General features: G+C 72.6%; 55 protein-coding genes (1 of these 55 cut by a window edge). 38 read left to right on the top strand and 17 right to left on the bottom strand.

Annotated elements, in window-relative coordinates; translation table 11 throughout:
- The 6 genes from EBO15_RS22310 to EBO15_RS22285 form a co-directional block, all read left to right on the top strand.
- Positions 1–506, top strand: the 3' end of a protein-coding gene (locus EBO15_RS22310) for an ABC transporter substrate-binding protein (protein WP_122196369.1). It extends 820 nt beyond the left edge of the window; 506 of the gene's 1,326 nt are visible here — the last part of the coding sequence; the start codon falls outside the window, past its left edge; the stop codon is at positions 504–506.
- A complete protein-coding gene (locus EBO15_RS22305; RefSeq protein WP_378238236.1) occupies positions 503–1,465 on the top strand; it encodes a carbohydrate ABC transporter permease in 963 nt (320 codons plus the stop codon). The genes EBO15_RS22310 and EBO15_RS22305 overlap by 4 nt, the downstream gene beginning before the upstream one ends.
- A complete protein-coding gene (locus tag EBO15_RS22300; RefSeq protein WP_122196368.1) occupies positions 1,462–2,334 on the top strand; it encodes a carbohydrate ABC transporter permease in 873 nt (290 codons plus the stop codon). The genes EBO15_RS22305 and EBO15_RS22300 overlap by 4 nt, the downstream gene beginning before the upstream one ends.
- A gap of 151 nt (positions 2,335–2,485) precedes the next feature.
- Positions 2,486–3,415 (top strand): hypothetical protein, encoded by a 930-nt coding sequence (locus EBO15_RS46205; protein WP_122196367.1) that lies wholly within the window; start codon positions 2,486–2,488, stop codon positions 3,413–3,415.
- A 47-nt stretch (positions 3,416–3,462) separates the two neighbouring features.
- Positions 3,463–4,044 (top strand): class F sortase, encoded by a 582-nt coding sequence (locus tag EBO15_RS46200; protein ID WP_233616358.1) that lies wholly within the window; start codon positions 3,463–3,465, stop codon positions 4,042–4,044.
- A 177-nt stretch (positions 4,045–4,221) separates the two neighbouring features.
- Entirely contained in the window at positions 4,222–4,656 is a 435-nt protein-coding gene (locus EBO15_RS22285) for an ASCH domain-containing protein (protein WP_122196366.1), read from the top strand.
- A 45-nt stretch (positions 4,657–4,701) separates the two neighbouring features.
- Here EBO15_RS22285 and mug read toward each other — a convergent pair whose 3' ends face one another.
- From mug to EBO15_RS22270, 3 genes are all read right to left on the bottom strand, one after another.
- On the bottom strand, positions 4,702–5,265 hold the full coding sequence (gene mug / locus EBO15_RS22280) for a G/U mismatch-specific DNA glycosylase (RefSeq protein ID WP_122196365.1): 564 nt from the start codon (positions 5,263–5,265) through the stop codon (positions 4,702–4,704).
- 62 nt (positions 5,266–5,327) lie between these two features.
- A complete protein-coding gene (locus EBO15_RS22275; RefSeq protein WP_233616357.1) occupies positions 5,328–6,050 on the bottom strand; it encodes a sulfite exporter TauE/SafE family protein in 723 nt (240 codons plus the stop codon).
- Positions 6,051–6,082: 32 nt separating this feature from the next.
- A complete protein-coding gene (locus EBO15_RS22270) occupies positions 6,083–7,033 on the bottom strand; it encodes an aldo/keto reductase (RefSeq protein WP_122196363.1) in 951 nt (316 codons plus the stop codon).
- A gap of 48 nt (positions 7,034–7,081) precedes the next feature.
- Here EBO15_RS22270 and EBO15_RS22265 point away from each other — a divergent pair, with 48 nt between their 5' ends.
- On the top strand, positions 7,082–7,759 hold the full coding sequence (locus EBO15_RS22265) for a TMEM175 family protein (RefSeq protein WP_158628328.1): 678 nt from the start codon (positions 7,082–7,084) through the stop codon (positions 7,757–7,759).
- A 79-nt stretch (positions 7,760–7,838) separates the two neighbouring features.
- Here EBO15_RS22265 and EBO15_RS22260 read toward each other — a convergent pair whose 3' ends face one another.
- A complete protein-coding gene (locus EBO15_RS22260) occupies positions 7,839–9,215 on the bottom strand; it encodes a pyridoxal phosphate-dependent decarboxylase family protein (RefSeq protein ID WP_158628327.1) in 1,377 nt (458 codons plus the stop codon).
- Positions 9,216–9,467: 252 nt separating this feature from the next.
- Entirely contained in the window at positions 9,468–12,185 is a 2,718-nt protein-coding gene (acnA, locus tag EBO15_RS22255) for an aconitate hydratase AcnA (protein ID WP_122196387.1), read from the bottom strand.
- A 555-nt stretch (positions 12,186–12,740) separates the two neighbouring features.
- Between acnA and EBO15_RS22250 the strand changes: the two genes are divergently transcribed.
- Together EBO15_RS22250 and EBO15_RS22245 are read left to right on the top strand one after the other, a co-directional pair.
- Positions 12,741–13,208, top strand: coding sequence for a PadR family transcriptional regulator (locus EBO15_RS22250; RefSeq protein WP_233616356.1), 468 nt, complete (start codon positions 12,741–12,743; stop codon positions 13,206–13,208).
- On the top strand, positions 13,205–13,870 hold the full coding sequence (locus tag EBO15_RS22245) for a DUF1707 SHOCT-like domain-containing protein (RefSeq protein ID WP_122196360.1): 666 nt from the start codon (positions 13,205–13,207) through the stop codon (positions 13,868–13,870). The genes EBO15_RS22250 and EBO15_RS22245 overlap by 4 nt, the downstream gene beginning before the upstream one ends.
- 96 nt (positions 13,871–13,966) lie before the next feature.
- Here the strand turns inward: EBO15_RS22245 and eda are convergent, their stop codons facing one another.
- The 3 genes from eda to edd are packed head-to-tail and all read right to left on the bottom strand — an operon-like array spanning position 13,967 to position 17,448.
- Positions 13,967–14,590, bottom strand: a complete 624-nt coding sequence (eda, locus tag EBO15_RS22240; protein ID WP_122196359.1) for a bifunctional 4-hydroxy-2-oxoglutarate aldolase/2-dehydro-3-deoxy-phosphogluconate aldolase — start codon at positions 14,588–14,590, stop codon at positions 13,967–13,969.
- A 16-nt stretch (positions 14,591–14,606) separates the two neighbouring features.
- Positions 14,607–15,575, bottom strand: coding sequence for a glucokinase (gene glk, locus EBO15_RS22235; protein WP_122196358.1), 969 nt, complete (start codon positions 15,573–15,575; stop codon positions 14,607–14,609).
- 28 nt (positions 15,576–15,603) lie between these two features.
- On the bottom strand, positions 15,604–17,448 hold the full coding sequence (gene edd, locus EBO15_RS22230) for a phosphogluconate dehydratase (protein ID WP_122196357.1): 1,845 nt from the start codon (positions 17,446–17,448) through the stop codon (positions 15,604–15,606).
- Positions 17,449–17,695: 247 nt separating this feature from the next.
- Between edd and EBO15_RS22225 the strand changes: the two genes are divergently transcribed.
- From EBO15_RS22225 to EBO15_RS22200, 6 genes are all read left to right on the top strand, one after another.
- Entirely contained in the window at positions 17,696–18,829 is a 1,134-nt protein-coding gene (locus EBO15_RS22225; RefSeq protein WP_122196356.1) for an ROK family transcriptional regulator, read from the top strand.
- A 234-nt stretch (positions 18,830–19,063) separates the two neighbouring features.
- Positions 19,064–19,426, top strand: a complete 363-nt coding sequence (locus tag EBO15_RS44365) for a YbaB/EbfC family nucleoid-associated protein (RefSeq protein WP_158628326.1) — start codon at positions 19,064–19,066, stop codon at positions 19,424–19,426.
- Positions 19,423–19,767 (top strand): hypothetical protein, encoded by a 345-nt coding sequence (locus tag EBO15_RS22215; RefSeq protein ID WP_122196354.1) that lies wholly within the window; start codon positions 19,423–19,425, stop codon positions 19,765–19,767. The genes EBO15_RS44365 and EBO15_RS22215 overlap by 4 nt, the downstream gene beginning before the upstream one ends.
- Before the next feature lie 7 nt (positions 19,768–19,774).
- Positions 19,775–20,779 (top strand): WXG100 family type VII secretion target, encoded by a 1,005-nt coding sequence (locus EBO15_RS22210; RefSeq protein ID WP_122196353.1) that lies wholly within the window; start codon positions 19,775–19,777, stop codon positions 20,777–20,779.
- Positions 20,772–21,242, top strand: a complete 471-nt coding sequence (locus tag EBO15_RS22205) for a hypothetical protein (RefSeq protein ID WP_147481611.1) — start codon at positions 20,772–20,774, stop codon at positions 21,240–21,242. Before EBO15_RS22210 ends, EBO15_RS22205 begins: the two co-directional genes overlap by 8 nt.
- Before the next feature lie 79 nt (positions 21,243–21,321).
- Positions 21,322–21,999, top strand: a complete 678-nt coding sequence (locus EBO15_RS22200; protein ID WP_122196351.1) for a class I SAM-dependent methyltransferase — start codon at positions 21,322–21,324, stop codon at positions 21,997–21,999.
- Between the two features lie 8 nt (positions 22,000–22,007).
- Here the strand turns inward: EBO15_RS22200 and EBO15_RS46855 are convergent, their stop codons facing one another.
- Both EBO15_RS46855 and EBO15_RS22190 read right to left on the bottom strand, forming a co-directional pair.
- The gene (locus EBO15_RS46855) at positions 22,008–22,967 is read right to left on the bottom strand and encodes a DivIVA domain-containing protein (RefSeq protein ID WP_158628325.1); all 960 of its coding nucleotides are present in this window, start codon (positions 22,965–22,967) and stop codon (positions 22,008–22,010) included.
- A 59-nt stretch (positions 22,968–23,026) separates the two neighbouring features.
- Positions 23,027–23,836, bottom strand: coding sequence for an SDR family NAD(P)-dependent oxidoreductase (locus EBO15_RS22190; protein ID WP_122196349.1), 810 nt, complete (start codon positions 23,834–23,836; stop codon positions 23,027–23,029).
- Between the two features lie 92 nt (positions 23,837–23,928).
- On the opposite strand from EBO15_RS22190, the gene EBO15_RS22185 reads away from it, so the two are divergent.
- Positions 23,929–24,525 carry a TetR/AcrR family transcriptional regulator gene (locus EBO15_RS22185; RefSeq protein ID WP_122196348.1) on the top strand — a complete coding sequence of 199 codons (597 nt, stop codon included), beginning with the start codon at positions 23,929–23,931 and terminating at the stop codon, positions 24,523–24,525.
- 315 nt (positions 24,526–24,840) lie between these two features.
- Here EBO15_RS22185 and EBO15_RS22180 read toward each other — a convergent pair whose 3' ends face one another.
- Genes EBO15_RS22180 through EBO15_RS22165 form a run of 4 tightly spaced genes read right to left on the bottom strand, consistent with a single transcriptional unit; the run spans position 24,841 to position 28,849 of the window.
- Positions 24,841–25,797: a TAXI family TRAP transporter solute-binding subunit gene (locus EBO15_RS22180; protein ID WP_158628324.1), complete on the bottom strand. Its 957-nt coding sequence runs from the start codon at positions 25,795–25,797 to the stop codon at positions 24,841–24,843.
- The gene (locus EBO15_RS22175) at positions 25,794–27,176 is read right to left on the bottom strand and encodes a sensor histidine kinase (protein ID WP_122196346.1); all 1,383 of its coding nucleotides are present in this window, start codon (positions 27,174–27,176) and stop codon (positions 25,794–25,796) included. The genes EBO15_RS22180 and EBO15_RS22175 overlap by 4 nt, the downstream gene beginning before the upstream one ends.
- Before the next feature lie 6 nt (positions 27,177–27,182).
- Complete coding sequence (locus EBO15_RS22170; RefSeq protein ID WP_122196345.1) at positions 27,183–27,842, bottom strand: response regulator transcription factor; 660 nt, start codon at positions 27,840–27,842, stop codon at positions 27,183–27,185.
- A gap of 5 nt (positions 27,843–27,847) precedes the next feature.
- The gene (locus tag EBO15_RS22165; protein WP_122196344.1) at positions 27,848–28,849 is read right to left on the bottom strand and encodes a glycoside hydrolase family 6 protein; all 1,002 of its coding nucleotides are present in this window, start codon (positions 28,847–28,849) and stop codon (positions 27,848–27,850) included.
- A 299-nt stretch (positions 28,850–29,148) separates the two neighbouring features.
- On the opposite strand from EBO15_RS22165, the gene EBO15_RS22160 reads away from it, so the two are divergent.
- Positions 29,149–29,757 (top strand): Uma2 family endonuclease, encoded by a 609-nt coding sequence (locus EBO15_RS22160; RefSeq protein ID WP_122196343.1) that lies wholly within the window; start codon positions 29,149–29,151, stop codon positions 29,755–29,757.
- Positions 29,758–29,985: 228 nt separating this feature from the next.
- Here the strand turns inward: EBO15_RS22160 and EBO15_RS22155 are convergent, their stop codons facing one another.
- Positions 29,986–30,657, bottom strand: coding sequence for a nucleotidyltransferase domain-containing protein (locus tag EBO15_RS22155; protein ID WP_122196342.1), 672 nt, complete (start codon positions 30,655–30,657; stop codon positions 29,986–29,988).
- Between the two features lie 217 nt (positions 30,658–30,874).
- Between EBO15_RS22155 and EBO15_RS22150 the strand changes: the two genes are divergently transcribed.
- Genes EBO15_RS22150 through EBO15_RS22135 form a run of 4 tightly spaced genes read left to right on the top strand, consistent with a single transcriptional unit; the run spans position 30,875 to position 35,635 of the window.
- A complete protein-coding gene (locus tag EBO15_RS22150) occupies positions 30,875–32,176 on the top strand; it encodes an ABC transporter substrate-binding protein (protein ID WP_122196341.1) in 1,302 nt (433 codons plus the stop codon).
- A gap of 8 nt (positions 32,177–32,184) precedes the next feature.
- The gene (locus EBO15_RS46185; protein ID WP_233616355.1) at positions 32,185–33,222 is read left to right on the top strand and encodes a carbohydrate ABC transporter permease; all 1,038 of its coding nucleotides are present in this window, start codon (positions 32,185–32,187) and stop codon (positions 33,220–33,222) included.
- The gene (locus EBO15_RS22140) at positions 33,219–34,034 is read left to right on the top strand and encodes a carbohydrate ABC transporter permease (protein WP_233616354.1); all 816 of its coding nucleotides are present in this window, start codon (positions 33,219–33,221) and stop codon (positions 34,032–34,034) included. Before EBO15_RS46185 ends, EBO15_RS22140 begins: the two co-directional genes overlap by 4 nt.
- 14 nt (positions 34,035–34,048) lie before the next feature.
- A complete protein-coding gene (locus EBO15_RS22135) occupies positions 34,049–35,635 on the top strand; it encodes a glycoside hydrolase family 13 protein (protein ID WP_122196340.1) in 1,587 nt (528 codons plus the stop codon).
- Between the two features lie 42 nt (positions 35,636–35,677).
- Here EBO15_RS22135 and EBO15_RS22130 read toward each other — a convergent pair whose 3' ends face one another.
- Entirely contained in the window at positions 35,678–36,862 is a 1,185-nt protein-coding gene (locus EBO15_RS22130; RefSeq protein WP_122196339.1) for an RNA-guided endonuclease InsQ/TnpB family protein, read from the bottom strand.
- Positions 36,863–37,038: 176 nt separating this feature from the next.
- On the opposite strand from EBO15_RS22130, the gene EBO15_RS22125 reads away from it, so the two are divergent.
- From EBO15_RS22125 to EBO15_RS44360, 14 genes are all read left to right on the top strand, one after another.
- Positions 37,039–38,094, top strand: a complete 1,056-nt coding sequence (locus tag EBO15_RS22125) for a LacI family DNA-binding transcriptional regulator (RefSeq protein WP_122196338.1) — start codon at positions 37,039–37,041, stop codon at positions 38,092–38,094.
- Positions 38,095–38,251: 157 nt separating this feature from the next.
- Complete coding sequence (locus EBO15_RS22120; RefSeq protein ID WP_122196337.1) at positions 38,252–39,547, top strand: ABC transporter substrate-binding protein; 1,296 nt, start codon at positions 38,252–38,254, stop codon at positions 39,545–39,547.
- Positions 39,544–40,509, top strand: a complete 966-nt coding sequence (locus EBO15_RS22115) for a carbohydrate ABC transporter permease (protein WP_122196336.1) — start codon at positions 39,544–39,546, stop codon at positions 40,507–40,509. Before EBO15_RS22120 ends, EBO15_RS22115 begins: the two co-directional genes overlap by 4 nt.
- Entirely contained in the window at positions 40,506–41,387 is an 882-nt protein-coding gene (locus EBO15_RS22110; RefSeq protein WP_199744728.1) for a carbohydrate ABC transporter permease, read from the top strand. The genes EBO15_RS22115 and EBO15_RS22110 overlap by 4 nt, the downstream gene beginning before the upstream one ends.
- Entirely contained in the window at positions 41,384–42,763 is a 1,380-nt protein-coding gene (locus tag EBO15_RS22105; protein ID WP_122196335.1) for a GH1 family beta-glucosidase, read from the top strand. The genes EBO15_RS22110 and EBO15_RS22105 overlap by 4 nt, the downstream gene beginning before the upstream one ends.
- A gap of 22 nt (positions 42,764–42,785) precedes the next feature.
- Positions 42,786–43,796 (top strand): LacI family DNA-binding transcriptional regulator, encoded by a 1,011-nt coding sequence (locus tag EBO15_RS22100; protein WP_122196334.1) that lies wholly within the window; start codon positions 42,786–42,788, stop codon positions 43,794–43,796.
- A gap of 312 nt (positions 43,797–44,108) precedes the next feature.
- Positions 44,109–44,501 carry a DurN family substrate-assisted peptide maturase gene (locus tag EBO15_RS22095; RefSeq protein ID WP_122196333.1) on the top strand — a complete coding sequence of 131 codons (393 nt, stop codon included), beginning with the start codon at positions 44,109–44,111 and terminating at the stop codon, positions 44,499–44,501.
- Between the two features lie 20 nt (positions 44,502–44,521).
- Positions 44,522–44,755, top strand: coding sequence for a cinnamycin family lantibiotic (locus EBO15_RS22090; RefSeq protein ID WP_122196332.1), 234 nt, complete (start codon positions 44,522–44,524; stop codon positions 44,753–44,755).
- A 242-nt stretch (positions 44,756–44,997) separates the two neighbouring features.
- Complete coding sequence (locus tag EBO15_RS22085) at positions 44,998–48,186, top strand: type 2 lanthipeptide synthetase LanM family protein (protein WP_122196331.1); 3,189 nt, start codon at positions 44,998–45,000, stop codon at positions 48,184–48,186.
- 15 nt (positions 48,187–48,201) lie between these two features.
- Positions 48,202–49,137 carry a Nif11-like leader peptide family natural product precursor gene (locus EBO15_RS22080; protein ID WP_122196330.1) on the top strand — a complete coding sequence of 312 codons (936 nt, stop codon included), beginning with the start codon at positions 48,202–48,204 and terminating at the stop codon, positions 49,135–49,137.
- Positions 49,134–50,825 carry an ATP-binding cassette domain-containing protein gene (locus EBO15_RS47095; protein WP_325051934.1) on the top strand — a complete coding sequence of 564 codons (1,692 nt, stop codon included), beginning with the start codon at positions 49,134–49,136 and terminating at the stop codon, positions 50,823–50,825. The genes EBO15_RS22080 and EBO15_RS47095 overlap by 4 nt, the downstream gene beginning before the upstream one ends.
- Positions 50,826–50,921: 96 nt before the next feature.
- Positions 50,922–51,332, top strand: a complete 411-nt coding sequence (locus EBO15_RS43715; RefSeq protein ID WP_147481609.1) for an effector-associated constant component EACC1 — start codon at positions 50,922–50,924, stop codon at positions 51,330–51,332.
- Positions 51,325–51,975 (top strand): caspase family protein, encoded by a 651-nt coding sequence (locus EBO15_RS22060; RefSeq protein ID WP_122196328.1) that lies wholly within the window; start codon positions 51,325–51,327, stop codon positions 51,973–51,975. The genes EBO15_RS43715 and EBO15_RS22060 overlap by 8 nt, the downstream gene beginning before the upstream one ends.
- A gap of 92 nt (positions 51,976–52,067) precedes the next feature.
- Positions 52,068–53,138 (top strand): WD40 repeat domain-containing protein, encoded by a 1,071-nt coding sequence (locus EBO15_RS44360; protein ID WP_158628323.1) that lies wholly within the window; start codon positions 52,068–52,070, stop codon positions 53,136–53,138.
- Between the two features lie 14 nt (positions 53,139–53,152).
- Here EBO15_RS44360 and EBO15_RS22045 read toward each other — a convergent pair whose 3' ends face one another.
- Complete coding sequence (locus tag EBO15_RS22045; RefSeq protein ID WP_378238257.1) at positions 53,153–53,821, bottom strand: GntR family transcriptional regulator; 669 nt, start codon at positions 53,819–53,821, stop codon at positions 53,153–53,155.
- Between the two features lie 148 nt (positions 53,822–53,969).
- On the opposite strand from EBO15_RS22045, the gene pdhA reads away from it, so the two are divergent.
- The 3 genes from pdhA to EBO15_RS22030 form a co-directional block, all read left to right on the top strand.
- Complete coding sequence (gene pdhA, locus EBO15_RS22040) at positions 53,970–55,109, top strand: pyruvate dehydrogenase (acetyl-transferring) E1 component subunit alpha (protein WP_122196325.1); 1,140 nt, start codon at positions 53,970–53,972, stop codon at positions 55,107–55,109.
- 13 nt (positions 55,110–55,122) lie between these two features.
- Positions 55,123–56,139, top strand: a complete 1,017-nt coding sequence (locus EBO15_RS22035) for an alpha-ketoacid dehydrogenase subunit beta (RefSeq protein ID WP_122196324.1) — start codon at positions 55,123–55,125, stop codon at positions 56,137–56,139.
- Positions 56,136–56,485: biotin/lipoyl-containing protein (locus tag EBO15_RS22030; RefSeq protein WP_325051933.1), on the top strand; the 350-nt coding region annotated here is incomplete at its 3' end. The genes EBO15_RS22035 and EBO15_RS22030, both read left to right, overlap by 4 nt.

Raw genomic sequence — 56,485 nt, 5'->3', positions numbered from 1 at the left:
CCAAGGCCGTCGTGGACGGCAAGGCCGCGTTCAACATCATGGGCGACTGGGCGTACGGCTACTTCATCGGCAACGCCCCGAACGGCCTCGGCAAGAAGCTCGGCACCGACTTCAACTACGCGCCCTCGCCCGGCACGGACGGCACGTACCTGTGGCTGTCGGACAGCTTCACCCTGCCCAAGGGCGCCCCGCACCGCGCGGGCGCGCTGGCGTGGCTGAAGGAGGCCGGCAGTAAGCAGGGCCAGGACCTGTTCAACCCGAAGAAGGGCTCGGTCCCGGCCCGCACGGACGCCGACAAGAGCCTGTACACCGGCTACCTCGCCTACGCGTTCCAGCAGTGGAACAACCCGTCGACCAAGCTCGCCGGGTCGATGTGGCACGGCGTGGTCGCCAACAACAAGTGGCACACCGACATCGACACCGCCGTCGGCCTGTTCCTCCAGAGCAAGGACGCCTCGAAGCTCCAGAAGGCGCTGGCGGACGCGGCCAAGAACGACGCGCAGTGACCCGAGTCCCGACCGCGCACGGCACGTCCGGGCGGGCACGGCCGGCAGGCGGCCCGCCCGGACGGCTGCGGCGGCTCCGGCGGGCGGGCTGGCTGCCCGGCCTGCTGCTGCTCACGCCGTCCATCGTCGCGATCGGCCTGTTCGTGTACGGGCTGATCTTCTGGAACCTGCGGGTCGCGGTGAGCGGCAAGCACGACGAGATCTCGCCGTACAAGTTCGACAAGGGCAAGAACTTCATCGACCTGTGGCACCAGCCGTCCTGGCCGGGGGCCGTGCGGCACGCGCTGATCTTCACCGTCGTGTTCGTGGGCGGCGCGCTGCTGCTGGGAGCGTTCCTGGCGTTCCTGATGGAGAAGGGCATCCGGGGCGAGGCCGGGTTCCGGATCATCTACCTGTTCCCGATGGCGATCTCGTTCATCGCGTCCGGGGTGGTGTGGCGGTGGCTGATGAACCCGGCCCCCGCCGACCGCGCGGTCGGGCTGAACCAGCTGTTCCACAAGATCGGCCTCGGCGACCTGTCGAACATGTGGTGGCAGGACCGGACGTGGGGCATGGCCGCGATGGCGATCCCCGCGATCTGGCAGATGTCCGGGTACGTGATGGCGCTGTACCTGGCCGGGTTCCGCAGCGTCCCGGACGACCTGCGCGAGGCGGCCCGGGTGGACGGCGCGTCCGAGTGGCAGGTCTACCGGTACGTGGTGTTCCCGCAGCTGCGCCCGGTGACGCTGTCGGCGCTGATCATCCTCGGGCACATCTCGCTCAAGGTGTTCGACCTGATCATGGCGATCGCGGGCAAGCAGATCATCACCTACGTCCCGGCCATCGCGACCTATGTCGAGGTCTTCGACCGGCACGACCCGGCGAACGGCGCGACGATCGCGACGTACCTGCTGCTGGCGGTCGCGGTGCTGGTCATCCCCTACCTGGTCTGGTCGGTGCGGACGGAGCGGACGCGATGAGCGCGGTATCGGGGGCCGTGGCGCGCGCGCCGCGGCAGCGGACGGCCGGGGCCCGGGCGATGCGGGTGCTGCGGTTCGCCCTGCTGCTGGCGTTCGTCGTGCTGTTCCTGATCCCCGTCTACGTGCTGGTGGTGACCAGTTTCAAGTCGTTGCAGGAGGCCGACCCGTCCACCGCCTGGGACCTCCCGAAGCACTGGGGGCTGGACGGCTGGCGGGCGGCCTGGTCCTCGCTGCGGCCGGGGCTGGAGAACAGCGTCAAGATCGCGGTGTCGGGGTCGCTGATCTCGGCGGTGCTGGGGTCGCTGAACGGCTACGTGCTGAGCAAGTGGCGCTTCCCGGGCGCGGACGCGGTGTTCACACTGTTCCTGTTCGGGATGTTCATCCCGTACCAGGCGGTCATGATCCCGCTCGCCGGGCTGCTCACCCACATGCAGCTGGTCGGGACGATCCGGGGCCTGGTGCTCGCGCACGTCGTCTACGGCATCCCGATCTGCACGCTGATCTTCCGGAACTACTACGTGACGATCCCGAACGAGCTCATCGAGGCGGCCCGGGTGGACGGCGCGGGCATGCTCCGCACGTACTGGTCGGTCGTCCGGCCGGTGTCCGGCCCGGCGTTCGCGGTGGTGCTGATCTGGCAGTTCACGTCCGCGTGGAACGACTTCCTGTTCGCGGTGTTCCTCGGGGCGCCGGACAGCTGGCCCGTGACCGTCCTGCTGAACAACACGGCCGGGTCGGGCGCGGCGGCGGTGAACTACAGCCAGCAGATGGCCGAGGCGCTGCTCGCGTCCCTGCCGACGCTGCTGGTGTACCTGCTGCTCGGACGGTTCTTCATGCGCGGGCTGATGGCGGGGGCGCTCAAGGGCTGAGTCCCCAAGGGCGAGTGCTCAAGGGCCGATTCTGACAAGGGGCCTGGCCGGATCCGGTCAATAAGTATTCACTTCTGTGACGGATGGCACAAAAGTGATTCCGGTCTCTACACTGCCGCGATATCGGTCGGCTCGAATCACAGGGAGTCCCATGGGCAGCAGTTCCGTCCGACGCATCGCGGCCGTGGGGACCGCGTCCGGCGCCGTCCTCGCCGGCTCACTGGCGGCGGGAGCCGTGCCCGCGTTCGCGCTCGCCGGGAAGCCGTCCGGCGCGTCCGGGACGGGTGCGCCGTCGGTGTCGATCGAGCCGAGGCGGTTCACGCCGGGCCAGGACGTCACGGTGCGGATCAGCGGATGCAAGGACGAGCCGTCCGCCGGCGGCCAGAACGAGGTGTTCGTCCAGGGCGACCCGTCGCACTTCAAGCGGACCGGCGCGACGACCTGGTCCGGGGTCGGCACGACCCTGCGGGGACTCAAGCCGGGCAACGCGTACATGGCGAAGTTCCAGTGCACGACGGCGTCCGGGCCGCGCACGCTCACGCTGTTCGCGACCCTCCCGGAGAAGCGCACCCCCCTGCCTCCCCCGTCCGGCGGCGGGCACGGCGGTGGTGGCGGAGGCGGAGGCGGTGGTGGCGACGGAAAGAGGTTCCACTTCGGCTTCGACGACGTGGACCTGTCGACACGGACGGTCCTCCCCGGCGGGCGCCTCGGGATGAAGGTGCACTGCCCCACCGAGGCGAGCGCGACCTCGTCGTCCTTCGTCCGGGACCCGCGCTTCGAGGAGACCGGCAAGGACACCTGGGAGGCCACCGCGACGTTCGAGCGGTCGCTGCCCTCGGTCGTCCGGGTGACGATCGCCTGCGCCGGATACGGGCACGTCGTGTTCACCACCCGTCCGGGACGGGACGAGGTGTCCCCCGGCCCGGCGATCCCGCAGGGCGCGCCCGAGACCGGCGACGGCAGCACCGTCACCGCCGACCCCGGCGCCCGCGCCCCCTACCTCGGCGCCGGAGCCGCCTTCGTGGCCCTCGCGGGCACCGGCCTGGCCCTCCGCCGCCGCACCTCCAAGGCGCGGCTCTGACCCCCCGCACCACCCCACGCCTCGGTGGTCTGGCCGGGGGCCTGGTGGTGGCGGCCCTGCTGGTCGGCGGGTGCGGGAGCGGCGGGCCTTACGCGGACGGGCCCAGCGATCCCGGCGGGACCCGGGCGACGGGCACGGCCGGGCCGGTGCGGTACGCGACGTCCGCGCTGCCCCGGTCGGAACCCTCGACGATCCGGATCCCCCGGCTCCGGGTGACGGCGCCGGTCACCGGGCTCGGCCTCCGGCCGGACGGCACCATCGAGGTGCCGCCGCTCGACCGTCCGAACCTCGCGGGCTGGTGGAAGGACGGCGCGACACCCGGCGAGAAGGGGCCGTCGGTGATCCTCGGGCACGTCGACGCGCGTGGGCAGGCGGCCGTCTTCAACCGGCTCAAGGACCTGCGGAAGGGCGACCGCGTCCTGGTCGCCCGGAAGGACGGGCGCACCGCGACGTTCGCCGTGCAGCGGGTCGAGCGCGTCGCCAAGGCGGACTTCCCGGGCGAGCGGATCTACGCCGAGGACCTCGACTACGCCGCCCTGCGCCTGGTGACCTGCGGCGGAGCCTTCGACCGGGGCACGGGCCACTACGTCGACAACGTCATCGCGTACACACGCCTGGTGCGCGACTGAACCATCCGGGCGCGTGGTTCGTTGTCCGGACATCAGAGTCGGGTGTCCCGCCGGACACCCGCGTCTGTCCCAGCGGTGCGGATACGTCCGGCTTGGACGGGTTCTCGCGGAGACCGCACGACATCCGCCGCCTCCACCGGACAGGATGGAGCGGGGCCACTACAGGAGGTGACCGGGGTGAGGGCGATCAGCGTCCAGCAGCCGTGGGCGTTCGCGATCGCGCGAGGCGGCAAGGACGTGTCCAACCAGCCGCTGCCGACCGCGTACCGGGGACCGGTGCTCGTGTACGCCTCGCTGCGCGTCGACCTCGGCGCGTGCGACTCCCCGCTCGTCCTCGCGGCGGGCTGGGATCCGGGCGACCCGCTCGCGACGATCGGCGCGGTCATCGCCGTCGCCGCGATCGAGGACGTCTGCTCCGGCGCGGTCCTGGACGGCTCGTGCGACTGCGGTCCCTGGGCCGACGCGGAGGCGCACCACTGGCGGCTGGCCGGCGTGACGCCGCTGCCCCGGCCCGTGGTGGCGCTCGGCAAGGTCGGGCTGTGGGAGCCGTCCGCGACGCTGGTCACCGAGGTCCGGACGATGCTGGCGTCCACGGCGGCCGGAACGGGCTGAGCGGCCCCGGACGGGCTGAGGGCACGGGACTTCCGGGACGTCCCGTCAGGTTCCGGCGGCCTCGCGGAGGCGGGTCAGCTCGGCGGCGATGCGGTCGAGGGACCAGCTCGCGTTGAGGCCGCTGGGGTTCGGCAGCACCCAGATCCCGGCCGGGTCGAGCCGGTCGCCCTGGAGGCCGATCCGGGCCTTCGGGCGGCCGAACGCGGTCCGGTACGCGGTGACGCCCTGGACGGCGAGGAACCGCGGGCGGCGGCGCGCGACGAGGTCGGCGAGGCGGCGTCCGCCCTCGCGCAGCTCCTCGGCGGTGAGCTCGTCGGCGCGGGCGGTGGTGCGGGGCGCGAGGTTGGTGATGCCGAGGCCCAGCGCGCCCAGTTCGTCCTGCTCTGCGGGGTCCAGCAGGCGCGGGGTGAAGCCGGAGCGGTACAGCGCGGGCCAGAACCGGTTGCCGGGACGGGCGAAGTGGTGGCCGGTCGCGCCCGAGTACAGGCCCGGGTTGATGCCGGTGAACAGCACGCGGAGCGGGACGTCCCGGGGCGGCAGGACGTCCGGGAGGATCCGGTCGCGGGCGGCCTCGAGGTCGGCCTTCGTGGGGCGCGGGGTCGGCGGCATCGGATCAGGCTACGCACTTCCCGGGGCGAGCCGCGCGGGCACCGCGCAGGAACCGCGCGGGCTCACACCAGGTTGCGGACGATGAGGACGGTCGCGGACACGGCGACCAGGCCCAGCACCGCCGCCCGCGTCCGGCCGCCGTCCAGGTAGCGGCGCAGCGGCCCGGCGGCGAAGAACCCGGCGGTGACGAACGGGGTGAGCGCGAGCCCGGCGACGACCTGCCGCTCGGGCAGCTGGTGCAGGGCGGCGAGGGTGAGGACCGAGACGAGCGTCCCGAGGGTGAAGAAGATCGAGAGGGTGCCGCGCACCCTCGGCCCGCTCTCGCCCTGGTAGAGCAGCGCGATCGGCGGGCCGCCGATGGCCGTCGCGGTGCCGCCGAGCCCGGCGAACACCCCGGCGGCGGCGAGCGTCGTCCGGTTGCGCGGGACGGTCCCCGAGTAGGCGCTGACGGCGAGGGCGGCGAGCACCACGCCGCCCGCCGCCAGCCCCATGCCGCGCGCCGACAGGACGGCGACGACCGCCACCCCGAGCGGCGTCCCGGCGACCCGCCCGGCGACGGCCCAGCCGAGTCCGCGCAGGTCGGCGTGCCGGACCTCGCGGACCATCGTGAACATCGGCGTCACCGTGGCCGCGATGAGCAGCGCGCCGGGCATCAGGTCCGGGAACAGCAGGGCGACGACGGGCGTCGCGACCGTGCCGACCCCGAACCCGACGCTGCTCTGCACGATGGCGCCGGCGAGCACGGCCAGGCCGGCGACGAGGAGGAACAGGGTGGAGGGGAACACGTCCGGAGACGCTACCCCCGCCATGATCCTTCTCAGGCGGCGGAGGCCTCGGAGGCCTCGGTGAGCCGCTCCGCCTCGGCGTCGGTGAGGGTGAGGTCCGCGAGCCCGAGCAGGGCCGGGAGCTGGTCGACCGAGCGGGCGCTGGCGATCGGCGCCGCGACCGTCGGACGGCCCGCGAGCCAGGCGAGCGCGACCGTGGCGACCGGGACGTCCCGGTCGAGGGCGATCGCGTCCAGCTCGGCGAGCACGCGCCGTCCGCGCTCGCTCTCCAGGTACTTGCCCGCGCCCGCCGCGCGCGGGCTCTCGACCGTCCGGCCCGGCCGGTACTTGCCGGTCAGGAACCCGGACGCCAGGGCGTAGTACGGCACGGACGCCAGGTCGTGGCGCCGCGCGATCTCCAGGAGCTCGCCCTCGTAGCCCTCCCGGTGGACGAGGTTGTAGTGCGGCTGGATCGCGACGTACTTGGCCAGGCCGTCCCGGTCGCTGACCGCGAGGGACGCCTCGAGCCGCTCGGGCGTGATGTTGGAGACGGCGATCTCGCGGACCTTGCCGGCGCGCTTCAGCTCGTCCAGCGCCCCGATGATCTCCTCGACCGGGACGGACTCGTCGTCGAAGTGGGTGTAGTAGAGGTCGATGCGGTCGGTGCGGAGGCGGCGCAGGGAGTCCTCGGCGGCGGCGCGGATGTTGGCGGCCGAGAGGCCCTTGCGGTCCGGGTGCGCGCCGACCTTGGTCGCCACGACCACCTCGTCGCGGTTGCGCCGGGACTCCATCCACTCGCCGATGATCGTCTCGGACTCGCCGCCGTGGTTGCCGGGCACCCACGCCGAGTAGCCGTCGGCGGTGTCGACGAAGTTGCCGCCGCCCGCGAGGAAGGCGTCCAGGACGGCGTACGAGGCGTCCTGGTCGGCGGTCCAGCCGAAGACGTTGCCGCCGAGCGACAACGGGAAGACGTCGAGGGATCCGATTCTTGTGGTGTCAGCCATATTTTGATCCAACCAACTTCGATCATGATCAGTCCAGAGAGCCCCCCATTGTCCGACACACCGCCTCCTTCCCCGGCACGGGCCGACGCCGACCTGGTGATCAGCCCCGGCCGGCTCCAGGCGTTCAGCGACGGCGTCATCGCGATCGCCTCGACGCTGCTGATCCTGGACGTCCACCGCCCCAGCAGGGACGAGCCGGTGTGGTCCGCGCTGCGGCACGAGTGGCCCGCGCTGGGCTCCTACGTGGTGACGTTCCTGGTGATCGGGATCGCCTGGATCCACCACCACAACATGTTCCACCGCGTCGCCCGGGTCGACCGGACGCTGCTGTTCCTCAACCTCGGCCTGCTCGCGACGATCAGCTTCCTGCCGCTGCCGACGGCGACGCTGGGCGAGCACCTGACCCGGCAGAACGCGCCGGACGCCGCGGTCTTCTACGCGCTGTCCATGGCGCTGTCGTCGGCGTGGTTCACGGCGTTCTGGCACCACCTGACGCGCCACCCCGAGCTGATGCACGAGGCGGCGCGCGGGACGGCCGCCCAGGCGCGGCGGCAGTCGCTGCTCGGCCCGGTCGGCTACCTCGCCGCGGCGCTGGTCGCCCTGGTCAGCCCGGTCGGCGCGCTCGTCGTGAGCGGGCTGATCGTCCTGTACTTCATCGTCGGACGCCGCAACCCGGCGTCCCGCACGGGCCCGGAGTCCCTCCCGGCGGACGCCCAGGAGGGCTGATCCCTCCCGGACGGCGCCCGGAGGGCCGAGGTCCCGGGGGCGTCCTCCGGCCGGGCCGGGGGACGCCCCGGGTCGGCGGTCAGACGAGGGTGTCCAGGATGGGGATGACCTTGTCGGCGCGGGTCATCGGGTTCACGAAGGCCAGGCGCAGGACGCTGCGTCCCTCGAACCTGGTGGGGACGCAGAGGATCACGCCGTCCACGGCGTTCCGCCGCGACCAGGCCGAGTACTGCTCGTCCGTCCAGCCGACCCGCTCGAACAGCAGGACGGACAGGGTCGGCTCCTGGAGCAGACGCAGGTGCCCGGACTCCCGGATGTGGTCGGCGACGCGGCGCGCGGTCGCGAGGGTCGTCTCGACGGCCTCGGAGTACCGGGCGGTGCCGTGCGTGGCGAGGCCGAACCAGAACGGCAGGCCGCGGGTCCGGCGGGTGAGCTGGACGGCGAGGTCGGCCGGGTTCCACTCCTCGCGGTCGATCTCGTCCAGATACCCGGCGTGCTGGGTGTGCGCGGCGCGGGCGAGGCGCGGCTCGCGGTAGATGAGCGCGCAGCAGTCGTAGGTGGAGAACAGCCACTTGTGCGGGTCCACGATGAAGCTGTCGGCGTTCTCGATGCCGCGATATCGGTCCCGGACGGAGGGGGCGGCGAGCCCGGCCCCACCGTACGCGCCGTCCACGTGCATCCAGGCGCCGAAGTCGCGGCAGGCGGCGGAGACGCCCTCGAGGTCGTCGATCAGGCCGCCGTTGGTCGTCCCGGCGGTCGCGACGACGGCGAAGACCGTCCGCCCGGCGGCGCGCTCGGCCTCGAGGACGGTCCGCAGGGCGTCGCCGGTGAGCCGTCCGTGGTCGTCCGGGACCACGACGACGTCGGCGTCCAGCAGCCGGACGGCCGACTTGATCGACGAGTGCGCCTCGGCGGTGCAGGCGAGCCGCCAGCCGCCGTCGGGGCGTCCGCCGAGCCGGTGCCGGGCGGCCTCACGGGCGGTCGCGAGGGCGGACAGGTTGCCCATCGTGCCGCCGGAGACGAACGTCCCGCCCGCGGTGGACGGCCAGCCGAGCAGTTCGACGAGCCAGGCGATGGCCTCGTTCTCGGCGTGGATCGCGCCCGCGCCGGTCTCCCAGAGCCCGCCGAAGACGTTCGCGGCGCCGACGACGCAGTCGAACGCCATGGACGTGCGGGACGGCGCGGCGGCGATGTAGGCCAGGTTCAGCGGGTCGTCCATCGAGCGGGTGGCGGGGAGCAGCACCTCCTCGAACACGCGCATCGCCTCACGGGAGCCGATCCCGGACGGGGTCACGGTCTTCCCGGCCTCGTTCCGCAGCTCGGACGCGGGCCGTGCGGTGGTCTTCGGGTCGCTCGACCGCACCACCCGCCGCCTCGCCCACTCCAGGAGAGCGTCCACCACGGCCGTCTCGTCGCCCCACGGGGAACCCAGGGCCTGGTCCATACCCCCGCCCATGCCACCTCCATCGCTGACACACAGCCGACACCAATGTCCACAAAGGTCACAAACATGCCGAGAGGCCACATAACCCTCGTTTGACCTCAAAAGAAAAGTACCCTGTCGCGCCTCCGTCCGTAAGTGGCGGCCCTCCCCTCACGCCGATCGCCGGACCGCACCGGACCACGCCGCCCCGGCAACGCGGAACGGGCCGCCCCCCGAGAAGGGGACGGCCCGTTCGCCGAGCGGTGCGCCTGGGGCGCGACCCGCCTACTTGCGGAGCAGGTTGCGCAGGACGTACTGCATGATGCCGCCGTTGCGGTAGTAGTCGGCCTCACCGGGGGTGTCGATCCGGACGACGGCCTGGAACTCCTTGCCGTCGGCCTTCACGGTCACCTCGCGCGGGGTCTCGCCCTCGTTGAGCTTCTCCACGCCGGTGATCTCGAACGTCTCGGTGCCGGTCAGGCCCAGGGACCCGGCGGACTCGCCGTCCCTGAACTGCAGCGGCAGGACGCCCATGCCGATCAGGTTCGAGCGGTGGATGCGCTCGTAGGACTCGGCGATGACGGCGCGGACGCCGAGCAGCGCGGTGCCCTTGGCCGCCCAGTCGCGGGACGAGCCGGAGCCGTACTCCTTGCCCGCGATGACGACGAGCGGGGTGCCCTCGGACGCGTAGTTCTGCGCGGCGTCGTAGATGAACGACTGCGGCGCGCCCACCTGGGTGAAGTCGCGGGTGTAGCCGCCCTCCACGCCGTCCAGCAGCTGGTTGCGCAGCCGGATGTTGGCGAAGGTGCCGCGGATCATGACCTCGTGGTTGCCGCGGCGCGAGCCGTAGCTGTTGAAGTCGCGGACCGCGACGCCGTTCTCCTGGAGGTACTGCGCGGCCGGGGTGCCGACCTTGATCGAGCCCGCCGGGGAGATGTGGTCGGTGGTGACCGAGTCGCCCAGCTTGGCGAGCACCCGCGCGCCGGCGATGTCGGTGACCGGGGCCGGCTCCATCGCCATGCCGTCGAAGTACGGGGCCTTGCGGACGTAGGTGGAGTCGGCGTCCCACTCGAAGGTGCCGCCGGTCGGGATGTCCAGGCCGCGCCAGCGCTCGTCGCCCTTGAAGACGTCGGCGTAGGTGCGCAGGTACATCTCCTGGCCGATGGCGGACTCGACGATCTCGGCGACCTCGTCCGACGCGGGCCACAGGTCCTTCAGGTACACCGGGTTGCCCTCGGCGTCCTCGGCGATCGCGTCGTTGAGGATGTCGATGTCCATCGTGCCCGCGAGCGCGTAGGCGATGACCAGCGGCGGCGAGGCCAGGTAGTTCATCTTCACGTCGGGGCTGATGCGGCCCTCGAAGTTGCGGTTGCCGGACAGCACCGCGGTGACGGCCAGGTCGCTGTCGTTGATCGCCTTGGAGATCTCCGGCTGGAGCGGGCCGGTGTTGCCGATGCAGGTGGTGCAGCCGTAGCCGACCAGGTTGTAGCCGATCTTGTCGAGGTACGGGGACAGGCCCGCGCGCTCGAGGTAGTCGGTGACGGCCTGGGAGCCGGGCGCGAGGGAGGTCTTGACCCACGGACGGCGGGTCAGGCCCTTCTCGACGGCCTTCTTGGCGAGCAGGCCCGCGGCGACCATCACGTACGGGTTGGACGTGTTGGTGCAGGACGTGATGGCCGCGACCGCGACGACGCCGTGGTCGATCGTGAACTCGGCGCCGTCGTCCATCTTCACGACGGTCGGACGGTGCGGGCGGTCGCCGTTGGCGTGCTCGGCCGGGGCGTCGGACGCCGGGAAGGACTCGATGCCCGCCTCGTCGCCGTCCTTGACGTAGTTCTGGACGTCGCGGCGCCAGGTCTCCTTGGCGGCCGAGAGGGAGATGCGGTCCTGCGGGCGCTTCGGGCCGGCCAGCGACGGGACGACCGTCGACAGGTCGAGCTCGAGGTACTCGGAGAACTCGGGCTCGACCGCCGGGTCGAGCCACATGCCCTGCTCCTTGGCGTACGTCTCGACGAGCGCGATCTGCTCCTCGGAGCGGCCGGTCAGGCGCAGGTAGGACAGGGTCTGGTCGTCGATCGGGAAGATCGCGCAGGTGGAGCCGAACTCGGGGCTCATGTTGCCGATCGTGGCGCGGTTGGCCAGCGGCAGCTCGGCCACGCCCTCGCCGTAGAACTCGACGAACTTGCCGACGACGCCGTGCTTGCGCAGCATCTCGGTGACGGTCAGCACCAGGTCGGTCGCGGTGGTGCCGGCCGGGAGCTGGCCGGTCAGCTTGAAGCCGACGACCCGCGGGATCAGCATGGAGATCGGCTGGCCGAGCATCGCGGCCTCGGCCTCGATGCCGCCGACGCCCCAGCCGAGGACGCCGATGCCGTTCTCCATCGTGGTGTGCGAGTCGGTGCCGACGCAGGTGTCGGGGTAGGCGACGCCCTCGTTGTCGAACACGACGCGGGCCAGGTGCTCGATGTTCACCTGGTGCACGATGCCGGTGCCGGGCGGGACGACCTTGAACTGGTCGAACGCGGTCTGGCCCCAGCGCAGGAACTGGTAGCGCTCCTTGTTGCGCTCGTACTCGACCTGGACGTTGCGCTCGAACGCCTCGGGACTGCCGAAGTAGTCGACGATGACCGAGTGGTCGATGACCATCTCGGCGGGCGCGAGCGGGTTGATCCGGGTGACGTCGCCGCCGAGGTCGCGCACGGCCTCGCGCATGGTCGCCAGGTCCACCACACAGGGCACGCCGGTGAAGTCCTGCATGATCACGCGGGCCGGGGTGAACTGGATCTCGTGGCTCGGCTGGGCCTTGCTGTCCCAGCCGGCGAGCGTGCGGACGTGGTCGGCGGTGACGTTCGCGCCGTCCTCGGTGCGCAGCAGGTTCTCGAGCAGCACCTTCAGGCTGTACGGGAGACGGGCCGAGCCCTCGACGGCGTCCAGCCGGTAGATCTCGTAGGACTTCTCGCCAACCCGCAGCTCACTGCGGGCGCCGAAGCTGTTCGCGGACACGGACTCCTCCTCCGTCACCGCCGCGCGTCCGGTCCGGGACACGACTGCGCGGCGAAATCTCTGTTCGTCTTGTCGAGGCGGGCCGTCCCGCTCGGCGGCGGCCGGTCGTGGAGTGCGACCCGGGCCGGTCAGAGCCGGGCGGACGCTGTCACTCGCCCCAACAGAATCCTCCCGCACCCGGGTGGCTGCTCGGGACCCGCCCCCGCCCAACTTCCGCCGATTTTCTCTCGACATCAAGCTATCTGGAATTTATCTCGATATCAACATACCTCGGATCGGGAACCGTCCTGGACCATCGAACGTCTTCGATATATCGTTGTCGTATCGCGAGGGATCAAAGAGATCTCTCAGAAGGCGGTGGTGAAGATGGGATGGGGACACGGCTTCCGAGCTCACGGCGGACCCGGCCACGGCGGCTGGCCCTTCGGCGACCCCCGGACCTGGGGTGGCGGCGGCCCCGGCCCCTTCGGACCCGGAGGGCCCTTCGGACCCGGTGGACCGCCGTGGAAGCGCGGCGGCTGGGGCGGTCCCGGCGGGCGCGCCCGCAAGGGCGACGTGCGCGCCGCGATCCTCGCGCTGCTCGCCGAGCGGCCCCGCAACGGCTACCAGGTGATCCAGGAGATCGCCGAGCGCAGCGGCGGCGCGTGGCGGCCCAGCCCCGGCGCCGTCTACCCCGCGCTCCAGCAGCTCGCCGACGAGGGCCTGGTCGCGTCCGAGGAGGACGCCGGGCGCCGCGTCTTCCACCTCACCGACGAGGGCCGCGCCTACGCCGAGGAGCACGCCGACGAGCTGGCCGAGCCGTGGGCGCGGATGAACGAGGGCGTCCCCGAGGGCGTCCCGGAGCTGTTCAAGGCGATGGCGGGCACCGGCGCGGCGGCCGTCGAGGTCCTGCGCTCCGGCACCCCGGACGGCGTCGAGCGGGCCGTCGAGATCCTCAGTGCGGCCCGCCGCGACCTGTACCGCATCCTGGCCGACGACGCCCCCGGGGCGGACGGCCGGGGCGACTCCGAGGAGCGGACATGACGAACTCCAGAGACCCCGGCGAGCACGCCGGAACGGGCGACCGCGAGCCCATGGGCGCGTCCGGGCACGGCGGCGCCGGGCACGGCGGCGCCGGGCAGGACGCCTCCGGGTACGACGGCGGCGCGCGGCGCGCGTCCGGGCCCGAGGCCCTGCGGGTCGGCGACGCCGAGCGGGACGCGGTCGCGCTGGCGCTGCACGAGCACTTCGCGGCGGGACGCCTCGACCGCGCCGAACTGGACGAGCGCCTCGGCGCGGCGCTCGCGGCCAAGACCCTCGGCGACCTGCGCGCCGTCGTCCGCGACCTGCCGGAACCGAGCGGCCTCCCCGCCCCCGAGCGGGAGCCCGTCTCGGCCTCCTTCGGCCCCGGCCCGTTCGGCGGGCGCGGCCACCACGGCCCTCACGGGTGGCCGGCGGGCCAGCACGGGCCGCGTGGGCACGGGCAGGCGGCCCTGTGGGCCGGCGGCGGACATCCGGCCTGGCACGGGCATCACCGGCGCCGGGCGGTCCTCCCCCTCCTCGCCGTGGTGTTCGTGGCCGTGGCGCTCAGCGCGGGCGCGGGCTCGGCGCTGCTGACCGTGTTCCACGTCGTGGTGATCCTGTGGGTCCTGCGCGCGCTGGCGCTGTTCGTCCACGTGCGGCGTCACCGCGGGGTCCTGCGGTGACGCGCGCTTGATACCGCTTGATACCGGCTGATACGGGTTGATATCGCGGCCTCCCCGTCCTCACCCCCATGGGACGAGGAGGCCGCGAGCCTTGGGTCAGGCCGCCAGTGCGGCGGCCCGCTTCGCGCGGGACTCGATCCGGTCCCAGTCGCCCGCGCGGACGGCGTCCGCCGGGGTCAGCCAGCTCCCGCCGACGCAGCCGACGTTCGGCAGCGCGAGGTAGCGCGGCGCCGACTCGGGCGTGATGCCGCCGGTCGGGCAGAACCTGATGCCCGGCAGCGGCCCGCCGAGCGCCTTCAGGTAGGACGCGCCCCCGGCCGCCTCGGCCGGGAAGAACTTCATCTCCGTGATGCCGTGCTCCAGCAGCGCCATCGCCTCGGACGCGCTGGACACGCCGGGCAGGAACGGCAGCCCGGTCGCGGTCATCGCGTCCCGCAGCGCGGGCGTGCACCCCGGGCTGACCAGGAACCTCGCGCCCGCGTCGAGCGACCGCGCGGCGTCGGACGGCGCGACGACCGTGCCCGCGCCGACGACGGCGTCCGGGACCTCGGCGGCGATCCGCTCGATCGCGGCGAGCGCGGCCTCGGTGCGCAGCGTCACCTCGATCGCGCGCAGGCCGCCCGCGACGAGCGCGCGGGCGAGCGGGACGGCGGCGTCCGCGTCGTCCAGGACGACGACGGGGACGACCGGGGCCAGGTCCAGCAGTTCGCGGGCGTTCATACCCTCTCCAAAACGATCATGCGTTCGCCTGGGTCAGGCGGACGGCGGCGCCGACCAGGGCCGGGTGCGGATGGACGATCAGGGCGGTCGGGACCGCCTTGAGGTAGTCGGTGACCGGCGGCTTGTCCTCGAAGCGGCGGCGGAAGTCGCTGGACTGCAGCACGCCCGGGATCCGGGGCAGGATGCCGCCCGCGAGGTAGACGCCGCCGGTCGCGCCGAGCGTGAGCGCGACGTTCCCGGCGAACGAGCCGAGCAGCCCGCAGAAGGCGTCGAGGGCCTCGGCGCAGGCGGGCTCGTCGCGCCGGTCGACGATCATCGCGGCGGTGAGCGGCGGCACGCGGACGCCGTCCAGCATCGCCAGCAGCCGGTACAGCCGGACGAGGCCGTCGCCGGAGAGCAGGTACTCGGCGTTCGCGACGCCGAGCTCGGCGCGCAGCAGCCGCATGACCTCGATCTCCCGGTCGGTGCCCGCCGGGACGTCCACATGGCCGCCCTCGCCGGGAACCGGGATCCATCCCGTTCCCACGCCGTCCGGTACTGGGACCAGGCCCGCCACCCCCATGCCGGTGCCGGGTCCCAGTACCGCGCGCGGACCGCCGGCGGGCGGAAGCGCCCCTCCGACGGCCATCAGGTCGTCCGCCCCGAGTCCGGGCAGCGACCAGGCCAATGCCTCGAAGTCGTTGATGACCGTGAGGTTCTCGATGCCGAGGTGGGCGCGGGTCCGCTCGACCGTGTCGTTCGCCCAGCCCGCGTTGGTCAGCCGGATCCGGCCGTCCACGATCGGACCGGCGACGGCCAGGCAGGCCGCGGCGGGCCGCGCTCCCCCGCCGTGCTCGGCGAGGTAGGCGGCCGCGGCCTCGGCCAGGCCCCGGTGGTCGCGGGTGGGCAGCGCGGCCACCCGCTCGGGCGCGGCGCCCGGGCCGTCCACCAGCGCGAACCGCGCGTTGGTGCCGCCCACGTCCGCGACCAGCCACGGCGTCGTCATGTCGTTCTTCCTCCTCGCCTGCGAGCGCTCAGCCGGCCACGCCGTCGAACACGCCCGCGCCGCGCTCGGCCGGGCCGACGGCCCGGCGGAACGCCCCGAACAGCTCGCGTCCGGTCCCGTGGACCGCCCCGGAGGGCGGCGCGACGGGCTCGCGCGCGGCGAACTCGTCGTCCGGGACCAGGACTTCCAGGAGCCCCTTGTCCGCATCCAGCCGTATCACGTCCCCGTCGCGCACGCGCGCGAGCGGACCACCGGCCGCGGCCTCGGGAGACACGTGAATCGCGGCGGGGACGGACCCGGAGGCGCCCGACATCCGCCCGTCTGTGACGAGTGCCACACGGTGCCCGCGGTCCTGGAGAACGCCGAGGGGCGGGGTCAGCTTGTGCAGTTCGGGCATCCCGTTCGCCGCGGGCCCCTGGAACCGGACGACCGCGACGAGGTCCCGGCCGTCGAGCTCCCCGGCGGCGAACGCGGCCTGGAGCTCGTCCTGCGAGCCGAACACCCGCGCGGGCGCCTCGATCGTGCGGCGCCCGCGCTCGACCGCCGAGACCTTCACGACCGCGCGGCCGAGGTTGCCGTCGACGGTGTGCAGGCCGCCGTGCTCGTCGAACGGCTCGGACGCCGGCCGCAGCACGCCCGCGTCCCCGGACGTGGCGGGCGCGTCCGACCAGGTCAGCGCGCCGTCGTCCAGGGTGGGGACGACCGCGTACTCGGCCAGGGAGGCGCCGCCGACCGTCCGGGCGCCGCCGTGGACGAGGCCCGCGCCGAGCAGCTCGCGGATGAGGAATCCGGTGCCGCCCGCCGCGTGGAAGTGGTTCACGTCGGCGGTGCCGTTCGGGTACAGCCGGGTCAGCAGCGGCGTGACGCGGGACAGCTCGTCGAAGTCGTCCCAGGTCAGCTCGATGCCGGCGGCGGCGGCCATGGCGACCAGGTGCAGGGTGTGGTTGGTGGAGCCGCCGGTGGCGAGCAGCGCGACGACGCCGTTGACGAAGGCGCGCTCGTCCAGCAGCTCGCCGATCGGCGTGTACTCGCCGCCGCGCACGTCGGTGAGCTCGACCACGCGCCGTCCGGCCGCCCGGGTCAGCGCGTCGCGCAGGTCGGTGTGCGGCGGGACGAAGCTCGCGCCCGGCAGGTGGAGGCCCATGACCTCCATGAGCAGCTGGTTGGAGTTCGCGGTGCCGTAGAACGTGCAGGTGCCGGACGAGTGGTACGAGCTCGACTCGGCGGCGAGCAGCTCGTCCCGGCCGATCTCCCCGGTGGCGAACCGCTTGCGGATCGCGGCCTTCTGCGCGTTCGGCAGCCCGGACGCCATCGGCCCGGCCGGGACCAGGATCGCGGGCAGGTGCCCGAACGCGAGCGCGCCGATCACCAGGCCCGGGACGATCTTGTCGCAGACGCCGAGCAGCAGCGCGCCGTCGAACATGTCGTGGGACAGCGCGACCGCCGTGGCCATCGCGATGACGTCCCGGCTGAACAGTGACAGTTCCATCCCCGCGCGGCCCTGCGTGATGCCGTCGCACATCGCGGGCACGCCCCCGGCGAACTGCGCGGTGCCGCCCGCCTCGGCGACGGCGGCCTTGAGCACGTCCGGGTAGTCCTTGAGCGGCGCGTGCGCGGACAGCATGTCGTTGTAGGACGACACGATCGCGATGTTCGGCGTGACGTCCCCGCGGAGCTGGAGCTTCACGTCGGGCGCGCAGGCGGCGAAGCCGTGCGCGAGGTTGGCGCAGCCGAGCCCCCCGCGGGCGGGTCCGGCGGTGCGCGCGTCGGCGATACGGCCCAGGTAGGCCGCGCGGCGGTCGGCGCTGCGCGCGGCGATCCGCTCGGTGACCCGCGCGACGACGGGGTGCGGCGAGACCGGCAGGGCGCTCATGGGTCACTCCAAGCCGAGGGGACGGAACATCGACACACGCAACTTAGCGGGGATAGGTCTACAAGTCATCAGACTTACGCAGTAATCTTTACAGAAGTTTCCATGCTAGAGCCAACTCGGCGCCCTTACCCTCCCCACGACGCCCCTGGCCGCCCCTCGTCCGCCCCTCGTCCGCACCTCGCGCCTGCGGGGCGCGGCCGCGTTCGAACCGCTCGCCCCGATCCCGTCCACGTGCTTGGATGATCCGATGCCCCACCGGCCCGTCTACCCGTCCGCGCGACGCCCCGCCACCTGCGGGGACGTGCTGCGCCTCGTCCGTGAGGACGGCGTCGCCACACGCGCCGAGCTGGCCCGCGTCACCGGGCTGTCCCGCCCCGCGGTCGCCGCCCGGGTGACCGAGCTGATCGCGCACGGGCTGCTGGTCGAGCACGCCGACGGGCCGTCCACCGGCGGCCGCCCGCCCGCGCGCCTGGCCTTCGACGCGGCGGGCGGCACGGTCCTGGTCGCCAACCTCGGCCAGTCCCGCGGCCAGCTCGCCGTCTGCGACCTCGCCGGGACGATCCTGCGCCGCGCCGACGCCGACCTGCCGCCCGGACGGCTGCCCGAGGTCGCGCTGCCCGCCCTCGTCGACCAGTGGACGGCCCTGCTCGACGCCTGCGGCCTGCCCGCGTCGTCCGTGCGCGGCGCGGGCATCGGCGCGCCCGACCCCGCCGACTTCGACCTGTGGGACACCTCCCCGGTCACCGAGCGCTTCGGCGTGCCCGCCCTGCTCGACAACGAGGTCAACGTCGCCGCGCTCGGCGAGCACCGCGTCCACCACGCCGCCGTCGCCGACCTGCTGTTCGTGAAGGTCTCGACCGGCATCGGCGCCGGGCTGATCTCCGGCGGGCGCATCCAGCGGGGCGCGCAGGGCGCGGCGGGCGAGATCGGCCACGTCCCGGTGGCCGGGGGCCCCGGCGTCACCTGCCGCTGCGGCAACCTCGACTGCGTCGAGGCGGTCGCCGGGGGCGCGGCCCTCGTCGCCCTGTCCAGCGCACCCGACCTGCCCTCGCTCGTGTCGCGCGCGCAGGACGGGGACGCGGAGGCCGTCCTGATCGTCCGGGACGCGGGACGCCGCCTCGGCGAGGTCATCGCCGCCGCCGTGAACATCCTGAACCCGGCCGTCGTCATCCTCGGCGGAGACCTCACCGCCGCGTACGAGCCGCTCGTCGCGGGCGTCCGCGAGGTCGTCTACCGGCGCGCGACCGCGCTCGCCACCCGCACCCTGCGGATCGAGCCGAGCCGCCTCGGCGAACTGGCCGGCCTCACCGGCTGCGCCGCGATGGTCCTCGACCACACGCTCGCCCCCGAGGCGATCGACGCCGTCCTCGCCTCCGCCTGACGCGCGTTCCCCCTTTTTCGGCCGCGGTTCGCTCCGATGTTCGCGCCGAGGATCGGACGAACGAATCGCGGCCCTGGCAGGAACGCCGTCCGGCATGCCGGGAACCCCTGCGCCGACGGGGCTGTGCAATCTGTGCGGCACCTTGCGGCGCCCTTAACGCATCGTTTACGCTCTCACGCCCCAACCCTTAATTCGTCACGGGGGCGAACTGTGTTCGATCAGTCTCCCGAAGCCATGGAAAAGGCTTTGGAGAACCTGACCAAGGACGCGAACGAGAAGCTGGAACGCTACGCGGAGATGCGCCAGCAGATCGCCGCCATGCGCAGCACCGCGCAGTCCGCGGACGGGAACGTCTCGGTCACCGTCGCCCCCGGGGGCGCGATCACCGACATCACCCTCAGTGAGCGCGCGCTCCGGCAGAGCGCCGCCCAGTTGTCGGCGTCGCTGATGAGCACCATCTCGGCCGCCAGCGCCGACGTCTCCCGCCGGATGGCCGCGACCGTCGCGCCGCTCGCCCCGGCCGGGATGGACGTCGAGGCGCTCGTGAACTCCCGGCTCCCGGCCCCGCCGCCGGAGGCCCAGGAGGGACGCCGGTGACCGAGACCACCCACGACGTCGACAAGCTGGTGTCGGCCGCCGAGAGCGTGGACCGGATGAGCGACGCCGCCACCTCGATCCAGGGCAACGCCAAGGACATCAACATCTCCGGCCACGAGTGGGGCGCGGTCGGGATCGCCTTCAGCGTCCACTACGGCCAGGCGGCGCAGGACGTCAACGAGCACCTGGACCTGCTCGTGAAGTCGCTGCACGGCATCGAGAGCGGCATCGAGCAGACGGCGCGCAACTACGCGGGCGCCAACGAGAAGATCCTCGCCAAGATCTCCGCCCTCGAGGCGGACCGCCCGGAGATCAAGCCGGGCCCGGCAGGGGAGGCCTGACCGCGCGATGGTGGAATTCTTCGGCGACCCGCTCGACGCGGCCAAGGGCAACGTCCCCGGCTGGAGCCAGGTCGACAAGGGCATCGAGCACTACCAGAACGAGGACTACACCTCGATCGCCGGCGACATCGCCGACCTCGGGTACACCGGGTTCACCGCCTGGATGGACCCGCTCGGCGCGCTGGTGGGCGCGGGCGTGGGCTTCCTGGTCGACGTCATCAAGCCGCTGCACGACATGCTCACCTGGGTCACCGGCGACGACGGGGCGATCAGCGAGCACCGCCAGGAGTGGGACGGCGTCGCCAAGAGCCTGGTCTCGCTCGCCGACCAGATGGGCACGGACCTCGCCAAGGACCTGGAGACCTGGACCGGCCCGGCCAGCGAGGCGGGCAAGGCGCGGATCGACGAGTTCATCCAGGGCACCCGCGACACCGCCAACGCGATCGGCGACATCAAGGGCCTGCTCGCCCTCACCGCCTCGCTCTGCGACACCGCGATGTCCCTGATCAAGGACCTGATCTCGCAGTTCGTCGAGTGGCTGATCATCACCTGGCTGGCCGCGCAGGCCGCCGCGATCCCGACCCTCGGCGCCAGCGAGGCCGTCGCCGCGGGCGCCACGACCGCCGAGGCCGCCGTCGCGACCAGCCGCGGCGCCCGGATCGTCCAGCGGGTGCTGTCGGTCTTCAGGAAGATGGCCGACGTCGTCCGCCGGGTCATCACCAAGCTCAAGGCGCTGCGGAACTCGGCGGTGTGGAAGCTGACCGGCAAGGGCGGCAACCAGACCCTCGGCCCGCGCGGCCTCGGCCGCGACCTGGTCTCGGACGGACGGGACGCGCGCCGCGCGCTCGGCGGCGCCAACGGAGCGAGGACCCCGTTCTCCTACGACCCGAAGGACGGCGCCATCGCCGCCGGAACGAAGATCGTCACCGGGATCGGGCAGAGCGAGCAGGACGACCACAGCAACGTCCCGCCCGCGGGCGAGATCAACCGGAAGCTGAACCTCGGTGCCTGACCCCGGCATGCCCGCCCCCGCCGGGCCGACGACCACCTGGACCGGGCTGCGCTGGCTGCCGTTCGGCCTGCCCGTGTTCTTCGTGGTCATCTTCCTCGTGGCGACCGGCGGGGATCCGGGCGTGCTCGGCGGGGATCCGCAGAGCCTGGTGTGGATCCTGTGGTTCGTTCTCCTGGTCGTCCTGCCTCTGGCCGCGGCGGTCCGGCGCCGGATCATCCTCGGTCCGGCGTCGCTCGTCGTCCGCAGGACGTTCAGGACCCACACGTTCCGGCTGAGCGAGATCACCTTCCTGCAGCCCCACATGCCCACGTCCCCGGGACCGAGGTGGCCGAAGCTCCTGGTCCGGTCCTCCGGGCAGCAGTGCTACACCTGGAACCTGGGGCCGGAGCACGAGCGCATCGTCCAGACCGTCCGGGACGCCGTGATCCAGGCGGGCGGCGCCGACCCCCTGGCGAGGGACTGACCGACCCGACGCACGGAACCCCGTTGCCGATCCGGCAACGGGGTTTGCTCTTCGGGGCGCCGCTGGTGATGCTGTGCGCATGGCAGAGGAACTGACGAACGAAGAGTTCTGGGACCAGCGCTACGGCGGCCACGGGCACGACGACGCGCAGGGCCACGGCCACGGACAGGGCCACGGGCACGGGCACGGCCACATCTGGAGCGGCAACCCCAACGCCGCGCTCGTCGAGGAGGTCTCCGACCTCGCCCCGGGGACGGCCCTGGACCTCGGCTGCGGCGAGGGCGCGGACGCCGTCTGGCTCGCCCGGCGCGGCTGGAAGGTCACGGCCGTGGACGTCTCGGGCATCGCCCTCGGACGCGCCCGGGAGCACGCCGAGGAGGCGGGCATGGCGAACGTGATCGAGTTCCAGCGCCGCGACCTGTCCGAGTCGTTCCCGGACGGCGTCTTCGACCTCGTGACCACGCAGTTCCTGCACTCCCCCGCCGAACCGATCTCGGAGCGGATCCTGCGCGCCGCGCGCGACGCCGTCGCCCCCGGCGGAACGCTGCTGGTCGAGGGCCACGCGGGCCCGCCGCCGTGGGAACCGGACTCCGACTACGTCCTGCCCACGGCCGCCGAGGTCGTCACCACCCTCGCCCTGGACCCGGACGTGTGGGAGGTGCAGCGCGCCGTCGAGCACGACCGCGTCCAGACCGCGCCGGACGGCACGGTGGTGACGCGCCTCGACTCCACCGTCAAGGCCCGCCGGACGGCCTAGTCAATCATCTAGGCGGGCGTCCGCTCCGCTTCGACGTCCGCCCCGGTGTCCTTGGCCGGGCTCGCCTGCGGCACCGGCGCGATCCCCCGGGTCAGCCCCGAGCCCGGACCCGAGCCCAGCCCCGAAGCCGGGCCGGGCACAGGGGTCGGCCCTGAGGCCGCGCCCCGGGCCTGGGCCTGCGCGGATTCCGGACCCGAGACCCCGGCTGAAGAAGCGCCACGGGCAGGAGCCGGCGCGCCGTCCGGAACCGCCGCCGCACCCCGCGCCGAGGTCTGTGCGGCCTCCTGGGCCGCCGCCGCGCCCCGCGCGGCGTCCGGGACCGAAGCCGTGCCGCGCGCAGGAATCGGTATGGCGTCCGGGGTGGGCGCCGGGGACCGCGGCGATGGCTTCGCCGCAGGGTCGGCCGGGGCCGGGGCGCCTGTGGCGTCGGACGGGGGCGGCACGAGGAGCGGGAGCTGGCGCGGACGGCCGTGGGGCCCCGGGAGGGAGCGCCGCTGGCGTTCCAGGCCGCGCAGGATCTCGCGGATGCCGCTGACCTGGTCGTCCAGCCCGGCGCGGAGGTCGGCCTCGAAGCGGACGACCTCCTCCGCGGAGTGGAGGGCCTCGCCGTGCCGGGCCCGCGCGTCGTCGAGGAGCTCGGCCGCGGACGCGCGGGCCTCGTCCTCCAGCGTCGCCGCGCGCTCGCGCGCCCGCTCGACGATGTCGGCCGCCTCGCGCTGGGCCGCCTCGAGCAGCCGGTCGGAGGTCTCCTGCGCGAGGCGCATGACGCCCGCCGCGGTCTCCGGCGACTCGGGTGGCCGGGACCGCAGCGTGTCGAGCTCACGGTGCAGCGCGGTCAAGGTGGTCTCGACCTCGGTGAGGAAGTCGTTCACCTCGAACAGGTCGTATCCCTCTCGCAGCCGCACGGTGGTGAACACCTTCCGGGCGACCTCGGACGGCGTCAGCATGTCGCCCCCTTCCACCGGCATGGTCATCACGCTTTGCATTCCCATGACAACGGCTTGTAAACAAGTTGGGGGCGACGGTGTCAGGCGAGGGTCTGGGCGCCGTCCACGGTGATGACCTGGCCCGTGATGTAGGTGTTGGCCATGAGGAACACCGGCGCCGCGCCCGCCTCCTCGGCGGTTCCGAACCGGCCGAGCGGGGTGCCCGCCCCGGCCTGCCGGATCGCCTCGTCCGTCTCGAGTCCGCCGGCCGCGCGCATCAGCGGGGTGTCGAACCCGCCGTAGCGGACGGTGTTGACCCGCACCCTGCGCTCCGCGAGCTCGACCGCGAGCGAGGCGGTCAGCGCCTCGACCGCGCCGACCGCGGCCATCGCCCCCGCCATGCCGGGCCGCGGGCGGAGGACGAGCGACCCCGAGGTGAGCGTGATCGAGCCACCGGCGGGCAGCCGCTCGGCGGCGAGGCGGGCCACGATCAGCGCCGCCCAGGCCCGCTGGTCGTAGGCCGCGCGCGCGGCCTCGGCCGTGAGCTCGGCCACCGCGCCCGCGCCGGTGAAGGCGCCCGCGGTGAGCAGGACGTGGTCCACCCGTCCCGCGAGATCGAAGGCGGCGCGGACGGCGTCCTCGTCGGTGACGTCGGCGACCGCGCCGAGCACCTCGGCGTCGCCGCCGTCGCCCGCGACGGACTCGACGGCGGCGTCCAGGCGGTCCTTGCTCCGGCCGGAGAGGACGACGCGGGCGCCGACCTCGTGCAGGAGCCGGCCGGCGGCGAGGCCGATGCCGGACGTGCCGCCGAGGACGAGCACGGTGGATCCGGCCAGGCCGCCGGGGAGCGGCGAGCGGACCGGGGCGGGGGCGGCGGCGGGGGCGGCGGGAGTGCTGAACACGTCGGTCATGGGGGTCTCCGTTGTTCGAAATAAACCATCCGGTTGTTTTAGATCATGGTGGCGTCCGGCCGGGCTTGTCAACCGGGTGGTTTAATTTCGGTATGAGCTACGACGCGGACGCCACCCGGAACCGCATCTTCGAGGCGGCCTCCGAGGAGTTCGCCGCGCGCGGTCTCGCCGGGGCCCGGATCGAGCGGATCGCCGCCGGCGCGAAGGCCAACAAGCAGGCGATCTACCTCTACTTCGGGAACAAGGAAGCACTGTTCGGCGCGGTCATCCGGGCCAAGATGGACGAGGTCTGCCACGACGGCCCGCTCGACGCCAACGCCGTCGCCGACACCGTGGGCGAGCTGTTCGACTGGTACCAGGAGCACCCCGAGCTCGTCCGGCTGCTGATGTGGGAGGCGCTGGAGTCCTGCACCCCGAACGCCGTCGCCGAGGACGAGCGCCGAGAGGTCTACCGCGGGTACGCCTGCGACATGGTCACCGCGGGCGTCGGCTCGTGCGCCCCGGAGGGCGAGGCCCGCGTCCGCGTCGCGCAGGACTGGCTGTTCACCGTGCTCGGCCTGGTCGCGTGGAACTTCGCCGTCCCGCAGCTGCGCCGCATGGTCCTGGAGGAGGCGGACGACAAGGACGCCCTCGCCCGCCGCCGCGCCGTGGTCGTCGAGACCGTCCGCACCCTCGCCGCGGCCGAGTAGGCCCGCACGTCACCGGTGGCGACGCGGTATTTCACTTCCGCATCAGCTGGCGCGAACATGTAAATGATTTGTAAGGGAAACTCCCGGACGCTCGCCCGCGCGAGCCGCGCTTCCTAGCGTGGGGAGCAGCAACGGCACGTCCCCCCAGCAGTGCCGACCCGAGTCGGCGGCGCACAGCGGATGAAGCGCCGCCGGCGGCGGGGAACGGCCCCTCTCCCGGCCGTCCCTCGCAGCACGGGCCCGTCCACACCCCCGACGACGAGCCCGTGGCCGGGAGGCGTCCCCCCTTCCAGGACCCTCCCGGCCCTCGGCACGTCACGAACCCGAAACGGCCCACGGTTTCGCCTCGCGGAAATAGCGGGCGGCGCCCGGGTGGAGGGGCAGCGGGTAGGTGGCGAGCGCGGCGCGGCGGTCCAGGCGGCGCGCCTGGGCGTGGACGGCGGCGAGGCGCGGCTTGCTCGCGAACAGCAGCGCGGTCAGCTCCCGGGCCTCCGCGGACGGCATGTCGGCCCGGACGACCAGCACGTTCGGGATCGCGACCGCCGGGACCTCGCGTCCCAGGCCGTAGGTCCCGGCGGGGATCGAGCGGGCCAGGTACACCTCGCCGAAGGACCGCTGCAGGCCCGCGACCAGCGACCCGACCGGCAGCAGCCGCACCCGGACCGTCCGGGCGAGGTCGGCGACGGCGGGCGTCGGCAGGCCGCCCGCGAAGAAGAACGCGTCGATCCGCCCGGCGCGCAGCGCGTCCCCCGACGCGCTCGCGGGCAGCCGGGACCGGACGATCGCGCCCGGCCCGCGCACCCCCGCGGCGGCCAGCACCCGGCCCGCGGCGATCTCCGTCCCGGACCCGGCCGCGCCCGTCGACACGCGGCGTCCGCGCAGGTCGGCGACCGTTGCGATCGACGCGTCCGCGCGCACCACGATCTGCAGGTAGTCGTCGTACAGCCCCGCGAGCGCCGCGATCCGCCCCTCGCCCCGGACCTCGGTGGTCGTGACGGCGGCCGCGTCGACGGTGGTGAACGCGAGGTCGGCGCGGCCGGTGGCGAGCAGGTGGAGGTTCTCGATGGACGCGGCGGTGGTCAGGACGGTCGCGCGGACCTTCCACCGGTCGTGGAGCGCGGCCGCGAACGCCTCGCCGAGGGCGCGGTACACACCGCCGCCACCGCCCGTCGCGATCACGACCGGCGGCAGCGGCGTCCCGTCCGGGCGGCAGCCGGACGCGACGGACGGCACCCCCGCGAGCAGGCCCGCCAGCAGCGTCCGCCGCCTCACGGGGCGCGCCCGGCGGCGGGCAGCTCGATGCGGACGCGGAGGCCGCACGGCCGCGCCGCGGACAGGTCGAGCCGTCCGCCGGACGCCGTGACCAGGGCGTTCGCGATCGTGAGGCCGAGTCCGGAACCCTCGACGTTCTGGTCCGCGGGACGCCGCCAGAACGGCTGGAGCGCGTCCCGCGCCTCCGCCTCGGTCATGCCCGGACCGTTGTCGGTGACCACGACGGCGGCGCGGCCGGGCGCGGCGGCCTCGGTCGCGATCCGCACCTCGCCGCCGTCCCCGGAGAACTTCACCGCGTTGTCGATGACGGCGTCGAGCGCCTGCTCCAGGGCGTCCGGCGCGGCGCGCGCGAGCAGGACGCCGGGTCCGGGCCCCTCGATGCGGACGCCGCGCCGGTCCGCGACGTCCCGCCAGCCGCAGGCGCGGGCGCGGGCCAGGGCGGCGAGGTCCACCTCGTCCGGGCGGACCGCTCCGGCCTCGGCGGACGCGTAGGCGAGCAGCGCGTCGTAGAGGTGCGCCATCCGGTCGACCTCCTCCAGCGCCATCGCGTGGTCGGTCCGGCCGTCCGGGCGGACCTCGGGCTCGAGGTTCTCCAGCCACAACCGGAGCGCGGCGAGCGGCGTGCGCATCTGGTGGCTGGCATAGGACACGAACGACCGCTGCCGTTCCAGCAGCACCGCGGTCTGCCCCGCCATCGTGTTGAACGACTCGGCCAGCCGCCGCAGCTCGGACGGTCCCGCGCCGCTCGCGACCCGCTCCTCGAACCGGCCCTCGCTGAGGGCGTGCGCGGCGAGGTCCAGCTCGGCGACCGGGCGCAGCACCCACCGCGCGACCCACGACACCACCACGACACCGGCGAGGACGACCAGCAGCAGCCCCGCGAACAGCCGCGTCCAGGCGTCCAGGAGGCCGTGCCGCAGCGGTCCGGTCGGCGACACCGTGACCGCGACGCCGATGATCTCGCCGCCGCTGCCGACCGGCGCGACGACCACCATCGGGCCGTCCTGCCACGGCCAGACCGTCGGGGCGACGCGGGCGGCCTCGCCCGACAGCGCCTCGGCGACGCGTTCACGGACCTGCCCGGAGTCGAGGTCCGGGTCCGGGCGGGAGCTGATCGCGACCGCGCCGTCCCGGTCGACGACCACGGCCGGGACGCCGAACAGCGCGTCGTACTGCCGCAGTTCCTCGCGCAGCGCCGACGAGCGCCCGGTGCGCAGCGCGGTCTCGGCGAGCGAGGCGAACCGCGCGGTGTCCCCGGCGCGGTCCATGTACATGCCCTGGGTGTCGCGCGCGGCCGTCCCGGTCGCGAGCGGAACGGCCAGCGCGAGCAGCGCCGTCGCGAGGAGCGGCACATAGGTGAGGTAGAGGCGCCGCCGCATCCCGGCTCAGGCCCCGCCGCCGGCGAGCCGGTACCCCACGCCGTGCGCGGTCTCGATCCGCGCCGCGCCGCCGAGCTTGGCGCGCAGCGTCGAGACGTGCACGTCGAGCGTCCGGGACCGGCCCTGCCAGGACGTCCCCCACACCTCGCGCAGCAGCGTCTCGCGTTCCACCACCGCGCCGGGCTCCCGGATCAGCCGCGCGAGCAGCGTGAACTCCTTCGGCGTCAGCCGGACCGGCGCGCCGTCCAGGGTGAGGGTGCGGGCGGCGGGGTCGACGGTGAGCCCGCCGAGCACCCGCACGCCGTCGCGGCGCGGCCGGACGCGCCGCAGCACGGCCTCCATGCGGGCCTGGAGCTCGGCCATGCCGAACGGCTTGACCAGGTAGTCGTCGGCGCCCGCGCGAAGCCCGGTCACCCGGTCGCGCTCGGTGCTGCGCGCGGTCAGCACGATGATCCCGGCGTCGCCGCGCTCACGCAGCCGGCGGCACACGTCCAAGCCGTCGCCGTCGGGCAGCCCGAGGTCCAGCAGGACGATGTCGCACGGCGGCGCGGCCAGCGCGGACGCCGCCGACGCCGCGTGCTCCACCTCGTACCCGCACCGGGCCAGCGCCTTGACCAGCGCCGCCGCGAACCGGCGGTCGTCCTCGACCAGCAGGGTCCTCGGCATCGGCCCTAGCGCCCGTTGATCAGCCGCATCGCGAGGCCGGGGTCGAACGTCCCGGCCTGGACCTTCGGGGCGGTGCCGCACGGGCCGTCCGACTCGCCGGGGACCTTGACCCACAACAGGGCGTCCGAGCCCGATCCGCCCGCCCGCGGCGCGGCGCCGAGCTTCGCGCCCGCCGGGTTGCACCATTTTCCGGGTGTCCCGCCGTGGCCGTTCCGGCTCGTGTCGATGACGAATCCACGGGCGTAGTGGTATTTCGACGACAGCGCCGTGTCGACCTTCTTCGCGTACGCCGCCGACTCGGCCGTCGTGAAGAAATTGGAAACGTTCACGGAGAAGCCACGGACGTTCTTCACACCGGCCGCGTCCAACCGGCCCGCCATGGTCGCGGCGGCCACCCAGTGCGCGTTTCCGCCGTCCAGGTAAGCGCGCGTCCTGGTGGCCTTTCCCTTGAACTGCTGTGTCGCGTACTTCAGCAGCGCGATGCGGCCGGCCTGCGCGTTCTTCGGAAGGCAGTCGAGCTGCGCGACCGCGTCCGGCTCGATCACGACGATCGCCGGACGGTTCCCGATCGCGGCCGCGAACTTCGAGATCCAGGTGCGATAGGCGGCCGGCGAACCGGCCCCACCACGGGACGCGCCGCCGCAGTCCCGGTCGGTGATGTTGTACGCGACGAGAACGGGGGTCTTGCCTTGGGACCGCGCCGCGCCGACATATCCGGAAACGGCGCGGGTGATGTCCCCGCTCCAGTTCCCGAACCATTTCGCGCCGGGCCGCGCGACGATCGACGCCCTGATCCTCGCCGCCCGCGCGTCCTTCGGATGCGCCTTCACCCACGCCGCGGCCTGCGTCCCGGGGTCCACGTAGAACGGGCTCGCCGCGGCTGCGGCCCCGGCGTCCGCCGCGCTGAGCCGCGCCCCGCCGCTCCCGCCCGAGGAGCAGCCGGCCGCCCCCACCGCCACGGCGCCCACCGAGACCGTGGCCACCACCAGCGGAAACACCCTGCGCATGCCGTCCTCCTCGCTCACCGTGATCGACTCGAACGGCCGACATTCTGGCGCGAATCCCCCACCCACGTCCGATGAACCGAAAGATCCGTCAGCGCTCGCCTTCTCCCCGGCCCCCGGTATCCCGCCCGTCCGCCACCGGCAGCGGAAAGCCCCTCAGGCCCGCCGCTCCCCACTGAGACCCGACTCGGCCGGCGTCCGCCCCGCGAACGGCAAACAGGTCGGCGCCCAGCGCCGGACCCCGCCCACACGTAGGCTGGCCCCGGCGCGTCCACCAGCAACCACCTGCGAAGAGGGAACGTATGACTCAGCCGGTCTGGGCCACCGACCCGTCCAGCCTCCTCATCTCGGAGGAGCAGTACGAGGCGCTTTCCGAGGACGTGGCCCACAGCATCGAGGTCGTCGAGGGCAACGTCATCTTCTGCCAGTCCCCGACGCCTGAGCATCAGATGGTCGCCTTCCGGCTCCAAACAGCTCTGATGGCGGCGAGGCCCTCCGAGCCCTGCGTCCAGGTGTTCCAGGACACGGACATGAGATACGCGTTCGTGAATCCACACATCACCGACGAGCGCAAGCGCTTCACCCTGCGTCGACCGGACCTCGCCGTCCTCCGCTGCATCGAGCGCGGGAGCAAACTGACCTCGGCCGACGTCCTGGTGGCGGTCGAGATCACCAGCACCAACGAGGACACCGACTTCGTCGACAAGAAGGCCGAGTACGCCTTCCAGCGAATCCCGGTCTTCCTCATCGTGGTCATGGAGAACACCCGCATCCACTCGGTAGAGGAGTACCGCCTCGACTGGGCAGGCCGCGCCTACCGCCTGGTCACGGTCCACCGCGGCGCACTCACCACCGAACTCCCCGAAACCATCAAGCTGGACGTACCGTTCTCGACCCTTGAAGAGATGTAGGCGGACGCTCCCAGCTACGGCCGCTCCCGGGCCTTCGGATCAGTCGCCGTAGCGGGGCAGATCAGTGGTGTCCAGGGCGCCGAGGGGCTCGGGCAGGACGATCTTCTCGCCGTAGACGCCGGACGACGTGGTCACCCACGTTCCGTGTCGTCGGCGGTCTGGCGCAGCCTGCCGGGGACGGGCCTGGTGATCGTCATCTGCTGTCCCTCCTCCACGCGTTCACTCCAGTTACCGAAGTCGGGCGAGTCCGGTTGCGAGGGCCTGGTGGCGGGCGGAGTGGAGGAGGGCGTCGACGCGGGGGCGGTCGGGTTCGGCCGGGAGGGGGCTGCGGGCGAGGGCGTCGTCCATGCGGGCGGTCAGGGACGCGCACCACGCGGCGATCTCGTCCGCGGGCACGGTTCCGGCGCGGACGGCCAGCAGCCGGTCGCGGTGCTCGTCCATCCGAACCAGCGGCTCGCCGTGTTCCAGCAGGTGAAGCCCGCTGATCAGGAGCCGCAGCATGTGCATGACCTGCTTGTGGTTCCGGGTCTCACGGTTCTCCAGCTTGCGGAACTGGGCGTCGGCGTAGCCCAGGAACGTCTGGTGGGCGCGCCGCGAGAGGAACGCGGTGCGGGCGTCCAGGAGCTCCCGGCCGATCGGGGTGACCTTCTCGACCAGCGGCGACCAGAGGCATTCGAGGAGGGTCGGGTTCGCGGTCAGCGCCAGCCCGCAGAACCGCTCGAACTCCCACGAGAACTGCTCGTCCAGCGGGCCGGTCACGTGCGTGGGCGGCTTGTCGAGATGCCAGTACAGCTCCGTGGGCGCGAGGAAGACGCCGCGGCGGTCGGTGTCGCTCGCGGCGGTCTCCAAGCCGTAGGCGCGTGAACCGACGACCACGGCGAGGACGGTGTGGTCCGTCACGAACCACTCGTCGGAGGGGCGCCGCCGGGTGAGGTCATCCCGGCAGAGTCCCGCACCTGTTCGCCCTTCGTCGACCCGATTGTCGGGTTGCGGAAACTTTCTGCAAGACCTTTACGTTCCTTGCGGCCCGTTGCTACCTTCGCCGCACCACCCCCACGAGGAACAGGTGAAACGGGTTGCACTCCACGTCATCCCGTTTCATGAAGGAGGACCCCCCATGCGGCGTACGACCACGGCCGGAGCGCTGACCTGTCTCGCGCTCGCGGCGCTGACGGCTTGCGGCGGAGGCGGCGACAAGAAGGACACGGGCTCCGCGTCGTCCGCGGGAGCGCTCGACGGACGCGGCCCGGTCACGTTCGTCACCGGCAAGGACCGGTCGGGCAACATGCAGAAGCAGATCGACGGCTGGAACGCGCAGCACCCCCAGGAGCAGGTCCGCGTCGTCGAGCTTCCGGACGAGCCGAACGACCAGCGCCAGCAGATGATCCAGAACGCGCAGACCAAGTCCGACGCGTACGGCATCCTCAACCTCGACGTCGTCTGGACCGCCGAGTTCGCCGCGAACCGCTGGCTGACGCCGCTGCCCAAGGACCAGATCGACCTGTCGAAGATGCTGCCCGCGACCGTCACCACCGGGCAGTACCGCGACAAGCTCTACGCCGTCCCGTCCACCTCCGACGCCGGGATGCTCTACTACCGCAAGGACCTGCTCGACAAGGCCGGCATCAGCTCCCCGCCGAAGACCTACGCCGAGATGTGGGCCGACTGCGACAAGGTGAAGGCGCTGCCCAAGGGCAAGGGCGTCGACTGCTACTTCACCGAGGTCAACAAGACCGAGAGCCTCACCATCAGCGCCGTCGAGGCGATCGAGGCCCAGGGCGGCTCGATCCTCGACGCGTCCGGCAAGCCGACCGTGAACACGCCGCAGGTCAAGGCCGGCATCGAGTTCCTCGCCGGGGCCCGCAAGGACCGCATGCCGAAGGAGGCCGTCACCCTCGACACCGAGGGCGGACGCCGCTACTTCCAGGGCGGCAAGCTGCTGTTCCAGCGGCAGTGGCCGTACCAGTACGCGATGGCCGACCAGACCGACGGCTCGTCCAAGGTCGCGGGCAAATTCGCCGTCGCGCCGCTGCCCGGCCAGAACGGCCCGGGCGTCGCCAACCTCGGCGGCCACAACCTGGCGATCTCCGCGTTCGCCAAGAACAAGGCCACCGCGTTCGACTTCATCAAGTACCTCACCGGTGAGCCCGCGCAGCGCGCGAACCTGCTCGCCACCTCGCAGGCCCCGACCGTCGCGTCCCTGTACGACGACCCGGAGCTGGCCAAGAAGTACCCGTACCTGCCCGTCCTGAAGCAGGCCATCACCACCGCCAAGCCGCGCCCGGTCGTCGTCAAGTACGGCGACGTCACCGCCGCGATCCAGGGCTCGGTGTACGACGCGGTCAACGGCGGCAAGCCCGTCGACCAGGCGCTCGCCGACCTCCAGGGCAAGCTGACCGCGCTGACCGCGGGGCAGTGAGCCGCTCCGTGAGCACCGAGGTGAACACCGAGGCGAGTCCCGATGTGGGCTCTGAGGTGACCGGGGTCTCGCGGCGCGCCACCGCCCGCTCCCCGCGCCCGCGCCGCTCCGGCGGCCGGCGCGGGGAGCGGCGGATGGCCGCCCTGCTGCTCTCCCCCACCCTGCTCGTCCTGGCCATGGTCGTCGGATACCCGGTGGTCGCCGGACTGCGCGAGTCGCTGTACACGCGCGGCAGCGGCCTCGACGCGGACGGCTTCGTCGTCCAGGGCAACAAGTTCGTGGGGCTGGACAACTACACGTCCATCTTCCAGGGCGACCGCGCCGACGCGTTCTGGAACGCCTTCACCAACACCACGTTCTTCACCCTGACTACGGTGACGCTGGAGACGGTGATCGGCGTCGGGATGGCGCTGATCATGCAGCAGGCGTTCCGCGGACGGTCGGTCGTGCGGGCCAGCATCCTGGTCCCGTGGGCGATCCCGACCGCGATCTCCGGCCTGCTCTGGCGGTGGATCTTCCAGGCGGACGGCGCGGCCAACGCCGTCCTCGGCCACCAGGTCCTGTGGACGGCCGACGGCTTCCCGGCCAAGCTCGCGGTGATCATCGCCGAGGTGTGGAAGACGTCTCCGTTCATCGGCCTGCTCGTGCTCGCCGGGCTCCAGATGATCCCGCGCGAGGTGCACGAGGCCGCGAAGGTGGACGGCGCGAGCACCCTCCAGCGGTTCGCGTTCGTGACGCTGCCGCTGATCAGGCCCGCCCTGCTGGTCGCGATCCTGTTCCGCATGCTGGACGTGCTGCGCATGTTCGACCTGCCGGCCGTCCTCATCGGCGTCAACCAGAAGTCCGTCGAGACCCTGACCATGCTCGCCTGGTTCGAGGCGACGAACCTGCGGTACGGCTCGGCCGCGGCGTACGCGACGCTCCTGTTCGCCTACATCGCGCTGATCGCCTACCTGTTCGTCAAGCTCCTCGGCGCCGACATCATCGGCGAGGCCCGGCAGGCGCGCGAACAGGCGCGCGGGGCACGAAAGGCGGCCAAGCGGTGAAGCGCGCGCTCTCCTACCTGGGCCTCGCGGCCGTCGCGGTCTACTGCCTGGCACCGTTCTACTGGATGGTCGTCTCGGCGCTCCGCCGTCCCCAGGACCAGTTCGACAACGGGCCCGTGCCGTCGCCCGTCTCGACCGAGAACTTCCGCGCCGTGTTCGGCGGGCACAACGACTTCGGCCGGGCGCTGCTGAACAGCGTCGTCGTCGCCGGGATCACCACGGCGTTCACCCTGGTCGTCGGCGTGTTCACCGCCTACGCGCTGGCCCGGCTGGACTTCCGGTTCAAGAACGCCGTGCTGGGCCTGGTCATCGCGACGACGATGTTCCCGGGCGTGTCCCAGCTCGTCCCGCTGCTGAAGCTGTTCACCGACATCCACTGGATCAACACCTACCAGGCGATGATCGTGCCGAGCCTCGGCTTCGCGCTGCCGCTGTCGGTGTGGCTGCTGACCGCGTTCTTCCGGCAGCTGCCGTTCGAGCTGGAACAGGCCGCGATGGTGGACGGCTGCACCCGCGGCCAGGCCTTCCGGAAGATCATCGTCCCGCTCGCCGCGCCCGGCGTGTTCACCACGGCCATCCTGACCTTCATCGCGGCGTGGAACGAGTTCCTCATCGCGCTGTCCATGGTCAACCGCAAGGAGATGCAGACCGCGACGGTCGCGATCTCCAAGTTCACCGGCGTGTCCGGGATGGACCAGCCGTTCGGCACCCAGATGGCGGCGGGCGTGATCGTGACCGTCCCGCTCATCGTCGTCGTCCTCGTCTTCCAGCGCAGGATCGTCGCGGGCCTCACGGCCGGCGGCGTCAAGTGACCCGAGAGGAAACCATGACCGACTCGCCGGCCACCGCCTGGTGGCGGGACGCGGTGATCTACCAGGTGTACGTGCGCAGCTTCGCGGACGCGAACGGCGACGGCATCGGCGACCTGGCGGGCATCCGCTCCCGGCTGCCGTACCTGGCCGACCTGGGCGTCGACGCGCTGTGGGTCACCCCGTTCTACGTCTCCCCGATGGCCGACTTCGGCTACGACGTCGCCGACTACCGCGACGTCGACCCGCTGTTCGGCACCCTGGACGACGCGCGCGCCCTCATCGATGACGCGCACGCCCTCGACCTGCGCGTCATCGTGGACGTCGTGCCGAACCACACGTCCGACCGGCACGCGTGGTTCGAGGCCGCCCGCACCGCCGCGCCCGGCTCACCCGAGCGCGAACGGTACCTCTTCCGCGACGGACGCGGCGAGGACGGCGCCGAGCCCCCCAACGACTGGGAGTCGGTCTTCGGCGGCCCGGCCTGGACGCGGCTGCCCGACGGCCAGTGGTACCTGCACCTGTTCGCGCCCGAGCAGCCCGACCTGAACTGGGAGAACCCCGGTGTCCGCGCCGAGTTCGAGGGCATCCTGCGGTTCTGGCTCGACCTCGGCGTGGACGGCTTCCGGATCGACGTCGCGCACGGCATGGTCAAGGCCGCCGGGCTCCCCGACGTCGGCCGCACGGGCCAGTCCCGGATGCTCGGCACCGACGTCCTGCCCTACTTCGACCAGGACGGCGTCCACGAGATCCACCGCGCGTGGCGCAAGCTGCTCGACTCCTACCCGGGCGAGCGGATCGGCGTCGCCGAGGCGTGGGCGCCCGACACCGCGCGCCTGGCCCGCTACACCCGCCCGGACGAGCTGCACCAGGCGTTCAACTTCCACTACCTCGGCTCGCCGTGGGACGCGGCGAAGCTCCGCGACGTCGTCGACGCGACGCTCCACGCCGCCGGGACCGCGCCCGCGACCTGGGTCCTGTCGAACCACGACGTCAAGCGGCACGTCACCCGGTTCGGCGGCGGCGAGACCGGCCTGCGCCGCGCCCGCGCCGCCGCGCTCCTCACCCTCGCCCTCCCCGGCTCCGCCTACGTCTACCAGGGCGAGGAGCTCGGCCTGCCCGAGGTGCTCGACCTGCCCGCCGAGTTCCGCAAGGACCCGCAGGCCGGACGCGGCGAGGACGCGGGCCGCGACGGCTGCCGGGTGCCGATCCCGTGGAGCGGCGACGAGCCCCCGTTCGGGTTCACATCCGGTTCGTCCACGTGGCTGCCGATGCCGGCGGACTGGCGCGCCCTGACCGTCGCCGCCGAGGACGCCGACCCGGACTCGACCCTCGCCCTGTACAAGGCCGCCCTGCGGATCCGCCACACCGAACCGGCGCTCGGCGACGGCTCTCTGACCTGGCTCGACACCCCGGACGGCACCCTCGCCTTCGTCCGCGGCACGGAGCAAGGCGACGCCTTGGGCTGCGCCGTCAACACCGGCGGCGAACCGGCCCGCGTCCCCGCCGCGGCCCGCGAGATCCTCCTGTCCAGCACCCCCGCGGACCTCGAACCCGACGGCACCCTCGTCCTCCCGCCCGACACCACCGTGTGGTGGAGATAGGTTCGTGACTTTGACGCTCTCCCCCCTGACGGGGGGAGGGTCTCACCGCTCGCGCTGTGAGGCTTCCTGTTTCCCCGCCGACCGCCCGCCCGGAGTTCTCCGTTGAGGTCTTACACCGGCTCCGCAGGCCGACACCGCCCGTCCGGCGGCCAGAAGGTTGCGTGCGGCGTTCACGTCACGGTCATGGGTGGTGCCGCAGTCGCATGTCCAGGTACGGACGTGCAGCGGCATCGCCTCGGCGAGAGCACCGCAGGTGGAGCACAACTTGGAGGAGGGAAAAAAGCGGTCGACCGCGATCACCTCGCGGCCGTACCAGGCGGCCTTGTACTCCAACATGCCCCGGAATGTCGCCCACGCCGCATCCGAGACGGCGCGGGCCAGCTTCCGGTTCCTGACCAGATTACGGACGGCAAGGTCCTCGATCACGATCGTTTGGTTCTCACGAACGAGTCGGGTGGTCACCTTGTGCAGGTGGTCCCGGCGCCGGTCGACGATCCGGGCATGGATCTTGGCGACCTTGTGGCGGGCCTTGGCCCGGTTCGCACCATCGCCCCTGGCCTTGCGGGACAGGCGCCGCTGGGCGCGAGCGAGCCGGGCGCGGTCCCTGCGCTCGTACCGGGGGTTGGCGATCTTCTCTCCTGTCGACAACGTCAGCAGATAGTCCAGACCCACATCAATGCCAACCGCCGTATCCGCGCACGACAGCGACGTGACGTCTGGGTCCTCCACCAGGAGCGACACGAACCAGCGTCCCGCCGCGTCCTGGGAGACGGTCACCGTGGACGGCCTGGCGTCCACGGGCAGGGGCCGCGACCATACGATGTCCAACGGCTCGGACATCTTCGCCAGTGTCAACGCCCCCTCACGGAACCGGAAACCGCTGGCGGTGTACTCGGCGGACTTGCGGGACTTCTTCTTGGACTTCAAGCGCGGGTACTTGGCCCGCTTGGCGAAGAAGTTGGTGAACGCCACCTGGAGATGCCGAAGTGCCTGCTGGAGCGGCACGGACGAAACCTGGTTGAGATAGGCCAGTTCCTCGGTCCTCTTCCATGCGGTGAGCATGGCCGAGGTCTGGTTGTAGTCGACCCGCTCGCGCCGCTCCCGCCACGCCTGCGTGCGGGCCACGAGCGCCAGGTTGTAGACCTTCCGCACACAGCCGAACGTGCGGGCCAGCTCGGTCACCTGCGCGTCACTCGGATAGAAACGGTACTTGAACGCCCGCTTCACGCATGCCTCCCCAGCCACCTTCACAAGGTACCCATGACCGGACCGCAGAGGGCGGCCAACGCCGCAACCCAGAGCACGGTCTTCTGCCTTCAGGATGAGACTCCGCTCTCTGTCCTGCACCGCAGCGGCCCGTTTCCTCTCCGCCCCAGAGCGCGGAGTATCCACGGAGGGAACCTATGACGACGCGCCTGGCCGATATCGCCGAGCATGCGGGGGTCAGCGAGGCGACGGTCAGCCGCGTCCTCAACGGGCGCCCCGGGGTGTCGGCGACGACCCGGCAGGGGGTGCTCGCCGCGCTGGACGTGCTCGGGTACGAGCGTCCGGCACGGCTGCGGCAGCAGCGCGCCGGGCTGATCGGCCTGATCATCCCGGAGCTGACCAACCCGATCTTCCCGGCGTTCGCCGAGGTGATCGAGAGCGCGCTCGCCCGGCACGGCTACATGGCGGTGCTCTGCTCGCAGACGCCCGGCGGCGTGGCCGAGGACGACTATCTCGAGATGCTGCTGGAACGCGGCGTCGCGGGCGTCATCTTCGTCAACGGCCTGCACGCCAACGCCAACTCCGACCGGGCCCGGTACGCGCGGCTGACCGAGCAGGGCCTGCCGATCGTGCTGGTCAACGGCTACCGTCCGGACATCGACGCGCCGTTCGTCTCCAACGACGACGTCGCGTCGCTGGAGGCGGCCGTCGCGCACCTGGGCTCGCTCGGGCACCGGCGGATCGGGCTGGCGATCGGGCAGGACGTGTACGTCCCGACCCGGCGCAAGACCGAGGGGTTCCGGCGCGGGCTCGCGGCGCTGCTCGGGCCGTCCGCGGACGTCGCGGGCCTCGTCGTGAACACGATGTACACGGTCGAGGGCGGGCACGCCGCCGCGCAGAAGCTGCTCGACCGCGGCTGCACGGCGATCTGCTGCGGGAACGACATCATGGCGCTCGGCGCGATCCGGGCCGCGCGGCAGCGGGGGCTGCGGGTGCCGGAGGACGTGTCGGTCGTCGGCTTCGACGACTCACCGCTCACCGCGTACCTGGATCCGCCGCTCACCACGATCCGGCAGTCGGTGCGGGAGATGGCGCTCGCCGCGGTGAGCACGGTGCTGGAGGAGGTCGGGGGCGGCCGTCCGCCGCGGACCGAGCTGCTCTACCGTCCTGAGCTGGTCGTCCGCCGGTCGACGGCGCCCGCACCGGTCCCGGCCGCGCCGCCCGCCATCGCTCCGGAGCACCTCGTCAACTAGCCGGACGAAGCCCGTCGAACGCCCCGATCAGGAGTGATCGGGGCGTTCTCGTTGATAACGGTTGGATTGCGGAGGATTGACAGTGAGCCGGGTCACGCTCTTTCCTTCGTGGGAGCGCTCCCACACTCCCACCCCCCAACGGACGAGAGGGACCACGATGAGGGCTAACCGGCTGAGGGCCGTGACCGTGCTGGCGGCGGCCGGCGTGCTCGCGGCGGCATGCGGTGGCGGAGGCGGAGGCGACTCCAAGTCCGACAAGAACTTCACGCTGACCGTCGACGTGTTCGGCGAGTTCGGCTACGAGACGCTCTACAAGGGCTTCGAGCAGACGCATCCCGGCGTCACGGTCAAGCAGCGCAAGGTGTCGTCGCTGGACGACTACAAGCCGCGGCTCCAGCAGTGGATCGCCACCGGCAGCGGCGCGGGCGACGTGGTCGCGCTGGAGGAGGGCATCCTGCCCCTCTACATGCAGCAGCGCGCCAAGTTCGTGAACCTCTTCGACTTCGGCGCCCGCTCCATGCAGGGCGACTTCCTGCCGTGGAAGTGGCAGCTCGGCCTCAGCCCGGACGGCAGCCAGCTCGTCGGGCTCGGCACCGACGTCGGCCCGCTCGCCATGTGCTACCGCAAGGACCTGTTCAAGAAGGCCGGGCTGCCCACCGACCGCGACGAGGTCGGCAAGCTCTGGCCGACCTGGGACCAGTTCTTCGCCACCGGCCAGAGGTTCCAGGGCAAGCTCTCCGGCACCAAGTGGCTGGACGGCCCGACCGCCGTCCTGCGCGCGACCGTCCTGCAGGACGCGGGCAGCGGCCCCGGCTACAGCTTCTTCGACAAGAGCAACAACCTCGTCTTCGACTCGAACCCGGCCGTCAAGCAGGCGTTCGACACGACGCTGAAGTTCGAGCAGAACAAGATGACCGCCGACATGTCGATCTTCACGCCGCCGTGGCAGACGGCGCTGAAGCGCGACACGTTCGCGACCGTGCCCTGCCCGTCCTGGATGCTCGGCGGCATCAAGCAGTTCTCCGGCGACTTCGGCAAGGGCAAGTGGGACGTCGCGACCACGCCCGGCGGCTCGGGCTACTGGGGCGGGTCCTGGCTCTCCGTGCCCAAGCAGAGCAGGCACCAGAAGGAGGCCGCCGCGCTGGCGGAGTACCTGACCGGCGCGCAGAGCCAGGTCGGCGCGTTCAAGGACAAGGACACCTTCCCGTCCAACGTCAAGGCCGAGCAGGACCCGGCGGTCTCCGGCGCGACGAACGACTACTTCAGCGGCGCGCCCACCGGGAAGATCTTCGGGCAGCTGGTCTCCTCGGTGCGGCCGGTCTTCCTCGGCCCGAAGAACGAGGACGTCCGGCAGGCCGTGGAGAACGTCCTGATCGCCGTCGGCCAGGGCAAGGTCAAGCCCGAGGACGCGTGGCCCAAGGCCGTTGAGGCGGCCAAGAAGGCCGCCAGATGACCAGCGTCGGCACGCGTCCCGTCCGCCCGGCCCCCCGGGCGGGCGGGACGCCGCGGGCGGGCCGGGGGCGGGCGCTGCTGGCGCGCCTCGACGTCAAGGCCAGCCCGTACGCGTTCGTCGCGCCGTTCTTCGTCGTCTTCCTGGTCTTCGGCGGGTACCCGCTCGTCTACACGCTGTGGGTGTCGCTGCACGACTGGGGCCTGGCCTCGGGGACGCGCAAGTGGGCGGGGTTCGGGAACTACGGCTACCTGTTCGGCGACGAGCAGTTCTGGCACGCGCTGGAGAACACGGTCGGGATCTTCCTGCTCTCGACCGTCCCGCAGATGCTGCTGGCACTGCTGCTCGCCAACACGCTCAACCGGCGGATGCGGGCCGCGACGGTGTTCCGGATCGGGGTGGTCGCGCCGCTGATCACCTCGATGGCGGCGGTCGCGATCGTGTTCGGCCAGCTCTTCGACACCGACTACGGGTTCGTGAACTGGCTCCTGCAGAGCCACATCGACTGGCACACCGGCCGCGCCTGGTCCTGGACGGCGATCGCGGTGATGGTCGACTGGCGCTGGACGGGCTACAACGCGCTGATCTTCCTGGCGTCGATGCAGGCGATCCCGAAGGACCTGTACGAGGCCGCCGCGATCGACGGCGCGTCCCGGATCCGGCAGTTCTGGCAGATCACGGTGCCGCTGCTGCGCCCGACGATCCTGTTCACGCTGATCATCTCGACCATCGGCGGGCTCCAGATGTTCACCGAGCCCGTGCTGTTCGGGAGCGGGACGTCCAACAAGATGGACGGCGGCGCGACGCACCAGTTCCAGACGCTGACGATGTACATGTACGACAACGCGTTCGGGCACGACCGGTACGGGTACGGCGCGGCGATCGCCTGGGCGCTGTTCCTGCTCATCATCGTGTTCTCGCTGCTGAACTTCCTGTTCGTCCGGCGTGCGGGAGGCACCAGATGACGATCCCCGCTCCCCTGGCCAGGCCCGCGCGCGGGACGGCGCGGAAGTTGCACGGCCTCTGGGAGGCCAGCCCGCTGACGTACCTGACGCTGCTGGTGGCGCTGGTGCTGTCGGTGGCTCCGATCTACTGGATGGTCGTGGTCGCGACGCGCACCAACGACGTCGTCGCGAACGTCCCGCCGCCGGTGCTGCCGGGCGGGCACCTCGGGTCCAACGTGAACCGGCTGTTCGACAACCAGGACGCCTACTTCGCCAAGGGGCTGCTGAACTCGTTCGTCGTCTCGTCCTGTGTGACGGTCTCGACGGTGTTCTTCGCGTCGCTGGCCGGGTTCGCGTTCGCCAAGCTGCGGTTCCGCGGCCGCAACGCGCTGCTGCTCACGATCGTGGCGACGATGATGATCCCGGTCCAGATGGGCATCATCCCGCTCTACATGATCATGGTGAAGCTGGGCTGGCAGAACCATCTGCAGGCCGTCGTCGTCCCGTTCCTGGTGACCGGGTTCGGGGTGTTCATGATGCGGCAGTACGCCGCCCAGGCCGTCCCGGACGAGCTGGTCGAGGCCGCCCGCGTGGACGGCTGCACCACCTTCGGCGTGTACTGGCGGGTCGTCCTGCCCGCGCTGCGCCCGGCCGCCGGCGTGCTCGGCCTGTTCACGTTCATGCAGACCTGGAACGACTTCATGTGGCCGCTGGCCGTGCTGAACCCGGAGAACCCGACCGTCCAGCTGTCCATCAACAACCTGGCCAACGGCCACTTCGACGACTACACGCTGATGTTCGCCGGCACGACGATCGCGGTGCTGCCGCTGCTGCTGGTCTTCGTGGTGTTCGGCCGCCAGATCATCGGAGGAATCATGGAAGGCGCGATCAAGGCATGAGCGGGCGAGCGGACTTCCCGGACGGGTTCCGGTGGGGGGCGGCGACGGCCGCGTACCAGGTGGAGGGCGCCACGGACGCCGGCGGACGGGTCCCGTCGATCTGGGACACCTTCGTCCGGCGGCCCGGCGCGGTGCTGAACGGCGACACCGGGGACGTGGCGGTCGACCATTTCCACCGGTTCCGCGAGGACGTCGGGATCATGGGGGACCTGGGGCTGACCGCGTACCGGTTCTCGGTGGCGTGGCCGCGGGCGCACGCGTCCGGCGAGGGCGGCCTGGCCTTCTACGACCGGCTCGTGGACGCGCTGCTGGACGCCGGGATCGAGCCCTGGCCGACCCTGTACCACTGGGACCTGCCGCAGGAGCTGGAGGACGCGGGCGGCTGGCCGTCCCGCGACACCGCGCTCCGGTTCGCCGACTTCGCGGCCCGGGCGCACCAGGTCCTCGGCGACCGGGTGACGAACTGGCTGACGGTGAACGAGCCGTGGTGCGCGGCGTTCCTCGGCTACGCGTCCGGCGACCACGCGCCCGGACGCCGCGACCCCGGTGACGCGCTGCTCGCCGCGCACCATCTGATGGTCGGGCACGGGCTGGCCGTCCAGGCGATGCGGGCGCAGCGTCCGGGGAACCGGTTCGGGGCGGCGGTGAACCTGTACGCGGTCTCGCCCGCGTCGGACTCCGAGGCCGACGTGGACGCCGCGCGGCGCGTGGACGGCCTCCAGAACCGGTTCTTCCTGGACCCGCTGCTGCTCGGCCGCTACCCCGAGGACGTCCTGGCCGACCTGGAGCGGTTCGGGTTCGCGCCGCCGGACGCCGACCTGGCGGTCATCAACCAGCCGATCGAGCATCTCGGGATCAACTACTACTCGCGGCACACCGTGAGCGGCGATCCGGACTCGGCGCCGCAGGCGGCGTCGTCGCCGTTCGCCGAGCACTCGCCGTGGGTCGGCAGCGACCACGTCCGGTTCCCCTCGACCGGGCGCCCGGTGACCGGGATGGGCTGGGAGATCGACCCGTCCGGGCTGACGGAGGTGCTGGTCAGGCTGCATCGCGAGTATCCGGCGGTGGACCTGTGCGTCACCGAGAACGGCGCGGGGTACCAGGAGGAGCCGTCCAACGGAACGGTCCACGACCCCGAGCGGATCGGCTATCTGGACGGGCATCTGCGCGCCTGCCACGACGCGATCACGGCGGGCGTTCCGCTTCGCGGCTACTTCACGTGGTCGCTGCTGGATAATTTCGAGTGGGCGTGGGGGTACTCACGGCGCTTCGGGCTGGTCCACGTCGACTACGCCACGTTGCGCCGCGCGCCCAAGGACAGCGCGCGCTGGTACGCGGAGGTGATCCGCCGGGGCGGGCTCGGGGACCGCGGGTAACGGCGAACGGGAGGCGGGCGGGATGGCCGGACGGGGAACACGCCCCACCCTGGAGGAGGTCGCCGCCCTGGCCGGGGTCGGCCGCGGCACCGTCTCCCGGGTGATCAACGGCTCGCCGCGGGTCAGCCCGCGCGCCCGGGACGCGGTGCTCGCCGCGATCGACGAGCTCGGGTACGTGCCGAACCGGGCCGCCCGCGCCCTGGTCACCCGGCGGACGGAGACGGTCGCGCTGGTCGTGGCCGAGTCCGAGCTGCGGCTGTTCGACGAGCCGTTCTTCGCGGGGATGATCCGGGGGGTGAGCGCGGCGCTGACCGAGACCGGCCTGCAGCTGCTGCTCGCCCTCGCCCGCTCCCCCGCCGAGTACGCGCGGCTGGAGCAGTTCCTCACCCCGCAGCACGTGGACGGCGTGCTGCTCACGTCCCTGCACGCCGAGGACCCGCTGCCCGGACGGCTGGAGGCGAGCGGCGTGCCGACCGTCCTCGGCGGCCGCCCGCCCGGCATCGAGCCGGTCTCGTACGTGGACGTCGACAACCGCAGTGGGGCGCGGCAGGCGGTCGAGCACCTGGTGGAGCGGGGCCGCCGCCGCATCGCGACCATCGCCGGGCCGCAGGACATGGGCGTCGGCATCGACCGGCTGACGGGGTACCGGGCCGCGCTCGCCGAGGCGGGGCTGCCCGAGCTGGTCGCGCACGGCGACTTCAGCGAGGCCAGCGGGATCGCGGCGGCCGAGGAGCTGCTCGCGCTCGACCCCGGCCTGGACGCGATCTTCGCGGCGGACGACCCGATGGCGCTCGGCGCGATGCGGGTGCTGCGCCGGCACGGGCGGGCCGTCCCGGGGGACGTCGCGGTCGTCGGCTTCGAGGACTCGCCGTCCGCGGCGCTCGCGGACCCGCCGCTCACCACCGTCCACCAGTCGGCCGAGGAGATGGGCCGCGAGATGACCCGGCTGCTGCTGGCCCGGGTCAACGGCGAGCCGATGGACGACCCGGTCGTCATCCTCCCGCCCCATCTGGTCGTCCGCGCGTCCAGCTGACGCACGCCGGACATCTCGGGCGTACGCCCTCCCCGAACGTCCCGAACGGCGTTCGGCGCTCCCCTCGCCACCTGCGGCTTCGCCCTTTCGGGTGCCGATAAATCGGCCCCAACCTCGCAGATCCACATGTCCGTGAATTGCTCGACAATTCACGGGGCAAACATCGTCGCGCGCGATAAAACCCTCCCCCACTCACCCCTTCACCCGTGTCATTTAGCGTTGTTAACCTGGCGATCGGCCGGGGATAACCCGGCCGAAAATACCGCCGGAAGGCCCTGCGGGAAACGACACCGGCAGACCACGGGAGACGCGATGTGGAGCACCGGGCCCAAGCCGCCCAGCGACGTGACCAAGCACAGGAACATCTACACGGTCCGCCAGATCCAGCACCTTCTGGTGCTGTGCTCCCTGCTCAAGCAGGACGGGCCGCTGGCGCGGGCGATGGCCACGGCACTGAGGCTCGACCCCCTCCCGATGGCCGCGCGCGCGGAGCCGGTGCCGACCCTGCATCCGCAGGCCACCAAGGACTGGCTGGAGTCCTTCTGGGACCCGGCCGCCCTGACCCCCGACGAAGTGGAGGTCGCCGCCTGGCAGAACAACATCACCGAAATGGTGACCGCGGTGGAGGAGGTTCACGCCATCGAGAAGCTCATCAGAATTCGGCTGACCACCGAGTTGGACAATCAGCCGGAAGCTTGCGAGTAAGAATTCACAAGGAGGAAGAAATGACCACGACAATCCTGCGCTACGCCGCCGCCGACGCCGACTTCCGCAGCGAACTGCTGGAGCGCCCCGCCGACTTCGGTGTCACCTCCGTTCCCGCCGGCGTGGAGCAGCCCGACGCCGAGGCGCTGGGCTACTGGACCGAGGGCGTCGCGGCCGTGGACATCTACGCCTGTGCGTCCACCTGCAGCTCCGGCCCGTTCACGTTCGTCTGCGACGGCACCACCAAGGGGTGACGGCGGACCCGGCGCGTCCGTGGTGACGTGCCGGGCCGCCTCCCTCCGGCCCGTGCTCTGACATCGGGCCGAGCGTGACGACGGTGGGCCGGCCGAGGCCGGCCCACCGTCCCTCGCACGCCCGGGCCCCGCGCCCGGGCCTCCGGTGCCGGGCCGTTCGTGCCCGGCCCTCCGTTCGCGGCGGCCTCCCCCGCCGCGGCCGACCGTCCCGCCCGTCCCCTGACGAGGAGCACCCGTTCGTGATGCAGCACCGCCTCGACCTCGCAGCCCGCGCCGCCAACCTGGCCGAACGGCGGCGGGTGGTGGACGAGCTCGGCCCGCCACCGGACCCGCCCGCCCTCGGCGAGTTCGACACCTGGCTCGCCGGACGGCAGGCCGGGAAGCTGGCCGAGCGCGGCGCGCAGACCAAGCGGCGCGACCTGCCCGGACGCGACGTCCACGAACGGGACGAGCTGGTCGCGCTGCTGACCGCCTACCGGCAGCACGAGCTGCTCCTCACGTCCGACGACTCGCCGTTCGGCCGCATGCTGGAGGACCTGGCCGCCGAGTGGCTGCCCACCTACCGCGCGGCGCTCGACGGCCCGCGTGACGACGCGGCCGCGGGCCCGGACGCCTGGTGGCGCGCGCCCGAGGTGCTGTACGGCCGGTACGCGATCGTCGGCGCCCCCTTCCTCGCCGAGCTCGACCGCCGCCTCACCGCCGTCCTCGCCGAGGGCGACGCGGGCCCGGTGTTCGACCGGGCGTTCGTGGCCGGGTTCCAGGAGCGGCTGCTCAGCCGGTTCCGGCTCGCGGTGGCCTGGACGGTCGAGACCGACGCGAAGGCGTACTGCGCGCAGCACGGCATCGACCCGGAGACCGCGTCCGACGCCGACTTCACCGCGCACCTGGAGGCCACGTTCGGGAAGGTCGACGCCCACCACCGCTTCTTCCTCGACTTCCCCGTCCTCGCGCGCTGGATGGCGCAGGTGACCGCGCTGCTCGCCGAGCACGGACGCGACCTGATCACCCGGCTCCGCGCGGACGCGGCGGAGGTCGGCGCCGCGTTCTACGGCACCCCGATCACGGTCGTGCGGAACGCGGTCCCCGGCCAGGGCGACGACCACGCGGGCGGACGCAGCGTGGTCATCCTCGACGTCGAGACCGCGAACGGGGCCGAGAAGCTCGTCTACAAGCCGCGCAGCGTCCACGGCGAGGCCGCGCTGCAAGCGCTTCTGGACCGGATCCGCACCGACGGCGCGCTCGGCTTCGCCTCCCGGCCCGTCCTGCCGAAGGACGGCTACGGGTACGAGGCGTTCGTCCCGTCCGGGCGCAACCACGTCGCGGACCGCTCGGCCGCGGCCGCCGTCCACGCCGAGCTCGGCGGGTACCTCGCGCTGTTCTACGTGCTCGGCGGCGGCGACCTGCACTTCGAGAACATCCTGGTCGCGGACGGGCACGCGTTCATCTGCGACGGTGAGACGATCCTCGGCGCCGTCCCCGGCGAGCGCCCGGACGCGACCGGCACCCTGATGGACTCGGTGTTCCGCACCGGCCTGATCGAGTGGCCGTCCGGACGCGCGGGGGCCGAGGGCTCGATGCGGCTGTCGGGCTACGCGGGCGGCGGCGCCTACGAGATGCCGACGAGCGTCCCGCAGCTGGACGAGCGGGGCCCGTCGTTCGCCGCGTCCGTCCGGCACGTGTCGGGCGTGCTGGTCGACCCGGGCGCGAACAACCGGGTGTTCGTCGACGGCGAGATCACCCACGCCGAGGACTTCGCCGAGGACGTCGGCGCCGGGTTCGACGCGGTCTACCAGTGGTTCGCGCGGGGCGGCGAGGACGCCGTCGCGGTGGTGCGCGACCTGTTCACCGGGACGCGCGTCCGGTTCCTCAACTGGAGCACGCAGATCTACGCGCAGCTGCTGCTCGCCGCCCGGCACCCGCGCTGCCTGATGGACCCGATCGAGGTCGACCTGCTGATCGACACCGTCCGGCACTTCCCGCGCGTCTGGGACCACGACCTCGCCTGCCCGGACCGCGAGGCCGAGTCCATGTGGCGGCTGGACATCCCGCTGTTCGACACGCCCGCGGAGGCCGACCGGGTGACGCACGACCACGGCCCGGCCGTCCCGATCCGGCTGGCGGCGGCGCCGCTGGACATCGCGGCCGAGCGGATCACGGCGCTGACCGAGGAGAACCGGCGCCGGCAGCGGCAGTACATCTCCGCCGGGCTCGCGGGCGGCGACGTGACCAGCGAGGACTTCGCCGCGACCTGCCTGGAGCAGGCCGAGGGCATCGCCCTGCGGCTGTGCGGGGAGGCGCGGCTCACCGGCGCACCCTGGACGTCCTACGTCATGACCCGGGACGGTCACGAGGCGGTGGACATCGAGGCCGACCTCTACAACGGGACGGCGGGCATCGCCCTGTTCCTCGGCCACCTCAACGCCCTGAGCCCGCGCCCGGAGTTCGAGCGCACGGCCCGGCTCGCCCTCGCGCACGCGATCGACCACACCGACATGAGCCGGATCGGCGCGTACCCCGGCATCGGCGGGCTGATCTACACGCTGCTCCACCTGCACCGCCTGTGGGACGAGCGGGACCTGCTCGACCAGGCCGTCGCCCTCGCGGACGGCCTCGCCCCCGCCATCGAGCAGGACGACCGCCTGGACGTCTACTTCGGCGTCGCGGGCCTCATCCCCGTCCTGATCCAGCTCGCCGACGCGACCGGCGGGCACGGCGCCGACCTCGCGGTGCGCTGCGCCGAGCACCTGCTGAAGCACGCGAACGCCGACGGCGACGCCCTGTCCTGGCCGGGCGACGACGGCGGCGCGGCGCTCGCCGACCTCACCGGCTTCGCGCACGGCGCGGGCGGCATCGGCTGGGCGCTCGCCAAGCTCGGCAAGCTCACCGGCCGGGACGCCTACGTCGACGCCGCGCACCGGGCCTTCGCCTACGAGGACCGGCACTTCGACGAGCTCGTCCAGGACTGGTACGACCTGCGGTCCTCGCCGGGCGGCCCGATCTGGAACGACCGGCACTTCGCCAACGCGTGGTGCAACGGCGCGGCCGGGATCGGCCTGGCCCGCCTCGCGACCTGGGACGTCCTCGGCCGCGAGGACGAGGACCTGATGCGGGGCGCCAGCCGCGGGCTGACCGCGACCGTCCGCAACTTCCCGCGGCTGATGAACGACACGCTCTGCCACGGCCGGTCCGGGAACGCCGAGCTGCTGCTCCGGCACGCCCTGCTCCGCGAGGAGCCCGCGTTCCGGGTGGAGGCCAACCTGCACGCCCAGAGTCAGTGGCGGAACCTCGCCGAGTCCCGGTCCGGCCCGGAGTCGGGGTTCTTCCCGGGGCTGATGCTCGGCATGGCGGGCTTCGGCCTGCACTTCCTGCGCCTGGCCCGTCCGGAACGGGTCCCCTCGGTCCTGCTGCTCGACCCGCCGACCCGACCCTGAGGAGAGATGACGAGAATGTCCGTTGACGCCTGCCAGGAATTCATGAACGTCGCCGGCAGCGACCCCGACCTGACGTTGCGGATGCGGGCCATGACCGGGGTGGAGGAGCTGCTCCTGCTCGCCCGCGGTCACGGGTACGAGTTCACCGTGCCCGACCTGGCCGCCGCGTCCCGGGCCTCGGCCCTGGAGAACGGCGGGCCCGCCGGGGCGCCGGCCGGAGCCCCGGGGCCGGGCGCGCCGGACGCGGGGACGACCGCCGGCACCTCCACCGGCACCTCCACCAACACGAAGGTGCTGCACACCGAGTACGCGCTGGACGACCTGCCCGGTTTCGGCGAGGTGCTCGAGCTGCTCCCGCGCGTCAAGATCCGTCCGCCGTCGGTGGACATGGACCGGTTCGCGGACGCCTTCGTCCCGGCGGACCTGGCGTCCACCGAGCACCCGCCGAGCGGCCCGGAGTACCGGCGGTGGCGGGCGGGCCTGAAACCCGTCCCCGGCGACCGCCGCGACTTCCACCTGGTCAACCTGGACGACCACGTGGCCCACCCCGGGTACGAGTCCTACCTGGACGCCAAGGTCCGGCTGGTCAGGGCGCTGGAAGGGGTGTTCGGGCCGGAGGTCCGGTTCTCCGGGAGCATGTGGTACCCGCCGTCGTCCTACCGGCTCTGGCACACCAACGAGGACCAGCCCGGCTGGCGGATGTACCTGATCGACTTCGACGACGACTTCGACGACCCGTCCGACACGTCGTTCTTCCGGTACCAGACGCCCGGCACCGACGAGCTGGTCACGCTGCGGGAGCGGCCCCGCATGGCGCGGTTCTTCAAGATCGAGCAGGAGCCGGAGCGGCTGTTCTGGCACTGCATCGTGAACCCGACCGAGCGGCACCGGTGGAGCTTCGGCTTCGTCGTCCCGGACGACTGGAAGGCCGCGCTGGAGGCCGCCGCGTGACCGCACCCCCCGCCGTCCCGGACGCGGCGGACCGGACGGGCTCCGCCGGGATCCCGCCCGCGATCGCCGCGTCCGGGCTGCGCAAGCGGTACGGCGACGTCGTCGCCGTGGACGGCGTGGACCTGTCGGTCGCGGCCGGGGAGTGCTTCGCGTTCCTCGGCCCGAACGGCGCGGGCAAGTCCACGACGATCGCGATGCTGTGCGCGCTGACCCGGCCGACCTCGGGCCGGGTCGCGATCGCCGGGCACGACACGCTCGCCGACCCGCTCGAGGCGCGCCGCCACATCGGCCTGGTGTTCCAGGAGACCACGCTCGACCTGAACCTGACCGCCGCCGAGAACCTGCGCTTCCACGCCGACCTGTACGACGTGCCGCCCGCGCTGATCCCCGAGCGCGTCGACCGCGCGCTCGACCTCGTCGGCCTCACCGCGGAGCGCGACCGGATCGCCGGGACGTTCTCCGGCGGGATGCGCCGCCGCCTCGAGATCGCCCGCGCGCTGCTGCACCGGCCCCGGCTGATCGTCCTGGACGAGCCGACGCTCGGCCTCGACCCCCACGCGCGCGCACGAGTGTGGGAGCACCTGCGGGCCGTCCGGGAACGCGAGGCCGTCACGATCTTCCTCACGACGCACTACCTGGACGAGGCGGAGCAGTGCGACCGGGTCGCGATCATCGACGCCGGGCGGATCGTCGCGGAGGGCTCCCCCGCCGCGCTGAAGGACGAGCTCACCGCGCCCGGCGCTCCCCCGCCGTCCCTGGACGCGGTGTTCCTGCACCACACGGGCCGTCCGCTGAACGACGAGCCGACGCTCGGCGCGCCGCCCGTCCCGGCGTCCATGCCCCGCCCGGACGGCTCGTCCTTGGGGACTCCCGCGCGGACGCGGCGGCTGGCGGCCGAGGTGCGTGCCGTCCGCATGGTGTGGCGGCGCGACCTGCTGCTCTACCGGCGCGACGGGTTCGCGGCGCTGCTGTCGATGGTGCAGCCGCTGCTGTTCCTGTTCATCCTCGGGATCGGGCTGTCCGGGCTGATGCCGGGGATCGGGCGGGGCGACTACCAGCTGTTCGTGTTCTCCGGGGCGCTCGTCACGGCCGCGCTCGGGCCCGCCGTGGCGGTCGGCGCGTCCCTGCTGTGGGAGAAACAGGCGGGCTTCCTGCGGGAGATGCTCGCCGGGCCGGTCCGGCGCGAGTCGCTGCTGCTCGGCAAGTGCCTGGGCGGCGCGACGATCGCGACCGTCCAGGGGACGCTGCTGCTCGCCGCCGGGCCGCTCATCGGCGTCCCGGCCAGGCCGCTGCTGATCGTCATGCTCGCCGCGCAGCTCGGGCTGGCGTCGCTGGCGATGACGGCGGTCGGCGTGCTCGCGGCGACGTTCGTCCGGCGCCCGCCCACCTACGGGACGGCCATGTCGGTGCTGATGGCGCCGCTGACGTTCCTGTCCGGCGCGATGTTCCCGCTCGCGGGGCTGCCCGGCTGGCTCCGCACCCTGGCGCTCGCCGACCCGCTCACCTACGCGGTGGACGCGCTGCGCCGCACGGTCGCGTCCCAGCTGCCGTCGGCGCCGCCGAACCTGTTCCGCCCGCTGACCATCGGCGCCTGGCACCCGCCGATCGTCGCCGAGTGGGCCCTGCTCGCCGTGCTCGGTCTCGTCCCGCTGATCTGGTCGGCCCGCCGCTTCTCCCGCACCGACTGATCCCGGACGTCCAGGCGCCCCGGCCCTTTCGCGGGCCGGGGCGTTCTTGTGCCCGAAACCCTCGCCCACGCGCGTGTTCCGTGCTCCCATATCGCCATGGAGGCACGCATCAAGGTCAGCGGCGACGATCCGGTGCGGGAGACGGCCGGACTGTACGAGTGGCTGCGCGGCGACCGGACGCTCGCCGGACGCGTCCGCGCCGAGTCCGCGCCACCGCGCGACGGCGAGCTGGGCGGCGGGACGGACGTCCTGGTCGCCGCGCTCGGCTCCGGCGGCGCGGCGGTCGCCCTCACGAACGTCCTGGTGGCGTGGGTGAAGTCCCGCCGCCCGGACGTCAGCGTCAGCGTCACGACCGCGAACGGCAGCGTCAGGATCGACACCACGGACCTGCCCGCCGAGGCCGTCCTGCCCCTGCTGCGCGAAGTCCTGCGCAGCGAGCGGGGAGCGCTGCCGGGCGAGGCCCTGAACGAGGCCCCGAATGAGGCACTGAACGACGGTGATGACTGACCTCTCCCGGTCCCGGGCGATCCTGATCGGGACGGCGGCGTACGCGGACGCGGCGTTCCCGCGCCTCCCGGCCGCCGCCAACAGCCTCGCCGGGATGCGCGCCGTCCTCACCGACCCGTCCCTGTGCGGCTGGCCGGACGACCGGGTGACCGTCGAGTCCGACCCGTCCGACTGGCGCAGGCTCGTCCAGCGGATGCGCGTCCTGGCCCGCGGGACCGAGGACGTCCTGCTGCTGTACTTCGTCGGCCACGGCGTGATGCTGCCGCACGGCGAGCTCAGCCTCGCCCTCGCCGACACCGAGGCCGGGGACCCGGACCTCACCGGCCTGGAGTACCGCCGCGTCCGCGACCTGCTCCGCGACAGCCCGGCCGCCACGAAGATCGTCATCCTGGACTGCTGCTACTCGGGCCGGGCCATCGAGGCCCTGTCCCCGCCGGACGCCGTGGCCGACACCACCGACGTCCGCGGCGTCTACACGCTGACGGCCAGCGACCACACCGCCCACGTCGTCCCGGCGGCGGAGCAGGCCGGGGTCCCGACGTCCTTCACCGGCCGGCTGCTCGCGCTCGTCCGCGACGGCGTGCCGGACGGCCCGGAGCCCTCACCCTGGGCGACCTGTACGTCCACCTGCGGCGGCGCCTGACCGCGCACGGCCTTCCCGCCCCGAACCAGCGCGGCACCGACACCGCCGACCGCTACCCGTTCACCCGCAATCCCGCCCACCGGCCGAGACCCGTGCCGTACCCGTACCCGCAGTCTCACCCGGAGCCCCGCGTCGTCGCGCCCCCGCGCCTGGTCCCCGCCGAGCCCCGCGGCCCCTGGTCCGTGATCCCCGGCGTCCCGGGCCTGCTGCCCGACGAGACCGCGGGCGCGACCGCCCTGGCCTTCAGCGCCGACAACCGTTCCCTGGTCACCGGCCACCTGGACGGCTCGATCCGCGTCCGGAACCGGGTGTCCGGAAAGTCGACCCTGCTCAGGGCGGCGGCCGGCGGGAGCGGACCGGCCGGCGTGATCAGCGCCGTCGCGATCACCTCGGACGGGTCCCAGGTGGCGTACGCGGTGCCCGGTCACGAGGTCGGGTCGTACTCCGTCGAAGGCTCGGCGCCCGAGCACCGGATCCTGGCCGACTCCTGGTCCGTGCCGAAGGGCCCCGTGCGCGCCCTCGCCTTCACCGCGGACGCCCGGTGGCTGGTGGCGGGCCACGCCGAGCCGGGGAAGGACCAGCGGACCTGCCTCGTCTGGAACACCCGGACGGGCCACCGCCTCAAGGACCCCGAGCCGGTCAAGGGCAGTTGGGCCCTGTGGTGGTTCGCGAGCGACCACGCCCTGACGGTGCTGCCGGACGACCGGATCGTGGCGTTCCAGCACAGGAACGGCCACTGCTCGGTCGCGACGTACCGGCTCACCGGCGGCGAGTCCACCAAGATCCTCGAATCGCGCGTCGAGATCGGCTCCCTCATCCGCTTCGACACCGCCGGGATCTCCCCCGATGGTCAGACGATCGTGACCGTCGCGCCCGGCTGGGTCCACAGCTGGCGCGCCACCGCCGACGGCTACCCCTCCGAACCGTCCCTGATGCCGGAGGGAACCCGGGCGACGTCCGTGATCGTTGGACCGGAGGGGCGCGCGGCGGCGATGTGGGCGCCGGGCGAGCCCCTGACAGTGTGGGATCTCCACGCGTTCGAGCCGATCGGGCGTCCGCTCCCGCACAGCGGGCAGACCAAGGCGGTCGCGTTCACGCCGGACGGCGCGGCGCTCGCCGTGGGCGACGCCGAGTGGCCCGTGCGCTTGTGGCGTCCCGCCTAGGGGCCGGTCGCGCCCTAGGGACGGTAGGTGAGGGGGGCGTAGTTCATGACGTGGTCGTGGAGCATCTGCGGGGCGGACGGGTCCTGTTGGCGGAACGCCTCGATGATGCGGGCGTGCTCGGCGGACTTGGAGTAGATCTCGGTCTTGTGGAGGCGGAGGGACAGCGTCGTCCAGACCTCGATGCCGAGGCCCTCCCACACCGACGTAAGCAGGTGGTTACCGCTGAAGCCGACCACGAGACGGTGAAAGTGGATGCTTTCACGGATCTGGACGTCCAGGTCGCCCTCGGCGGCGGCCTCGGCGAGCCGCGCGTTCTGGGCCTCGAGTTCGTCCAGGTGGGAGGTGAGACGCGGGAGCGCCAGTTCGACGGCCGTACGTTCGAGACCGGCCCGGACGGGGAAGATCTCCGCCAGGTCGCGTTCGTCGAACGGGCGGACGCGGGCACCGCGGTTGGGCAGCGTCTCGATGAGCCGCAGCGTCTCCAGCAGGCGCAACGCCTCGCGGACCGGGCCCTGGCTGACGCCCAGCTCAGTGGCCACACGGCGTTCGACGATGCGCTCGCCGGGCTGCCAGCGGCCGCTGGAGATGCCGTCCACGATGAACTCACGGATCTGGTCGACCAGGCCGGTGCGCCGCAGCAGGGCGGGCTGGTCGTCGGACGGGGCGACGGACGGGGCGTTCACGCCCTCCATGGTAGGGGGCGGACGGGAATGAACACTGGTCCAGACCTCTTGACCGAGGGCATATGATCGATCATTGATCAATGATGATCGGTGATGAGTGGCGCGGCGACCCCGCGGCACCCTCTCCCCGTACGGAGGAAGAACGCCGATGGCTGAGACCACGAAGGCAGCCCCGGGCCGCGCCCGCCGGACCACCGGCGCGCAGAGCACCAGGGGCACGGCGGTGAAGGGCACCCCCAAGCCCGCCGACAACCGTGCCAGCGCCGTCGCCCGCCGCAGGGCCGACGACGAGGCGCGCGTTGAGTACTTCCGGCAGATGCTGCTGGTGCGCCGCTTCGAGGAGCGGACCGCCCGGGCCTACACCGAGGCCAAGATCGGCGGTTACTGCCACCTGAACCTGGGCGAGGAGGCCACGGTCGTCGGCCTGATGGCCGCGCTGCGTCCCACCGACTACCTCTTCACCAACTACCGCGAGCACGGCTACGCGATCGCCAAGGGCATCGAGCCGCGCCGCGTGATGGCCGAGCTGTACGGCCGCTCCACCGGCGTGTCCAAGGGCTGGGGCGGCTCGATGCACATGTTCGACACCGAGGCCCGCCTGCTCGGCGGCTACGGCATCGTCGGCGGCCAGCTGCCCCTCGCGACCGGCGCCGCGATGGCGGTGTCCTACCGCGGCGGCGACGACGTCGTCATGGTCCAGATGGGCGAGGGCACGGCCGCGATCGGCGCGTTCCACGAGTCGCTGAACATCGCCGCCCTGTGGAACCTGCCGGTGGTCTTCGTGATCATCAACAACGGCCTCGGCATGGGCACCACGGTCGAGCACTCCGCCGCCGAGCCCGAGCTGTACAAGCGCGGCGCGGCGTACCGGATGGCCAGCGCCCGCGTGGACGGCACCGACGTGATCGCCGTCCGCGACGCGGCCCGCGAGGCCGTCGAGCGCGCCCGCGAGGAGAGCAAGCCGTACCTGCTGGAGCTGACCAGCCCCCGGCTGCGCGGTCACTCGGTCGTCGACCCGGCCAAGTACCGCACCAAGGAGGAGAAGGAGGCCCTCAAGGCCGCCGACCCCCTCGCCAAGGCCCGCCTGGACCTCGAGGACGCCGGGCTGCTGTCCGCCGAGGACGTCGAGCGTCTCGAGGCCGAGATCGCCGAGATCGTCACCGACGCGGCCGCGTTCGCGGACGAGTCCCCGCACCCCGAGGTGTCGACGCTGTTCGACTACACCTACGCGACGCCGGTGCCGAACGACCTGCCGCGTCTTCCCGCCGACCCGCTCTTCCGCGTCTGAGAGATCGACTTCCATGGCAACCATCACCTACCGCCAGGCCCTGCGCGACACGCTGCGGGCCGAGATGCTCCGTGACGAGAACGTCCTGCTCATGGGCGAGGAGATCGGCATCTTCGAGGGCTCCTACAAGATCACCGAGGGGCTGCTGAAGGAGTTCGGGGAGCGGCGCGTCCGCGACACCCCGATCGCCGAGGAGGGCTTCGTCGGCGCCGCGATCGGCGCCGCGATGCTGGGCCTGCGCCCGGTCGTCGAGCTCATGACGATCAACTTCTCGCTGCTGGCGCTCGACCAGATCGTCAACCACGCCGCCAAGATCTACGGCATGTTCGGCGGGCAGAAGCCCGTCCCCATGGTCATCCGCACCCCGGGCGGAGGCGGACAGCAGCTGGGCGCGACGCACTCGCAGAACGTCGAGCTGTACTACTCGTTCGTCCCGGGCCTGAAGGTCGTCGCGCCGTCCACGCCGCTGGAGGCGTCCGCGCTGCTCAAGGCCGCGATCCGGGACGACGACCCGGTCCTGTTCCTGGAGAACCTCGCGCTCTACAACACCAAGGGCGAGGTGCCGGACGACATCAACGACGTCCAGCCCGCCGAGATCGGCCGCGCGGCCGTGACCCGCGAGGGCACCGACATCACGATCATCGGCTACTCGCGGATGGCGCACGTCGCGTCCGAGGTCGCCGAGAAGCTGGCCGCCGAGGGCGTGTCCGCCGAGGTCGTCGACCTGCGCAGCCTGCGCCCGCTCGACCGCGAGACCATCGTCGCGTCGGTCCGCAAGACCGGCTCCGCGGTCGTCGCCGAGGACGACTGGCTCACCTACGGGATCGGCGCGGAGATCGCCGCGACGATCCAGGAGGGCGCCTTCGACTGGCTGGACGCCCCGGTCCGCCGGGTCGCCATGGCCGAGGTCCCGCTGCCCTACAGCAAGCCGCTGGAGACCGCCGCCCTGCCGTCCGCCGACTCCCTGCTCACCGCCGTTCGCGAAACACTCCGCGCGACCGGCCGTACCACCGTGGAGACCGTCCGATGACCGAGATCCTGATGCCCCGCCTCTCCGACACCATGGAGGAGGGCGTCATCGCCGCCTGGCAGAAGAAGCCGGGGGACGAGGTGGCCGTCGGCGACGTCCTCTGCGAGATCGAGACCGACAAGGCCGTCATGGAGTACGAGGCCTACGAGGCCGGCGTGCTGACGGAGATCCTGGTCGCCGAGGGCGAGACCGCCGCGATCGGCGCCCCGATCGCGATCATCGGCGGCAAGGGCGACGCCCCCGCCAAGGCCGAGGCTCCCGCCGAGGCTCCGGCGAAGACCGAAGCCCCCGCCGAGGCCCCCGCCGCCGCGCCCGCGCCCGCCGCGGCGCCGGTGGCCGCCGAGCC

Origin of the sequence: Actinomadura harenae, assembly GCF_003696215.1 — a bacterium.
GTDB classification, from domain to species: Bacteria; Actinomycetota; Actinomycetes; order Streptosporangiales; family Streptosporangiaceae; genus Spirillospora; species Spirillospora harenae.
This window is presented reverse-complemented; position numbering and strand designations above follow the sequence as displayed.

Excerpts from the sequence above, each read along its gene's own strand:
- EBO15_RS22300 (WP_122196368.1), top strand. The coding sequence starts at position 1,462 with ATGAGCGCGGTATCGGGGGCCGTGGCGCGCGCGCCGCGGCAGCGGACG.
- EBO15_RS46205 (WP_122196367.1), top strand. The coding sequence starts at position 2,486 with ATGGGCAGCAGTTCCGTCCGACGCATCGCGGCCGTGGGGACCGCGTCC.
- mug (WP_122196365.1), bottom strand. The coding sequence starts at position 5,265 with ATGCCGCCGACCCCGCGCCCCACGAAGGCCGACCTCGAGGCCGCCCGC.
- EBO15_RS22270 (WP_122196363.1), bottom strand. The coding sequence starts at position 7,033 with ATGGCTGACACCACAAGAATCGGATCCCTCGACGTCTTCCCGTTGTCG.
- EBO15_RS22260 (WP_158628327.1), bottom strand. The coding sequence starts at position 9,215 with ATGGGCGGGGGTATGGACCAGGCCCTGGGTTCCCCGTGGGGCGACGAG.
- EBO15_RS22245 (WP_122196360.1), top strand. The coding sequence starts at position 13,205 with ATGACGAACTCCAGAGACCCCGGCGAGCACGCCGGAACGGGCGACCGC.
- eda (WP_122196359.1), bottom strand. The coding sequence starts at position 14,590 with ATGAACGCCCGCGAACTGCTGGACCTGGCCCCGGTCGTCCCCGTCGTC.
- glk (WP_122196358.1), bottom strand. The coding sequence starts at position 15,575 with ATGACGACGCCGTGGCTGGTCGCGGACGTGGGCGGCACCAACGCGCGG.
- edd (WP_122196357.1), bottom strand. The coding sequence starts at position 17,448 with ATGAGCGCCCTGCCGGTCTCGCCGCACCCCGTCGTCGCGCGGGTCACC.
- EBO15_RS22225 (WP_122196356.1), top strand. The coding sequence starts at position 17,696 with ATGCCCCACCGGCCCGTCTACCCGTCCGCGCGACGCCCCGCCACCTGC.
- EBO15_RS44365 (WP_158628326.1), top strand. The coding sequence starts at position 19,064 with ATGGAAAAGGCTTTGGAGAACCTGACCAAGGACGCGAACGAGAAGCTG.
- EBO15_RS22210 (WP_122196353.1), top strand. The coding sequence starts at position 19,775 with ATGGTGGAATTCTTCGGCGACCCGCTCGACGCGGCCAAGGGCAACGTC.
- EBO15_RS22200 (WP_122196351.1), top strand. The coding sequence starts at position 21,322 with ATGGCAGAGGAACTGACGAACGAAGAGTTCTGGGACCAGCGCTACGGC.
- EBO15_RS46855 (WP_158628325.1), bottom strand. The coding sequence starts at position 22,967 with ATGCCGGTGGAAGGGGGCGACATGCTGACGCCGTCCGAGGTCGCCCGG.
- EBO15_RS22190 (WP_122196349.1), bottom strand. The coding sequence starts at position 23,836 with ATGACCGACGTGTTCAGCACTCCCGCCGCCCCCGCCGCCGCCCCCGCC.
- EBO15_RS22185 (WP_122196348.1), top strand. The coding sequence starts at position 23,929 with ATGAGCTACGACGCGGACGCCACCCGGAACCGCATCTTCGAGGCGGCC.
- EBO15_RS22175 (WP_122196346.1), bottom strand. The coding sequence starts at position 27,176 with ATGCGGCGGCGCCTCTACCTCACCTATGTGCCGCTCCTCGCGACGGCG.
- EBO15_RS22170 (WP_122196345.1), bottom strand. The coding sequence starts at position 27,842 with ATGCCGAGGACCCTGCTGGTCGAGGACGACCGCCGGTTCGCGGCGGCG.
- EBO15_RS22165 (WP_122196344.1), bottom strand. The coding sequence starts at position 28,849 with ATGCGCAGGGTGTTTCCGCTGGTGGTGGCCACGGTCTCGGTGGGCGCC.
- EBO15_RS22160 (WP_122196343.1), top strand. The coding sequence starts at position 29,149 with ATGACTCAGCCGGTCTGGGCCACCGACCCGTCCAGCCTCCTCATCTCG.
- EBO15_RS22150 (WP_122196341.1), top strand. The coding sequence starts at position 30,875 with ATGCGGCGTACGACCACGGCCGGAGCGCTGACCTGTCTCGCGCTCGCG.
- EBO15_RS22135 (WP_122196340.1), top strand. The coding sequence starts at position 34,049 with ATGACCGACTCGCCGGCCACCGCCTGGTGGCGGGACGCGGTGATCTAC.
- EBO15_RS22125 (WP_122196338.1), top strand. The coding sequence starts at position 37,039 with ATGACGACGCGCCTGGCCGATATCGCCGAGCATGCGGGGGTCAGCGAG.
- EBO15_RS22120 (WP_122196337.1), top strand. The coding sequence starts at position 38,252 with ATGAGGGCTAACCGGCTGAGGGCCGTGACCGTGCTGGCGGCGGCCGGC.
- EBO15_RS22115 (WP_122196336.1), top strand. The coding sequence starts at position 39,544 with ATGACCAGCGTCGGCACGCGTCCCGTCCGCCCGGCCCCCCGGGCGGGC.
- EBO15_RS22110 (WP_199744728.1), top strand. The coding sequence starts at position 40,506 with ATGACGATCCCCGCTCCCCTGGCCAGGCCCGCGCGCGGGACGGCGCGG.
- EBO15_RS22105 (WP_122196335.1), top strand. The coding sequence starts at position 41,384 with ATGAGCGGGCGAGCGGACTTCCCGGACGGGTTCCGGTGGGGGGCGGCG.
- EBO15_RS22100 (WP_122196334.1), top strand. The coding sequence starts at position 42,786 with ATGGCCGGACGGGGAACACGCCCCACCCTGGAGGAGGTCGCCGCCCTG.
- EBO15_RS22095 (WP_122196333.1), top strand. The coding sequence starts at position 44,109 with ATGTGGAGCACCGGGCCCAAGCCGCCCAGCGACGTGACCAAGCACAGG.
- EBO15_RS22090 (WP_122196332.1), top strand. The coding sequence starts at position 44,522 with ATGACCACGACAATCCTGCGCTACGCCGCCGCCGACGCCGACTTCCGC.
- EBO15_RS22085 (WP_122196331.1), top strand. The coding sequence starts at position 44,998 with ATGCAGCACCGCCTCGACCTCGCAGCCCGCGCCGCCAACCTGGCCGAA.
- EBO15_RS22080 (WP_122196330.1), top strand. The coding sequence starts at position 48,202 with ATGTCCGTTGACGCCTGCCAGGAATTCATGAACGTCGCCGGCAGCGAC.
- EBO15_RS43715 (WP_147481609.1), top strand. The coding sequence starts at position 50,922 with ATGGAGGCACGCATCAAGGTCAGCGGCGACGATCCGGTGCGGGAGACG.
- EBO15_RS22060 (WP_122196328.1), top strand. The coding sequence starts at position 51,325 with ATGACTGACCTCTCCCGGTCCCGGGCGATCCTGATCGGGACGGCGGCG.
- pdhA (WP_122196325.1), top strand. The coding sequence starts at position 53,970 with ATGGCTGAGACCACGAAGGCAGCCCCGGGCCGCGCCCGCCGGACCACC.
- EBO15_RS22035 (WP_122196324.1), top strand. The coding sequence starts at position 55,123 with ATGGCAACCATCACCTACCGCCAGGCCCTGCGCGACACGCTGCGGGCC.